The following is a 42,146-nucleotide window of genomic DNA, read 5'->3' on the forward strand; positions in this document are numbered from 1 at the left end:
GTAATGCTTCATAGCCATAGTCTTCCAGGACTCCCATCCACCCGAACCACTCAAGATCCAGGTTCCAGGTGTCCAAGATCAGGGGTCAACTCCCGTCAACTTGCCGAGGGCGCCGCCGCGTACGATGCCGGCGTTGTTGACCAGCACGTCCAATCTGCCGTATGTCTCCGACGCCGATTGGATGATCTGCTGCGGCCCGTCCTCGGCGGTGATGTCGACGGGCAGCGGCGTGATCCGGGAATGCCCGGCCGCAGTCTCCCTGAGCGGTTCGCTTCGCCGTCCGATCGCGACTACGTGGGCGCCCTCATCGGCGAAGGCGCGGGCGGTGGCCCGGCCGATGCCGGTGCCGGCTCCGGTGACAGCGACGATCCTGACGCTCTGCGGTGCGGTGCTGTTCATGCCGGTCATCGTGCAACCCTGCCGCCTGCGGCAAGGTCAACGTTCGCAAACTGCGCGAGCGAGCTGTTCGGACGAGGCAGGCCACCTGGAGCATCGCTCCCCGATCACGTATCCGCGCATGCCGCTGACATCGCGCGTTGACCGCGTTGGACAACGGCGTGTTGAGGCAGGCCGAATCCGCGGTTCGCGCCAATGCGCGGGAGGCTCGGATTTCGTGTGGACGTTTCTGGCTGCCAGTGGATACCGTCGCCCGGTGAGGCATGCCAGGCGGTACAGCTATGTTGGGCCGCCTGAGCTGCGCGACTCGGTGGCGAGGATGGACACCGTCGCTGTCGATACGGCTACCGCCATCGCGCGCTGGCTCGCTGGGCGCGACCGCGGTGAACTCGTCGAGCCCTTCACCTTCGTCGTGGCACCCAACGGCGAACTCAGGTTGGCACCCCGACGCTCCGAACACGTCGCGCTGGCGAATGGACACGACGTCCTCGCGGCCGGCGAAATCGCCTTCGCGCCCGCCGACTCCGGCTGGCACGCGGTCGAGGTGACCAACCAGTCGACCGGGTACTGCCCCGACCCGGACTCCTGGCAGGCCGTCGGCGAAGCGCTCGACCGAATCGGCGTACGGCATCCGGACGACTTCACCGACAAGGTCATATTCCGGCGCTGCCCCGCCTGCGGCGAGCGCAACGTCGTGCGGGACAACGACTTTATCTGCGCCCAGTGCGACAGCGCCCTGCCCGCGCAGTGGAACTTCGCGTCGAACTGATCAACGGCGATAAAGCCACTCGGCGCGCGCGCCGGTGCGCGCATCTGCCGAATTGAGTACGTCGTACATCCATCCCAAGCATGATCCCTTGTCTTCGATGGAATACGGTCGGGGCGTGACGATGCCGAGTGAGACGGAACTGTCCGGAGAGCTGCTCTTGGTCGCCATCGTCGAGATGTCGCCAGGGCGATGCCGTGCCCACCACGCGGGTAATCGAGGTACGTGACCTGTAGGCACACAGGTCCTCCGAGCCGGGCCCGATAGTCCTATGACGTCGGCGCGGCCCCGCCAACCCCGGAGACTCTGATGTCCTATCCGGCGGGGAGGATGGGCGCGGGAGGTACAGATGAGCGACATCGCGGACGTTCCACCCGCCGTTGTGGGCCGGCTCCGGGTGATCTGCGGGGAACTGCCAGAGGCGTACGAGGAGCCGGCGTGGATCGGCCTGCGGTGGCGGATTCGCCGGCGGACGTTCCTGCACGTCTACACCACCGACGAGAGGGGGTCGGCGTACATCGATCTGGACGGTCCGGCCATCCTGATGACCTTCCGGGTGCCGCCCGGGGAGTTGGCCGCACTGGCGCATGCCGGCCCTCCGTTCTTCCGGGCCGACTGGGCAGCGAACGTCGTGGGAATGGTGCTGGACGACGAGACGGACTGGGTCGAGGTTGCCGAGCTGGTGACGGACAGCTACCGCGTGCAGGCGCCCCGCCGCCTCGCGTTCCGGCTGAAGGCAGGTGGATGAACCGCCGGCAACCTCCCCACGTTGCCGCTTATCCAGGTTCGGTGCTGAGAAGCATTCCTATTCATGGTGGGATAGGTCGGGTTGCCGCACTGGCCAGAGATACTTCAGGAGACGATTCCGATGACGACATCACCCAGTGCCGCATGCTCCCGGCCGTCTGGCCGGATTTGCGGATGCAGTCCATTCCGGGCGTGATCTGCTTCACGAACTGGTAGATGCCTTCGCAGGTCCACCGCGGCGTGACATCGAGGAAGACCTCGCGTCGTTTTCACTCGGTTCGGGTATCGGCCTCGAGCACGGTGAGGTCGCGCACCGCGTACCGGTGATGCTCGGCCTCTTCCTTGAGCACGACGCTGAGGCAGCGGCGTACGACGTAGTCCTTGTCCGGGTAGGGGTCGGCCGGCTTGCGACCACATACCCGGTCGAGCTCGGCCTCGGTGAGCTCGTCGACGACCCGGCGTATCGTGGCCATGCGGGCGAGCCGCGGCGCGAGCACCTCGTCGAGCGTCGGGATGGCATCGAGGGTGAGCCCGAGTTTCGCCGATACTTCGGCCGGCATCCAGCCGCCAGGAAGGCCCAACGAGTGGTACGGCGCATCCTCCTCGAGCACGGCGTTACCGATCCAGGCATCGCTGGCCATCAGCAGATGCCGCTGCGTATCGACGAACGACCACTCGCCGTCGACCTGCTCATGCAGCTTCGCCTCCGGTAGGCGCCTGGCACGGTCAAGCGTCTCCTCCCACTGCTTCTCGATGGCATCCCAAGTGGCCCGGTATTCGGCGACGGACGTGGCCTCACGGGCCAGCACCCGGTTGGGATGCAGCCGATCGAGCTCGGCCTCGACGTAGGCGGTCACGTCGACGTCATTGACAACGACACGCTCGAAGCCGCCACCAAGGGAGACGTTGCCCCCATAGCAGTCCACAATCTTCAGACCGGTGACGTCGCAATCGCGAATCTCGAGACCAGAGAGGTCGCACAGATGGATGCGGGCACCACGGAACTGGTCACCTTGGGTGTACTCAGCAGGCATCGGGACAGCTTCCCGTATCCGTCCCGCCCCAGCAAGTGAATGGCACAACGTGAGGGTTGCGTATTGCGTCCGGGTGGGAGAGTGCGGAATCCAGCATCTTGGCGAGCGCTCGACGATCGATCTTGCCCGCGCGGTTGAGAGGCATCTCGTCCAGCCAGACGGCCACCGAGGTCCTCGACATAGCCCCACACTCATCTGCCGCCGAGCGACCGCGGCCGTCGCCGCGGAGATCGTAACGCTTCGTGACGGCAGCTCTATGCGCCGAACGGCGGTCGCGGTGCTCGATCGTGCCGATGAGCGGGCATCCGGTCTGTGCACTCGTGCGTTGTTGCTGGCCGCGGAGCGATCGCACGGCATGCTGGTGGCGATCGTTGCTTGGATTCCGTGCCGCCTATGGAGCAGCAGGAGTCAGCACCGCTCTGATCGCGGGCAGCTCGTCGGGTGCCAGCAGGTCGGTCGCGTCGAACGTCACGATCCACTCTTGGAGCGCGGGCGTCCTGTTCGCCAACTGGCGTTCCGCGTCCTCCGCGGTTGTCGGCTCCTGCTGGTGCTGGCGCCAGTTGCCCTGGTCGGGGTCATAGACCCAGGCGTGCCCGGCATGCGCTGCTGCGCCACGCCACCCTGCAGCGTAGTCATCGATGATGGCCTGGTCCGTCGCGCCGGCGATGTGCAACAGCATCGCGGAGATCATGCCGGTGCGGTCCCGGCCTCCCGCGCAGTGCACGAGCACCGCCCCGTCTGCCCGGGCGACCGCGCGCAGCGCGGCGGAGACCCGGTCGGGGGCAAGCCGGGCATTGTCGGCCCAGCAGCTCGGATGATCCAGGAAAGGCCCGCAGACCCGGAGGAACTCGGTGTCGTCAGGGTCTTCGGTCGGCACCGGCACGAAGACCAGGCCCTGCAGCGACTCGGCGCTGATGACCGGATGTTCCGCTCGACGCTGTGTCTCAGCCGGTGCATTCCGCAGGTCGACCACCGTGCGCACGCCCGCCGCCTTCGCCGCGGCCCACCCTTCATCAGTCAGGTGCTCTGGCGCCGCCGAACGGAACACCTTCCCGAACGGCGTGCAGCCGCCGGCGTGCAGCGCTCGACCGCCCAGGTCGCGTACGTTCCGGCCACCCGGCCAGTGCAACACGTCCATCATCGCCTCCGCTCAAACGACTTCCATGCCGGTCCTATGGTGCCTGGCCACAACGGGGACCAACCGAGTACGGCGCACGCTCACGCCGTCGAGTGCGAGTGCGAGTCCGACGGCGTCCGACACGTCGCGTAATGAGGTCCCGCGGCGACCGGCGCGCTGAACTGCCGAAATGAGCGCGGTTCGGAGGCCGATCAGCCATGCGGCGGACCCGTCACTGCATAGCGGTAGCCGGCGGGTGGTTGAAGGACTCGGGGCAGTGGAAGGCGTACAGCGAGTAGCCGCGGCCGATCTGCACGCCGACGGTGTCCGGGGAGGCGTCCGGGTCCTCTTCCATCGGGCGCCAGCTGCAGTCCATGCCGTTCCAGTCGGCGGAGGCCGCGGTGAACGTCAACGTCATGGCGGTGCCGCAGGCTGAACAATTCATCGGGTACGGGTCGGTCAGCGACCAGTTCGCGTACCCGCCGACCTTCCATCCGGGTGCCAGCGACAGGTCGCTCTGGTAAGAGGCACCCCGTTCCTCGTCCTTGTCGTCGTCCCACTCGTTGAGCCGTTCGCGTAGGTCGTCGGGGAGCAGGTCGGCGTACTGATATTCGCGGACCTGCTCGGGGCGCACCACGCACGGGACCGGCAGGTACATGTCACTGATCACCGGCGGCTCGGGCGGCGCTTCGAGCAGCGGGCCGATGGCGGAGCTGTCACGCCAGTGGAAGAAGACGCGAGGGCTGTAGTGCCGGTCCGAATGGTCCACCGGGCACCACAGCACCTGGAGCAGGTCGGTGCCGGCGGGACCGACATAGTCCGGGATGTCACGGCAGTACAGCTGCGCGATCGGGACCAGCGGGATGGGATCCTGGATCAGGTCGTCCAGGTCCGGGGCGTCGGCCGCGTCGAGTTCGGCCCGTTCCTCGGCGGTCAGGAACTCCCCGTCCGGCAGCGGCGCCCTGGCGTTCGCGGTCGCGAGGATCTCCCGCCGGCGGCGCTCGGCGGCCGGGGTGGTCAAGTTGTACGGCTCGTGTGCCCCGGCGTCGTCGCAGACCGGCCACACCTCGTCGGCCGGCCACAGCAGCGGTCCGCCGACCGAGCTGTCCGTGACGGTCGGCGCGCCGGGCCGGGGGTGCAGGCGGGTGGCGGTGGTCGAGTGTTCCCTCAGTTCGGGGAAAAGCTTGGTGACGTCCAGGGGGCGCGGGGGTGTCGTGCGGACCATAGGAGCGGATCTTAAAGCCCCGGCTTCAGCGCAAAGATCGGTCGAACTACTGCGCCGCCACGACCCGCGGCCGTTTCACGCACTGATCTGCCGCAGGTCCCGCGCGGCGCCGGCACCGTGGTCGTCACGGCGTGCGACGCGCCCGGGTGACCCCGACGCTTCCTGTCTTGCCGAGATGAGTGCACTGGTCGTCAGGCGGGCGGGTCCACAGCAACTCGTCACAACCAAAACGGGTTCCAGGCCGCTCAATGTGTTGTGGGAGGCACGGTTGCGGAATGAACGAGAATACGTTGAGTACGTGCAGGCACGCTTACCGTGGCTGCGTCGGCTGGCGTACCGGCTGTGCGGGCAGTGGTCGGCCGCCGATGATCTGGTGCAGGACTGCCTTGTCGCGCTGTACCGGCATTGGCGGAAGGCGTCGGCGGCGGACTCCATCGACGGTTACGTCCGGGTGATGCTGGTCCATGCCTACCTGGCCGAACGGGAGCGGGCCTGGACTCGCCGGGTCCAGCCCGTGGCTGATGTGGTCGGACCCGCGACAGCGCCGCTGGCCGGCGCCGACCATCGCATCGATCTGCTGGCCGCGCTGGCGAAACTGTCCCGCGGGCAGCGTGCGGTACTGGTCCTGCGGTACTGGGAGGACCTCGACGTCGCGCAGACCGCGGCGGCGCTGGGTTGCTCGACCGGAACCGTGAAGAGTCAGACCTCGTACGCCATCGCGGCGTTGCGCCGTCTTCTGCCGAACTACGAGCCGGAGGGTTCGGACACACCGTGAGAGAAATGTTCGCCACGCTGCCGGACGATCCACCGCCATCGCCGCCCGGCTACCTGGACACCGTGCTCGTCCGGGCCCGCCGCTCGGTTCGGCGCCGACGGCTCGGCACCGCCTCGGTGTGGGCGGTCGTCCTGCTGATCCTGGCCGTCCTGGTCGTGCCCGGGGTCAAATTTCCCGCCCAGCCGACGGCCCCATCGACGCAGCCGAGCCTGCCGGACCGTCTCGCTGGTTACTCGCTGCTGACCAGCACCGTCGCGAAGGCTCCACCCGGCCGCGCGATCGCCCTGTACGGCTACGGCAACGGCGAGACGTTCAACATGTTCCAGACCCTGGTCGTCGGGGCCGACGCAGACACGTACCGGCGGGTCGATGCCATCGAGCAGCGGGACGGCGCGTCGGCGTTGCTCGCCCCGGACGGCACCCAGGTGCTGCTCGGCGACGACCGCGGCGCGACCGGCGACCTGATCCTGCAAGACCTGACCACCGGCAGGCGCAGATCCATCCCGATCGGCGAACCGGTGGGCGTGCGGCTGCTGGCCTGGTCCCCCGACGGCCGTCACGTCGCGTACAGCGCGGCGCCGCTCACCGGCTCCGGCGAGTTCGGCAGTATCAATGTCGTCGAAGCCGAAGTGGCCCGCACCGGCACGCTGAGGCTGCTCGACCTGTCAACCGGGCGCAGCACCGAGGTACCGACGATCAAGCCGGCGTGGACGGCGGCGTTCGCACCGGACAACCGCCGTCTGGCCGTGCAGGTCGGCCAGACGGCCCACCTCATCGACCTGGACGGCCGCGAGCACGGCAACGTCCCGATCACGGTCGGCCGTGAACTGGCAGCCGACGTCGGCTGGTCCCTGGACGGCCGATTCCTTGCCACCGTGCCATGGATCTCGGACGGTCCGTTCAACGGCACCACCGGCGGCGACACCGGCCACCATGGCACCTTTCTGTACAAGGTCGGCGACGTCGACTTCCTGCCGGTCACGGACGGCCCCTCACCACCGGCGGCGGTCCAGGACGTCGTGCAACTGCTCGGCTGGCGCTCGGCGGACACCGTGGTCGTCGCGACCATCGACCCGGCGGGGCACGTGCTGCTGATGGAGGTGCAGCTCGGAACCGGCACCCGCCGGATCCTGTCCCGCTTCGACACCGGCCGTACCTGCGAGCTGGGCGACCAGACCTGCCAGGTCCTCGACCTGCACCTCGCTACCGGCCTGTTGCCCGAGTTGACCGTCCGCAGCGCCGGCCGGCCGCAGCGCGGTCCTTGGCCGACGCTGGCGTACGCCGCGGTCAGCGTCGCCGTCCTGGGCGCCGGATACCTGCTGTGGCGCCGGATACGGCGATCGAGGTACCGCCGAAGCAGCGTCTGAGGATCGCCTCGGCGGCAGCCAGGCATTGTCAGTAGACCACGTCGACGAATCGAACGCTGTCTCCACCCTGCGGCCCATCAACGGGTCCAAGGTCATGTAAGCAGACTGCGCGACCCCGGGCGCCGAGCCTGCTCGATCACGCTTACTCATGGCCGCGAGGTGCGCATTCGGCCATTCGTCGATATTCACTGATCCCCGAAGTTGAACGCGAAGGTGCCCGCCTCGATGCGGTCGACGAGCTTGCCGACATCATCGGCTTGCCGTATGGCGTCGTCCCATCCACTGCTGGTGATGTCGACCAGCAGCACCGGTGCGGGATCGCTGCGCAGGTCGAGCACGAGCTGTTCGCGGGATCCGTCACCGCCGATGATCGCGATGCCGGGGTGGGCATCGATGCTCTCGTCCCATGCGTGGTGCAGCTCCAGCATCTCGCGTGGCGTGTTGAGCCACACATAGGTCCCGCTTGTCATCCATCCTCGTCGGAACCAGGACGCGCCTTGCAGGTAGGCCCGCCATCTGGCTGGTAGCGGTGTGCCGAGCGCGGTGTGTGCGTCAGTGAACTCCTGGTCGCTCACGGGACCGCGATAGTCGGCTTCTTCGGTGATCGCGCCGACAATGTGGGCGTTGAGGTCGGCAAGCTCCTCTGCGGGGATCCGGTACTCCGCCATGTCGCGGCCACCGACCTGATGAACCTCGTAACGGTCCAGGTGCGCACGCTGGACCTCGAAGCGAGTTACGTAGCCGACGCCGCCGGCCGGGACGTTCCGCTCGCGGGCGATCTTTGTGGCGTACCAGCGGTTCAATACTGAATAGAAGATCGGCTGGTCCGGCAGGCGTGGTGGCCAAGCCTGCCATTCGGACGCAGCGACCAGATCGAGTTCTGCCTGCCTGCTGGGTCGCCACAGGGTGATCGTGTCGGAGGCTTCGATGAGTCTGCTCCCTGCAACCATGGTAAGCGCCCGGTCATGGCGAACCACGCCTGCAACTTTTCTGATGCTGTCGGCCTCGGACGTTACCGCGACCGTCAGGTGGATTCACCTGGAACCCAGGCGCACGGATCTGCCGCTGTCCGCTTGTCGGCCAGGTCACTCGTTGTCAGGCTTGCCAGCCTCTTCCGGCTCGTCGAACGTGAGAATCAAGTGGCTGTCGTAGGCGCATCCGGACGAGCGGTTCGACCTCGGCGAAGCAGTCGGCTCGACGCCCTCCGTCCACACCTTCACCGCGCGGAAGCTGAACCCGTCCTGCTCGGCCGCTTCGGCCTGGAACCGTACGTGCTGGTCCGTAGCCAATTGCCGATAACCGTCCATCACGATCGCCGAGAAATGCACCCAGCAACCGCCCGGGACGGCCGGTCCGTCGATGACTCCCCAGCCCTCGTCCACATGGAACTCACGCACAACCCCGTTGTCTGGCACGTCGCCCAGTCTGCACGACTATGTATTCTCACCGTTGCAAGACCAAGTGCGCTCTCATGCCGCAGGTCGAGCGCGTTGGCTTACTGTGTCGGTCACGCGTTGGAGGTGGCTCAGTGGTTCGCTCGCTGCCGCCCGGTCGCGCGCATCGACGTCATCGCGTTGCCGGTGCCTTACGTGCTACATCGCGTCTGCCAAAAGGATAGGCTCATGTCGTGCCCGAAGCGTTGGCGTTGTCTTTCCAGCACCTTGTGGGAGACGACCGAACGTGGCTGACGAGCCTTGCGTATTGGATCGGGCCCTGCACCGTCACCGAGCTGGCTGGTGCCGCCGCCGGCGCGATCTCATCCTCGATGTCCTACCAGTACGACATCGAGGAGCAGGCCGAGTGGACCGGGCGGGTGTTGCCGCTGGACGCCGATTGGACAACATTCTTCACCCCCGTCGCGCCGGTGCAGCTAACTCGGGCCTGGTCGCCGTTACCGGCCGCCGTCGACTTGCTCGGGACACCCGACTGGAGCTCCGTCGAGATCGACGCACCGAGCGCGCGGGCAGCGGCTTGTGCATGGACAACCGCCGGCCGTCAGCCACAGTTCACGACCGCCGTTGTCGACAGCGATCACGAGCGGTTCCGGCAGTTGCTCGCCACGACGATGATCCGCGCCGATAGCCCAGGACGGGGCATCTTGATCGCGGCCAAGCCCGGCTGGTCCTACGATCACACCCACGCGATGAGCCCTATAACCCAAAAGCTCATGGAAGACTCCGGCTTCGTCGTAACTGACCGCCACGCCTGACCCCCCGCCGGAATCTTCCGCAGACACTGCTGCCTCGCGATCTGAGCGCTACTAATGCCACCGATCGCGTTGATCACGTGTCCGGATCTGCCGCCGACCGTGTAGTGCGGCCTGCCGCGTCGTCACGCTCCGTATGCCGCCTCCGCGGCTACCTCCGCGGTCGGTGCGCTCTCGTGCCGAATTGCGTGCAGGTGATCATCTGGACGACGACCCCTACAACGGCGCCTGTGCTCCGGCCCCGGGCGCTGCACGCCGGTCGGCTGGTCAGACGGCGCCCAGGTGACCGGGGCCGTGACCCTGGGTCCCAGCAGATCCCCTGGTGGTTCGCAGCCGGGCTCAAGGTTGCCGGTTGCACCATGTTGGATGCGTTTGGTATCGCAGGCAAGGCCCGGGATCGGCCAGCGGGTCGCGCCGTGGCCGGACATGGCCGACGTGCTCGGCCGGACGCCGCTGAGCGTCAAGCTCGTCGTGGCGGTGCTCGGGCTGGTTACCAGCGCGGTGACGGTCGTGGGCGCGGCCACCGTCACCGCGTTACGCGAGGAGCTCACCGGCCGCATCGACCGCCAGCTCGCCGACCTCGGCGACCAGGCCCGCAAGCAGATCGCCGCCGGGCACAACGAGCTGCAACTTCCGGTACCGGAGGATCAAGAAGAGAGCCTGAAGTTCCCCGACCTGTTCCTCATCGAGTCGCTGGACACCGACCGCCGGCTGGTCAGCTCGTTGCCGCGCCGGCTACCCGCGGACCCGCCCGATTTCAAGCACGCCGACCTGTCCAGGACCGGGCCGTTCACGGTACGCGGCCTGCACGGCACGATGCGGTGGCGGGTCCTCTCCGTCAGCGCGCCGGGCGACCAGCACATCGTCATCGGCGCTCGGTTGTCCGATGTGGACGGTACCGTCGGCCGGCTGGTCTGGTTCGTGCTGCTGGTTGGGCTGAGCATCGTCGCGACGGTGGCCGTCCTGGCCGTCTGGCTAATCCAGGCCAGCCTGCGGCCGCTCGCCCAGATCGAGCAGACCACGGCAGTGATCGCGGCTGGCGACCTGTCCCAGCGTGCGCCCGAACTCGACCCGCGCACCGAGGTCGGCCGGCTGGGCCGGGCATTCAACCTGATGATCGAGCAGATCGAGGACGCCTTCGCGGCCCGATCGGCGTCCGAGGCGACCGCCCGCTCGTCGGAGGAGAAGATGCGCCGGTTCGTCGCCGATGCCTCGCACGAGCTGCGCACGCCGCTCACCATCATTCGTGGGTTCGCCGAGCTGTACCGCCACGGCGCCGTCCAGGACCCGCAGGAGGCCGCCGGGCTGGTGGGGCGCATCGAGGACCAGGCCCGGCGGATGGCCGTGCTCGTCGAGGATCTGCTGCTGTTGGCCCGCCTCGACCGGCAGCGCCCGGTGGCCGTGGAGCCGGTCGACCTGGTGGGGCTGGCCTCCGACGTCCTCGAGGGCTTCCACGCTGTGGCGCGCGACCGATCGCTCGCGCTGGACGTCGCTACGCCGGCGCCGCTGGTCGTCACCGGCGACGAGCAGCGGCTGCGCCAGGTCATCGCCAACCTCGTCGCCAACGCCCTCACGCACACAGGCGTCGACGCCGACGTGACGGTGCGGTTGTCGCGCCGCCCCGGGCAGGCCGTGGTCGAAGTGACCGATACCGGGCCCGGGCTCGGCCCCAACGAGGCGCAGCACGTCTTCGAGCGGTTCTACCGCGCGGACCCGGCCCGCACCCGGACCAGCGAGAAGACCGGCACCGGACTGGGCTTGGCGATCGTCGCGGCGATCGTCACCGCGCACGCGGGAACCGCCGAGGTCGACAGCGACCCGGGCCGGGCCACCACGTTCCGCGTGCTGCTCCCGACCTCCGAGCAGCAATCAGGCCAGTAGGGCCAGGAGGCGCGCAGCATCTACGCGATGCACCGGCGGCCGCGGTCGGCGTCAGCGCAGACGCGGCCTGATCGATCATGTCTGACGTCGATCGGGCATGCTGGGTGCCGTGAGCGATGGGTACATCCGGTTGATCCCGACCGATCGGGAGTGGCAGCCGACGCAGGAGAACGCCGCTGCGGCAACGGCCTACGTGGCGCGGCTGTTCTCCGGCCCCGAGGACGACGTCGAGGAGGTCGAGCATGAGTTCTACGACCGGATCACGGTGATCGACGCCGGCGAGAACACCACCCGGATCTCCTGCCCGAACTGTGCCGGGGACATCGACGTGTACTGGTTTTTCGACCTGCTTGAGGAGAACGGCGAGAGCTTCGACAGCTTGAACGTCTCGGTGCCCTGCTGCGCCGCGGTCGTTGCCCTGGACTCGCTGCGGTACGACTGGCCGGTCGGGTTCGCCCGGTTCGAGGTATGCGCCATGAACCCGAGCCGCGCAAGGCACGAACTCGACGCAGAGGAACTCGACGAGCTGGCTGCGCTGCTCGGCCATCCGATCGCCCAGATACTCGCTCATTACTGACGAACCGGGCGCGCGGTCGGCACCTGCCACTCGAAGGCATGGACCAACCCCAACGCACCCAAGATCAGCCGCGCTGTCGTGTCGCAGAGTGGGCAGCCGTGTGGCCCGTGTATGGCTCTGGTCCGCCAGGGTTCTCCGAACCCGAGCCAGGTGATCTTGGGTCCGGTCGCGTCGTGGACGACTTCGAGCCGTAGGCGGGAGGGTCCGTAGACGGTGTCCCACAGCGACATGCGGTTGACCCGGTGCGCTTCGTTGACCGTGCTGGTCAGATCTGGCGGGATGCGCTGCGGTGGGATGGCGAGCGGGATCGGGTATGCGGTGACGGTGGCGCGTAGGTGCTCGACCGGCACGCCCCGGCCGCCGGTGCGGTTTTCGATGGACTGGTACCAGTCGAGGGCCAGATCGTGCACGATCGCGGCGAGGTCGTAGCGCACGGATTGCGGGAGATCTACGGCCGCGGGTGGACCCCATGGGATCGGCTCCAGCGCCCCGGTCGTGACAGCAGCTCTATGCGCCGAACGGCGGTCGCGGTGCTCGATCGTGCCGATGGGCGGTAACCGCCGAACGTCGGTGGAAGTTTCGTCGGACCGGATCCTGGTCGCGGGCGTGCACGGTCCGCGGCGTTCGACCGCGACCAACGGGGGCCGTACTGTCCGCGCATGACTCGGACCGGACCGGCGCGACTGATGGCCCGTGGGTTGTGCGCGGCGCTGCTGGCGGCCATGGGCCTGCTCGCCGTCCCGGCGGGACCTGCCAGTGCCGCGCTCGGCTGGGTGACCAGGGACGACTTGGACGACGATCCCGAGAACCGGTGGATCGAGGACGGTGTGGGCAGCGGCGGCGCGTTGTTCGTTGACGGTGACGGCCGGCTCGGCACCGTCGGCGGCCTGCTCTACTCCAACGTCGTCGGCGGTTGGTCGTCACTGGGCCGGACGGTGAACATCCTCGCCGCGACACCACACTGCACGGCCAGCGTCTACCTTGCGCCGTTGCTGCAGCGCGGTGACGGCAACCTGTATGTCTGGGTCGAGGTGATCGACCCGGCGACGTGGACGTACCTGGCGGTGAAGCAGACCAATTTGCGCTGGACCGACGGCAGCTACAGCAAGTTCACCACCCCTCGGTTCACTGCCTCGCAGGTGTTCTTCCGGGTCGCGGTGTACGGCCCGGACCGGTACGGCTTGCAGACGTCCGCGTTCATGGACGACATGCGCTTCGACTGCAGCAGCGTCTGACGACCGGTCCGAAGCCCAGTGCCTCAGTTGCAGCAAAGCGGACGTAACCGAGTGCCGGGTAGCCGGCGAACGGACACGGCGAGGTCGAGCGCGAACGCTTGATCACGTACGCGCTTATGCCGCCCGGAGTGTGGCCGCGCGCTCGGCACGGATGGGTGGCTGATGACTGGAGATGACGTTCTTCGTCGTCCCGCTCAACCCGTCCGGCGGCCGCCCAGCGATCGAGGTCCGGGAAGCTGACTTCCTGCCGTTGCCGGACGAGTTGGCCGTGCACGAGTTCAAACCCGACTGCAGCGGCGCGCATACCCCGTGCACACGCTTCTACGAAGTGTGGAGCCGGCACGGCGCGCCGGCCCCGCAGGTCATGGCCCGCGCCGCTGCCGCCTTCCGCGATAGGGGCTGGCCGATGACCGCCGGCAGCGACAGGTACGACGGTTGCCGTCAGGTCCGCGGAGTGTTCACCTGGGACCAGCAATGCCTGTCGCTGCACCCAACCGACCGGTTCATCGAGCCGCGCCACACCAGCCACCCCGGCGCCATCGTTCTGTGGGCCTATACCGGTTGATCAAACGCTGTTCGGGAGTGACGGCCGCGTCAAAACCAGGTGCTCACCTGCCGCGTTTCCGGACATGCCGCCGACCGCGCAGCGGTGCACAGTAATCGTCGCGCCGCTCCGACCGCACCGAATGGTCGTCCGGCCAACCAGGAGAGACGACGGCCCAATTGTCGCGCCACTCATGAACGTGTCCCGCAGCGGACCGCCGGCCGCTACCGGGACGCCCGGCCCGTCAGTACCTCGGGCGGCTCGACGCCGATCAGCCTGAGCAGGGCGGCCACCTTGCGGTCGAGACCGACGCCGACCTCGGTGACCTCCGGGATGCCGAGCCCGCCGAACACCACACTCGGCTGATCGAGCGTGAACACGGCACGGCCGTCCTCGTCGCTGTGCACCAGGACCCGCAGCGGCGCATACAGCAACGCCGCCGGGTGATACCGCAGCATGCGCTCGGCGATCACCGGATTGCCCAGCAGGTACTCCGTGTACCTGGCCCGGTGCCCGGCGACGGCCATCAGCTGCGTCGCGTCGATCTTTCCGAAGATCATCAACTCGTTCGGGGCGTTGGCGGCGACCACCGCCCGGAACGCGTCCCACCCGCCGGGGGACCGCCCGGCCCGTAGCGCGGCGTCCGCGTCGAACGCGGGCGCCGCCTGCTCGAACGCGGCCGTGAACGCGTCGAAGTCCATCCCGGTGGGGATGTCCAGCCGCACCATCGTGTGCTCCGCCAACGCCCCTCGCGCACCCGGCATGCCCCGATCCCTCCCCACTGTCGAACCCCACGGCGACGCGGTCTTCCCGAGCGGCCGGGTCGCAAACGCACCTACGACGGGTGAACGGCCCGCTGCCCGCCACGAGTTTCCCGGCCGGGGGACAGGGCAGTTCCTCGTGCCGGCGTACCGGCGCGGACCGGACCGAGAGGGGACTGCGGCATGACCACTGACCTCAACCGCTGCGACGCCACCGAACTCGCCCATCTGATCCGCACCAGGAGAGCCTCCGCCGTCGAGGTGATGCAGGCGCACCTCGATCGCGTCGAGCGCATCAACCCGAAGCTCAACGCCGTCGTCACGCTCGCCGACGGCGCGCTGGAGGCCGCGAGCGCCGCGGATCAGCAACTCGCGGCCGGCGCGGAGGTGGGACCGCTGCACGGCGTTCCCTTCACGGTCAAGGACTCGTTCGACACCGCAGGAGTGCTGACCCAACGCGGTTCGCCGATCTTCGCGGGGCGCGTCCCGGCCACGGACGCCACCAGCGTGGCACGCATGAAGCGCGCCGGCGCGATCCTCTTGGCGAAAACCAATCTCCCGGAGTTCGCGTACTGGATCGAGTCCGACAACCTCCTGACGGGCAGGACCAACAACCCGTGGAACCTCGACCGCAGCGCCGGCGGTTCGAGCGGCGGGGAGTCCGCGGCGATCGCGGCCGGGATGTCGCCGCTCGGTCTCGCGAGCGACCTGTCCATCTCGGTGCGTGGCCCGGCGGCCGACACCGGTATCGCGGCCCTCAAGCCGACGCACGGGCGCATCCCCATGACCGGGGTCTGGCCACGGGAACCGCGCCGTGACTGGCACGCCGGTCCCATGGCCCGCACGGTCCGCGACCTCGCACTGGCGTACACGCTGCTGGCCGGTCCTGACGGCGCCGACGGCTTCGCCACCGTCCCGCCCGGGTTCGACGCCGGCCTCGGCGCCGCACCGGACCGGCCCGTCCGTGTCGGCTGGCTGGTCGACTCCGGGCTCGGCCCGGTCGACGCGGAGGTCGCGGCAACCGTACAGGCGGCCGCCGAAGCCTTGCAGACCGTGGGTATCCGGGTCGAGGCCGTGAGCATCCCGGCCCTGGAACGGGACAACCCGCTGGAACTGTTCGCCCGGCGGCACGTCATGGAGATGAAGCCGGTGATGCGGGAGGCCACCGCCGGTCACGAGGAGCAGATGTTCGACTACTCGAGGACCATGCTCGCCACACCCGACACGTCCGTGCAGGACTACGTCCTGGCCGAGCAGGGCATCGAACGGCTCCGGGACGGTTTCGCGGAGTACTTCCAGCGGTACGACGCGCTGCTGCTCCCGGTGACGACGATCCCCGCGCACGCGCACCACCTCGGACAGTTCACCCTGGACGGCAAGACGGTGGAGGCGTTCCACGTGTCGTCGACGACTGTCCCGTTCAACCTGACGGGACTGCCGGCCCTGTCCATGCGGTTCGGCACCAGCAGCGACGGCATGCCGATCGGTGTGCAACTGGCCGCCGGCTGGCTCTCGGAGTCGACGATCCTGCACCTCGCGTCGCTGCTGGAGACGCTGAGCCCGGTCCGCGATCAGCACCCCGCACTCTGACGGCCGTGACGCCCGCTGTTGTCTTCGCTGGGTCAGCTGTCGCGACCTGCCATGCCAAGGAGGCGGCCGTCGCGGACCTCGGTGATCTGATCGGCGGCGGTGAGGTGGGTGCGGTCGTGCGTGACGAGGATCGTGGCGGTGCTTCGCTGGTGGGTGAGTCGGGTGATCAGGTCGATGATGGTGGTGCCGCGTTCGTGGTCGAGGGCGCTGGTGGGTTCGTCGACGAGGAGGACGGTGGGGTCGTTCATGAGCGCGCGGGCGATGTTGACGCGTTGGCGTTGACCGCCGGAGAGCTGGTGGGGCCGGCGGTCGGCGTGGGCGGCCATGCCGACGGCGTCGAGCAGGTCGACGGCGCGGCGGCGGGCAGAAGCGGGCCGGCGTCCGTCGATGACGGCCATGACCTGGAGTTGTTCGGCGGCGGTGAGCGAGGGCAGCAGGTTCGGTTGCTGGAAGACGATGCCGATGCCGCGGCGGCGTATGGCGGCCTGGTCGTTGCGGTTGAGGTCGGTGACGGTGGTGCCGTCGACGGTGACGGTGCCGCTGTCGGGGGTGATGAGGGTGGCGGCGACGGCGAGCAGGCTGGACTTGCCGGATCCGGAGGGGCCGACGACAGCGGCGATGGTGCCGCGGGGCACCTCGAGGCTGATGTGGTCGAGGGCGGTCAGGCGGGTGTCGCCGTCGGGGTAGGTGAGGGTGACGTCGGTCAGGGTCAGGCTCATCGGACGCTCCCGAGGGCGGTCAGCGGGTCGACGGAGGTGATCCGGCGGATGGACAGGGCCGCGCCGAGCCCGCCGAGCCCGATCATGACGGCGGTGGGGACGAGCATGGTGGCCGGGGTGAGCAGGAACGGCACGGAGGTGCCGGCGACGAACACGCCGGCCGCGGCGGCGAGGGCGGTGCCGGTGAGCGTGCCGATGGTGAGGAGGACGACGGCTTGGCCGAGGGCGTCGTGCAGCAGAGCGGCGGTGGAGGCGCCGAGGGCTTTGAGGACGGCGACGTCGCCGCTGCGCTGGATCGTCCAGACGGTGAAGAAGGCGCCGATGACCAGGGCGGAGATGGCGAACAGGAAGCCGCGCATCAGCTGCAGGGAGCCGTTCTCGGAGGTGTAGGAACCGATCGCGGACAGTGAGTCGCCGCGGGTGACGGTGCGGGTGCCGGCGGTCTGGTCGCCGGCGGCGATATCGGCTCCGTTCGTGGTGGTCAGGGCGATCACGGTCGCGGTCGCCCTGCCCGGCTCGCTGGTTGGCGGGATGGTGAGGCGCCAGGTGTCCAGGCTCGTCCAGACGACCGGGGTATGGCTGAAGGAGGCGTCGCCACGCACAGCGCCGACGGTCAGGCTCCGGCCGGCCAGGGTCAGCGTGCCGCCCGCGCGGAGTCCGAGGTCGTCAGCGGCGGCGGTGGACAGCACCACGGACCGGTCATCGATGCGGTCGGTGGCCGGGGCGAGCGGGGAGCCGTGCTGGACGCCGAACACGGACACGGCGGCGGTCGTGGTGCCGGCGGTGGCGCGGGTGGTGCTGATGCCGAGCGGTTCGGCGCTGGTGACGCCGCGGGTGCGGGCCCAGCGCTGCCATTGCTCGCCGGTGACGGTGGAATTGGCATACGACAGGTCCTGACCCCGCCCAGGCGCGTCGAACGCGATGCGATCGGCGGGCAGGCCGGTGATCGCGGAGACGTTCTGCTGGCCGAGGCCGGCGGTCAGGCCGGACAACAGCCCGACGAGCAGGGTGATCAGCACGATGACGGCGCCCATGAGAGCGAACCGGCCTCTGGCGAACCTCAGATCGCGCCATGCGACGAACACGGTGTTCCGCCCCTTCTCCGTTGACGTGATACGGCTGTGTCCACGGTCGCCGCCGGACCCGGGTGCGGGCATCTGCCGCAAGACCGGATGCGGCTTGCAACTTTTGACAGAGGCCGCCCGGGGGTGACCGTCCGTACGCTGAACAGATCATGTCTTCGACCGAGTCCCACCTGCCCCGCACAGCCCGTGGCCTGCAGTGGTGCCTGCATCTGCTCCTCGCCGGGCTGCTGGCGCTGACCGCCGCCCGGGCGGTCGCCGGCGGCGGCGCGCACACGTTGCTCGTGGTCGCGGCGGCAGGCGTGCTCGCGTTGACCTACGGCGCCGGGGTCGGGCTCGCACGCGTCCGCACGTCGCGCCGGGCGGCCAGGGTGTGGCTGGCCGTGCTCGTCGCGGGGTGGCTGGTCCTGCTCGCCGTGTCCGCCGACGGTGTGTGGGTGGCGTTCCCGCTGTACTTCCTGCAGCTGCACCTGCTACCGCGCCGAGCCGGTGTCGTCGCGGTCCTGGCCACCGCGCTCGTGGCGGTCACCGGCTTCGCGGCTCACGCCGGGGCGCTCACGCTGGCCATCACGGTGGGGCCGCTGCTCGGCGCGGCCGTCGCGATCGCCGTGGTGCGGGGCTACCAGGCCCTGTACCGGGAGAGCGAGCGGCGCCGGCAGCTGATCGAGGAGCTGACCGCCACCCGCGCGGAACTGGCCACGGCCCAGCACTCCGCCGGGGTGCTCGCCGAGCGGGAACGGCTGGCCCGCGAGATCCACGACACGCTGGCCCAAGGACTGTCCAGCATCCAGTTGCTGCTGCGCGCCGCTGAACGCGCGCTGCCCGACACCGCGCAGACGGCCGCCCGGCACGTCGCGCAGGCCCGGCAGACAGCGGTGGACAACCTCGCCGAGGCCCGCCGCTTCGTCGCCGCGCTCACCCCACCCGCGCTGCAGGACGCCGGCCTGGTCGAAGCCCTCGAGCAGCTGTGCGCCACGACGACCGCACGGCACCGGATCACCGCCCGCCTGCACCGCACCGGCGACCCGGTCCCGCTGTCCGCAGCGACCGAGGTCGCGCTGCTGCGCATCGCCCAGTCCGCCCTGTCCAACGTCGTCCGGCACGCCGACGCCGGCACCGTGGACGTCACCCTCAGCTACCTCGGCGACCAGGTAGCTCTCGACATCGTCGACGACGGCACCGGCTTCGACCCCGCCACACTCGCCGCCACGCAGCAGAGCGGCGGCGGATTCGGGCTCGCGGCGATGCGCGCCCGCGCCGACGCGCTCGGCGGCACCCTCACCGTCGAGGCCACCACCGGAGCCGGCACCGCGCTGGCCGTCCAGGTCCCCACAGGCACCGCGACCGACGCATGACCGGATCGACGATCCGCCTGCTGATCGCCGACGATCACCCCGTCGTGCGAGCCGGGCTGCGCGCTGTCCTGGAAACCGAACCCGATCTGGTCGTGGTGGCCGAAGCCGCCACCGCCGAGCAGGCCGTCACCCGGGCTGCCGACGGCGACATCGACGTCGTCCTGATGGACCTGCAGTTCAAGGGCGGCATGACCGGCGCCGAAGCCACCGCCGCCATCACGGCACGCCCGGACGCACCCCGCGTGGTGGTCGTGACGACCTACGACACCGACGCCGACACCCTGCCTGCCATCGCCGCCGGCGCCACCGCCTACCTGCTCAAGGACGCCCCACCGGAAGAACTGGCCGCCGCCGTGCGCACCGCCGCGGCCGGCCGGACCACCCTCGCCCCCGCCGTCGCCGACCGGCTGATGCACCGCCTACGCCAACCGGACACCGCACTGACCCGCCGCGAAACCGAAGTCCTCACCCTGGTCGCCGAAGGACTGTCCAACCAGGCGATCGGCGCCCGCCTGCACCTGACCGAAGGCACCGTCAAATCGCACCTGGCTCGCATCTATCTCAAACTCGGCGTCGACTCCCGCACCTCCGCGGTCGCCACAGCCACCAACCTCGGTCTCATCCGCCGCTGACCAGCGCGATCCCGCCTGCCCGCCCGACGGCCGGTGCGGCGGTCGGTCCGGGGCCGGGCCGCAGGTTCACCCGGCCGGCCACCGGCGCCCCATCGCATGCGGCGGGCCGCCGGTGGGCAGTGTCCGGCGCGTGTCGTTGCGCCACCTGCCGCCGCTGGACGGGCTGCGAGCCGTCGCGCTGGGCGCGGTGCTGGTCGTGCACGGCATGCCGGCCTGGCTGCCCGGTGGGGTCCTGGGCGTCGACGTGTTCTTCGTGCTGTCCGGGTTCCTGATCACGACGTTGCTGCTGCGTGAGGCCGAGCTGACCGGCCGGGTGTCCCTCGCAGGGTTCTGGACGCGCCGGGTCCGCCGGCTGCTGCCCGCCCTCACGGTGCTGGTCCTCGCCGTCGTCCTCGCCGCCCCGTACCTGCTGCCGGGCCAGGACCCGGGAGCGTTGCGCACCGACGCGGTCGCCGCGCTCACCTACTGGGCGAACTGGCGGATGATCCTGCGCGGCGGCGATTATTTCACCGAGACCGCGGCCGCATCGCCGCTGCAGCACACCTGGTCGCTCGCCATCGAGGAACAGTTCTACCTGCTGTGGCCGGTGCTGATCCTCCTCGCGCTGCGGGCGCGGCGGCCCCGGGCGTTGATCGGCGCGCTGTGCGCCGCCGGGTTCGCCGCATCGACGGTCGCCGCCGCCGTGCTCTACGACCCGCTGCACCCGGGCCGGGCGTATTTCGGCAGCGACACCCGAGCCGCGGCACTGCTCGCCGGCTGCGCGCTCGCCGCCGCGTCGCCCGTCGTGGCGCGGCATCCCACGGTACGGCGGGCAGCGGCCGTCGCCGGAGTGGTGCTGCTCGCCGCGTTCGCGGTCCTCGCCGGCGGCGCCGGGGCATGGCTGTACCGGGGCGGCTTCGCGCTCACCGCGATCGCCGCCGCCGCGGTCCTCGCCGAACTCGCCGCGGCGCCCGGCACACCCGCGGCACGGCTGCTCGGCGCGGCACCACTGGCGTGGATCGGGCGGATCTCCTACGGCGGGTACCTCTGGCACTGGCCGCTGTTCGCGGTCCTCGACGCCGGCCGGACCAGCCTGCATGGGCCACGGCTGCTCGCCCTGCGGGTCGCCGCGACCCTCGCCGTCGCCGCCGCCAGCTTCTACCTCGTCGAACAACCTCTGCGACGACCGCGGACCGGCCGGCTGCGCTGGGCGGCCGCCTTGACCGCCGGTCTCACCGCCGCGACGGCCGCCGCGTTCGCCGCCGTCGCGCCGCCGCCCCCGCCCGTCGCGCCGCCCGTGCTGACGGCCGCGCCCGCCGCGCAACCCTCGGGGCCGGCACCGTCCGCGGCGCCCACGACGCCGCCGGTGGGCCGCGCCGGCCGGCGGCCCGGACCGCCCAGGGTCATGGTCATCGGCGACTCCGTGTCGTGGACCCTCGGCGCGTACTGGCCCACCGACCCGACCGGCTTCGCCCTCGCCAACGAGGGCGTGCAGGGCTGCGGCATCGCCGTGCTGCCCGAGCTGCGGTACGGCGGCGACCCGCACACCAACCTTCCCTACTGCGGCACCTGGGAGTCGCGGTGGGGGAGCTCCACCACGAAACAGGACCCGGACGTCGTGGTCGTCCTGCTGGACCGCTGGGAACTCATGGACCGCAAACTCGACGGCCGGTGGACGCACGTCGGCGAACCGGACTACGACGCCTACCTCACCACGCAACTGCGCCGGGCGGTCGAGCTGACCGCCGCCAGGGGCGCCCGCGTCGCGCTGCTGACAGCGCCGTACACCCGCCGCCAGGAGCGACCGGACGGCGGCCTGTGGCCGGAGGACACCCCGGCCCGCGCCGACGCGTGGAACCGGCTGCTGACCGAGGTCGCCGGCAGCCACCCGGCCCGGCAGGTGGTCCTGGACCTCAACCGCGTGCTGTGCCCCGACGGCGCCTTCACCTGGCGGGTCGGCGGCGTCCAGGTCCGCAGCGACGGCCTGCACCTCACCCCCGACGGGGTACGCCGCGTCGTCGCGCCCTGGCTGGCACCGCAACTGCTGCGCCTCGCCACCACCTGAACCCTCGCCGGGCCGCTACCCGACGTGCACGTGCGGCCGGAGGTCACGGTCCGGCTGCTGCCGGCGCAGCACCTCACGGGTCACCGTCGCGATCTCACCCTGCCCGAAGATCAGGAACCGGAGGAAGTTCGCGGCCGGGTTGCCCTCGGTCCACTCGAAGTAGATGTGCGGCCGCCGCCCCGTGCGCTCCTGGATCCCGATCAGCACCGCGGCGATGGCGCTCGCGACCGCCGGGTTCTCCAGGATCAGCACCCGGTAACGCCCGTGCATGACCTCACCACGGACCACGACCGCGGACGCGAAATCGGACGCGTCGGTGATGGCCACCTCGACGAAGATCACGTCGGCGTCGTCGGGGAGGTTGTTGTCCGCCCGTACCTGCCGCGTCTTGCGCTGATAGTCGGTGACCGACCGGTGCACGGGCTCCTTCGCGACCAGCCGGATCGTCCGCCGCGCACAGTCATGGATGAACGTGTGCGCGATGGCGTCGAACCGCAGATCGGTCACCCGCAGCTCGAACGACCGGCCGATCCGCGACAGCACCGACACCAGCACGATCCCCGCGATGAAACACCCGGCGATCTTCACACCGTCAGGCCGTTCGGCGATGTTGGCGATGGTGGTGTACGTGAGGACGGCCGCGATGCACGCGAACACCGCGAACTGGCGCCGCTCATGATGCCGCCGCGCGGATAGCGTTGCGGCGACGGCGGCGGAGGTCATGAGGACGAGGACACCGGTCGCGTAGGCACCGCCCTGAGCGTTGACGTCGGCGTCGAACGCGACGGTGATCAGCACCGCGACGACGAAGAACACCAGCACCAGCGGCCGGACCGCACCCGCCCACTGCGGCGCCATCCCGTACCGGGGCAGGTACCGGGGGACCAGGTTCAGCAGACCGGCCATCGCGGACGCCCCGGCGAACCACAGGATCGCGATGGTCGACAGGTCGTACGCGGTGCCGAAGACCGGCCCGAGATGCTCGTGCGCCAGGTACGCCAACGCCCTTCCGTTCGCCTTCCCACCCGACTTGAACTCGTCCGGCGGGATCAGCACCGTGGTGATGACGCTGCTGGTGAGCAGGAAACCGCTCATGATCAGCGCCGCGGCGGTGAGCAGCTTCCGGGTGTCACGGATCCGGCCGGTCGGCCGTTCCTCGCTGTCGTCCGGGTCGCCGCGCAGGTGCGGCATCACCGCCACCCCGGTCTCGAACCCGGACAGGCCAAGCGCCAGCTTCGGGAACACCAGGAACGCGATCGCCACCACCAGCAGCGGATTGCCGTGCTGCGTCGTCAACGCCGCCGACCAGTCGGTGACCGCCGAAGGGTGGGTCGCGATGCGCCACAACCCGTCGGCGACGACGATCACGTTCAACGTCAGATACACCCCGACGATCCCGACCGCGATGCCGATCGCTTCGGTGAACCCGACGAGGAACACGGCCCCGAGCAGCCCGAGCAGGAAGAGGGTGACGAGGACCTCGTGGTCGTGCAGCGCCGCGGGCCAGTACGGGTTCTCGTCCAGGTGCGCGGTCGCGTCCGCCGCGGACAGGGTCATGGTGATGATGAAGTCGGTGGCGGCGAACCCGAGCAGGACCAGCACGAACAGCTTGCCCTGCCAGAACGGCAGCAGCCGCACCAGCATCGCGATCGAGCCTTCACCGTGCGGGCTTTCCGCGGCGACCCGCCGGTAGACGGGCAGCGCGCCGAGGAGGGTGACGAGGACCAGTACCACCGTCGCGACGGGAGACAGGAGGCCGGCGGCGAGGGCGGCGATCCCCGGCTGGTAGCCCAGGCTGGAGAAGTAGTCCACACCGGTCAGACACATCACCTTCCACCACGGGTGACGGCGGTCCGCGGCCGGCTTCGCGCCGGGGCCGGCGTGCTGCAGCGAACGGTCGTTGATGCCGGACAGGAGCCAGGCACGGAACCTGGTCACCACGGGCCGCCCCCGCCTGCGGAGACGTCGCCGTGACGACCTTGTGAACCCTCGGACACGGTCTGCACGGCTGGCCACTACCCGCCGGCCCTGGATGTACCTGCCGGTGCCGGATGACCACTCGCGCCTGCCTTCCACCACTGGCATCACCCTTTTCGTTGGAGGCGGGCCGGCCAATCAAGAGGTGAGTCGGAGGTTGGTGCCGCGTCCAGGCAGAGGCACACTTCTCACGATGTGGCAGTGATGCGGCCGTGGCGAGGCCGGCTTCAGCGACACTGTCGAGCAGCCAGTGCGGGTCGTCGGGTCCGTCCCCGCAGGCGCGGGGAGCAGATGATCGCGCCCTGTTCGCGGTACACGGAACCGGGACCATTCCCGCGTGCGCGGGGAGCAGGGTCCGTCCCCCAGCACCGCGCACCCGTGCGGCCGGACCATTCCCCGCGGACGCGGGGATGGTCCAGGTCGCCCTGCGTGCCGAGGGCGGCGGGGGCCGTGCTCCCCGCGGACGCGGGGATGGTCCCCAGATTGAGGTCGTGCCAGGCAGCGGAAAGTGAGTGCTCCCCGCGGACGCGGGGATGGTCCGAAGAGACATCAGAAGTACTCCACGACCGGATCGTGCTCCCCGCGGACGCGGGGATGGTCCGGACGCCACGTTCCAGAGCGGCGAGCCGAACCCGTGCTCCCGGCGGACGCGGGGATGGTCCGCATCGCGTGCCGCTCGAGCGGGAGCCGTTCTAGTGCTCCCCGCGGACGCGGGGATGGTCCGAACGCAAGGGACAGGGATGGCTGTGCAGTACTGTGCTCCCCGCGGACGCGGGGATGGTCCGAAGACGCCCTTGTCCGGCACCGACAGGAGGACGTGCTCCCCGCGGACGCGGGGATGGTCCGAACGCAAGGGACAGGGATGGCAGTGCAGTACTGTGCTCCCCGCGGACGCGGGGATGGTCCCTCGACATGCCGCACGAGATCTGGGCGCCCACCGTGCTCCCCGCGGACGCGGGGATGGTCCCTGCTCGCGCTCAACCCGCTGAAGGTCCAGCTGGTGCTCCCCGCGGACGCGGGGATGGTCCGCACGCGCACCTCCAGGTCACCGGCGCCGGTGCGTGCTCCCCGCGGACGCGGGGATGGTCCGCAGCGCTACGACCAGTTGCACCGCGGCGACGGGTGCTCCCCGCGGACGCGGGGATGGTCCGTGCCCGGTCGACGGCTGCAGCGGGAAGATCCTGTGCTCCCCGCGGACGCGGGGATGGTCCGGTCATCGAGCGCAACACCTGGCCGCAGTGGCCGTGCTCCCCGCGGACGCGGGGATGGCCCCGACGTGACCAACCTGCAGTTCGCGATGCCCCGGTGCTCCCCGCAGACGAGGGGATGGTCCCCGCACCATGGTGCGACACCTCAAACACCGGGTGCCCCGAGGACGCGGGGATGGTCCGATCCGCGACACCATCGGGTTCACCGCCGAACACCTGCTCCCCGCGGATCCGGGGACGGTCCGTTCCCGGCGACGTCGAGTTCGGCGACGTACACCACGTGTTTACCGCTGTGCCTCAGCCCAGATAAGGGGACGGCCCTCCGTCGACGAAGTGATGCAGGCGCAGGCGCGCAGTTTCGTGCATGGGCAGGTCGCGTGCGTCAGCCAGGTCGATCCACCGTAGCTCCGTCGACTCCTCGGAAATCTCTAGGCTGCCGCCCATTACCCGACCGGTGAAGGCGACGACGAACTCCTGTCGCACCTCGCCGTCGGCGTAAGCGATGACGTGCTGCGGGTCGGTATACAGCCCGAGTAGGCCGGTGATTTCGACCTCGAGCCCCGTCTCTTCCTTAACTTCACGGACGGCGGCCTGTGAAAGGGTCTCGCCGATGTCCATGGTGCCGCCGGGCGCGGACCAATTTCCAGAGTCGGCGCGTCGCTGCAGCAGGACCCGGCCCTGCTCGTCGGTGACGAAGACCTGGGCGCCGGGCACGATCCGGGTTGCGCGTGGTGCGGTGGGGTCGCGGTAGTAATCGGTTCTGCGGCTACTCATGCGTATTCGCCTCCAGAGGACGGACGGTTGCCCAGATTTCGGTGAACTGCTCGGCGAACGACTCGAAGATGCCGTGCTGAGTCAGTTTTCGCAGGTGCAGTGCTGGATGCTGATAGCCGCGGGCTCGGTAGAGGTACGGCGTGACGATCATCTGGTCGTCGAAACGAAACAAGGCGTTGTACAGGTGGACCTGGTGCAGGCCGATGGTCACGGTGTCCACATCGGTCAGGTCGCCGAGGGAGCTCAGGGCATTGCGGATCCTGCCGGCGAGTGACCCGTTGAGCTGTTCCAGTGCGTCGCGCTCCTCGACGTGTGCACAGTCGGGGTCGGCGAACGCCATGCGCACGGAGACGCCGGCGGAGGCCTTCGCGGCGATGCGGCGAGCCGCGTCCGGCATCAGCTCCAGGACGAACGGATAGGCGTACCCGAGCAGGTCGATACGTGTCCGTGCGCCGGTCAGCAGGGACACCCACAGGTCTTGTGGGATGTCTGCACGGTGAGCGTAGGCGCCGACCACCTCCGAGATTGCGGGCGCGCCAACGACTCGATCAGGTCGGGCAGACGGCCACAGTGTCGCCTCGTCCTCGCCCAGCGCCTCTGCTACGGCGAGCCGGCTGCGTCGGTGGGGCATCCGACCACCGATCCAGCGATCGACCGTTTTCGTATCGACGCCAACGGCGGCGGCCAGTTCGCGGGATCCGATACCGGTACGCAGCATTGCCGTGTGCAGGCGCGTGTTGGCCATATCTGGAGGTTACCGGACGCCTTGGGACGTTCCAGGGACGTAGAGACGTCCCACAATACGTCCTGAGGGACGTTTCACCGTCCCGCATCGACTGGCAACGTGTTGTTCGGAGCTGCCGACGAAAATGCTCCCGGGTTGGGCAGAGCGCTCCATTCCGCAACCCTTCGGCGGTAGGAGTACGAGTTGGATGAGCAGGAGCACCCGGACTGGTGCACGCGTTCGGCGTGCACCGCCTACGGCGTCGACGGGGACAGCGGCGACCAGTACGAGCGGTGGCATCGCTCGGAACCGCTGGTGGTCCAGACCAGGGAGCCGACGATCGGCCTCCTGATTCACCGGTTCGCCGAAGCGGACGGCACAGACGAGAGCATCGAGCTGACGGCGGTGGAGTTGCCCGTCGTGGTGCCGTGGTTTCTTGCAGAGCCGGTGGACGATCGGACGTTCCTCCTGCAGGAGAAATCGGCGTCGGCCTTGATCCAGGCCATGACCAACCTGCTGTAGCACCTTGAGCCGCTGCACGGCGACCCGCGAGGGCGGGTTCGGCGGCGAAAGTGCGGACGAGTTCGATCGGCGCCGTGGGCGCCGAAACGAAGATGGTCGGCCTCGTCGCGGGCAGGTTGCCCGCCGGGAAACACTTACTCGTCCGCACATAGGCGCCGGCGCCGGTTTGTCCGCCGTGGAAGGGCCACCTGATCCGAGCATCCTGCAGCGTCGCTGGTCTCAGAAGTAGTAGCCAATCAGCCGGATGAGCGCTTTGTGTGAACCGTCTCGTAATCCTCGGGTTTAGTCGTAAGTGTGTCTGGCACCGTGTTGGTGCTGCTTCGGCAGCGGAGATGACCGGCCGGGCACTGCCGGCTAGAATTCGGAGCGGATTCCGTTGGCCGATCAGTCGATGTATCTGTCTCTTTGGTTGTGTCGCGCGCTGCTACGCTTCCGCTGCACCGGTGTCGCACTCCTGCTCTCCCTTGGCCTACAAGGAGTCGCATGTTTGACGCAATTCGTGCGGTGGCACCTTATCTGGCAAAGTTCATCTGGCCGCTGCTGCCGTTCGTCCTCGTTGTGGTGTACCGGAAAGTCCCCGGCTTGATCGCTGAATCGGTGCTGTACGCGGTATTGACGACCGCGGGCATCGTCCTACTCGTGTACGGCGCGCCGTTCGATCTGTACCGATTCCATGAGTACCGGTGGTGGAATGCGGAACTGTCGCCGTTCAGGGTCACCAACAGCGCGTCCGTGAGCGATCCGATCGTGAAGAACAGTGCCGACTTCTGGACGATTCTGGTGCCGTTGACGCTGTTCTACCTGGCGATTCCGACCGCCGTCTACCGGGCGACGGTCTTGTACGCCGAACGCGGCAAGGTCCTGCTGTGGGTGGTGCGCATCGTGCGCTGGCAGCTGGGGTTCGCGATGTGGGCCCTGGCCGCGTTGACGGCGGCGTCATCGCTGATGGGCGCGTTCGTGCCGGACTCGAAGGGCGGCGTCAGCGTGGAGCTCGGGACGGAGCACGCCACCACCGCCCGCGTCGTCGCGTTCATCGTCGGGTTCGTCCTGCTCGTCGGCACGGACCTCGTCGCCAGACGGCTCAAGCAGCGGGACCGCGGCCTGATCCGGCGCCTGCCGACGCGCGAGCCCACGCTGGTGGACCGGGCGAAGGACCGGCTCCTCGGCATCTGAGCACCACTACGGGAGCAGCGCTTCGAAGTCTTTGAGCCGGCCGTACATGTCGGGGAGGCCGTGCACGCCGTCGCGCACGACCTCCTGCGACAGCGCGAGTTCAGGGCCGGTGCTCGCCTCGGTACCGGCGAGGCAGCGAACGATGTTCCACCTGATGTGCCCGAGCCAGCCGCCGATCATGAAGACGAACCAGCTCGGACCCGACGGCGGCAGCGTTCCGCCGGCCGCGACATACCCGTCGAGGACCGCGCGGAAGACGGCGGGCTCGATGTCGTCGAAGCCGGGCCCCTTCGCGAGGCTCAGCGCCGTCGAGCCGAGCTCGCCGGACAGGTCGAGCATCCCGGAGAGTTCCCAGTCGAGCACCACGGGCCGGCCGCCGCTGTTGAGCAGGTTCCACGGCTGGATGTCCCGGTGGGTCAGCACGGTGGGGCCCGGCCGTTCGCAGGTGTCGACGAGGTGCGCGATCGCGAGGAACGTCTCGACGTTCGCGGCGAGGTCGCCGGCCCACGGCTGCCCGGTCGCCGCCGCCCGCTCGGCGAGCTCGGGCCAGTCCCGCGGCGTCGGTTCCTCGATCGACGGCTGGGTCCAGTCGACGTCGAGCGCGTGGATGCGGGCGAGGATCTCACCGATCTCGGCCGCGTACTCCGGCGACACCGGTGCTTCGGGCACCTTCTCGCCCTCGACCCACCGGTGCACGAGCGCCTCCTGGCCGGCCGAGATCGGCTCCGGCATCGGGACGCCGGCGGCGAAGGCCGCCCGCTCGAACCGGAAGACGTCCTCGACGTGATAGGTCGCGCGGCGGTCGGCGAGGTTCAACTCCTTCACCGCGAACGACCCCTGATCGGTGTCGAGCCGGTAGGTCCGGTTGGCGTACCCGCCGTGGACCCGGATCATCGGCCCGGTCGGCGTACCGAGATGGGAAAGCTCCACGCTGTGCAACTCTAGGGTTCGCAGTTCACCGATGCATCGCGATTGTCCTGGGATGCGGTGTTCAACGACTGCGCCGACCGGGTGCGTCACGGTGGCGTTATCGGCGTAGCGGGGTGTGACCTCGACGGCTGCGGGTGGTTCGAGCAGTGGCCGTTATCCGCGGCGCACCAGGACAATCCTCCGTGTCGTCAGAAACCACCGAGAGTGTCGACGCGTCTGCCGCCGCAGGCACTGGCGGCGCCCGGCCCGCTCAGTCGTCCCAGCCGAGTTCGCCGTCGTGGGCGACGACCGGGCGCAGACCGGGATGGGCGGCACTGCCGGACATCCGACCACCGGTGAGCAGGGCGGTGGCCAGGTCGGTGACCTCGCTTGCCAGGTTCGGCCACGGCGGGACCTGCTGGTTTCGCGTGTCCACGTGGTCCCAGTAGAAGACCTCGCCGGTGGCGCCGGGGCTGTGGTCGACCATGATGCTGGCAAGTCCTTCATCGGTGGTCAGCGGCAGCCAGGTCGGCCGCCAGAGGTCGGGCCACTCGACGCGAGAGTCCCGCGTGACGTCGTTGATGGTGCGCCACCGCTCGGCGATCTGCCTCGTGTCGAGCATGCGGTGCACCGGGGCGAGCGGAAACGCGCCGTCGAATCCGGTCGAGCCGTTGTGCCAGCGCAGCAGAGCCTCGACCTCGGGCCGCAGCCGGAACCCCAGGACCTCTTCCAGCGTGGCGATCTCGGCGGCGGTCGCCGGCGGTGCGAGCAGCGCGGCGGTCGTAGGTGCGTGTTGCTGCAACCATTGTTCGATCTGCTCCAGCGAGGTTGCGAGGCTCATGCCGACCATCATGATCGGCCGGGCCGACATTCGGGCCAGAGACGGGCGGACCCGCCCTCGGGGTTCGGACGGTTCAGTTGCCGCCAGCCTGTGGCACCGTCCGCGGCACCGCAACGGGCGTAGTTGCCGGTCGAAGAACGACGCGATGTTCCCGATGATGTCGGCAACGAGTTCGTCGTCGCGGTAGACGCGGCAGCCGGCGACGCCGGCGCACGCCGATGTCGACCTGCTCCAGGATGCGCTGCCAGATGGCGCTGTAGGTGTTCGCGCCGACCCAGCCGGGCAGTGTCGGCAAAGGACAACCGTCGTGGCGAACGCCGCCGAAGATGGGGTGGTGTTGGAGGTGCGCCGCCTGCCGCACGCCGCCTGAAGGTTCGGCGCGCCGGCGGTGGAGGTCAGCGGATCTTCGGGCAGTACTTCTGCGCGGCCTCGACGGCCTTCTCCAGGCGCGTGACGGCGTCCCCGGCGGAAGGCTCGGTGTACCACGCGTCGACCGCGTCCAGGTACTGCTCCAGCGCCGCCCGCTGCCCGGCGTCCGGCGACTTCGCGACCTCGGCACGCGCCGCCTTGCTCAGCCGCGGGACCATTTCCTCGAGCTTCGCCTTCAACTCGGCGGCTTTGGCCGTGTCGCCCTGGTTCGTGGCAGTGACGTACTGGCCCCACGTGCTCGTCAGGATCACCCGCTCAGGCGCGTAGACGTCGTCGATCGCCTGGCACACCGACGCGACGGTGACGCCGGGCGCGGTGCTTGCCGCGGGTGCGCTGCTCGCGGCGGACGCCGCGCTCGCGGAGCCGGCCGTGCTCGCGGCGGGCGAGGTTGTGCTGGGGGTGCCCGAGCAGCCGCCGGCGAGCGTCGCGGCGGCGGCCAGGGCGAGGGTCAGGGCGGTCAGTCTTCGGCGCGTGCGCAAGGCGGGCTCCCCGTGGCGTGGATCTCGACAGGAGGAGGATGGCACACCCGCCTCGATCGCGGGGGCCTCAAAGCCCCTGCAGGACACGACCCAGTGCCGACCGGCCGGCGGGCCCCCAGTGCGGTTTGCCGCCGGGCAGGCCGCGGTCCCCGTTCTGGCCCATCAGCATCAGGAACAGGCTCTTCATGACGGCCAGCCCGCGCGCCCGCCGGACCGTCGCCTCGTCCGCCCGGGCGTAGCTGTCGAAGAACCGCGCGGCGTCTCCCTCGGGCAGCAGCAGCCAGGCGGCCCCGAGGTCCCACGCCGGATCACCGGCGAAGAGCGCCCCGAAATCGACGACGCCCGCCAAGGTACCGCCGGCGACGACGACGTTCGCGGGATGCAGGTCACCGTGCACCCAAACCCGTGGCCCCGGCCATTCGGGGGTCGCCACCGCGTCGTCCCACACGGCCCGGACGTCGCCCTCGGCGAAGCCGAACGCGCCGAGGTCCACCGCGTCCAGGAAGCCCTCGAACCCGGCCGTGCACTCCTTGGGGTGAGCGCCGAAGCCCGAGGCGTCCGGCGCGTCAGCGGGCGCCTCCACATGCAGCGCCGTGAGGAAGTCCGCCAGTGTGCCGGCCGCGTGGTCGCCGCGGACGATCGAACCGTGGTCCAGGGGAGTGCCGTGAACCCATGTCATGACCGTCCAGATCTTGGGGAAGCGTTCGGACGGCGTACCGCTGCGCACCGGGGTCGGGATCGGCAGTGGGAGGCGTGCGGCCAGCAGCGGCAGCCAGCGCCGCTCCTTGAGCTGCAGGTCGAAGCTCGTGTCCATCCGCTGCATCCGGACGGCCAGGTCGTCGCCGAGACGCCACATCTGGTTGCCCCAGCCGCCCGCGACCTCGCGGATGGGCAGGTCGGCCAGGTCCGGATGCTGCTCCCGCAGCAGGTCGCGGACCAGGCCTTCGCTGACCTCGATCTCGGATTCAGTCACGGGCAGCCACGGTACTCGAGCGTCGTGACGGCTACCGCCGGTACTTCTCCCACCAGGTGAACGCCACCCGGTAGGCCGACGGCGTGTCGTCGGCGGCGTGGTTGGCCAGCCCGTTCTTGCCGAAGTAGTAGTCGTGCACCTGGTTCGCCGCGCCCGTGGCCAGGTCGGTGTCGGAGATCGCGACGGCGTGGATGTGGTACGGCCAATCTCCCTGCGACGGGTTGCGCAGCCAGGCGGCGAACCCGACGGTCCGCAGCGCCTGGACGGTCTGCCACCGTTGCGTGGTGCTCAGGCTCGCGACCGAGATGTCCACCGCTCCGCCCGCGTCATGTGTACCGGCCGAGCTCGGGTTCGACGACGTGTAGGACCCCTGGCTGAGTGTGATGCTCCAGGACACCTTGGCATCGGCGGCGGCGAGCATGTCGCGGGTCCTGGCGTTGACCCGTTCGCCGCCGTACGAGCTGGTCCGCGACCCGGTGCTGATCGGCCTGGTGACCGTGTACCGGCCGCTGCCGAGCGTGGTCAGCGAGGACGGCCCCGGGTACCCGTTGGCGTCCAGCCCCGAGTATCCGAGGGAGCGCTGCCAGGCCGCGTACGCCGCGACGGTCGACGTGCCGTAGTGCCCGTCGACCGAACCGGAGGCCAGGAAACCCTTCGCCGACAACGCCCGCTCGACCTCCAGCACGCTCGCCGCCGCGCCGGGAGTCTGCCCGGTGCCGCTCTTCGGCGGGTCGACCTGCGCGGCGAGCATGACCTGCTCCATGTCGACGACCGGCAGCGCGGCGGCGGCCGGGCCACCGAACGGCACGACGACCCCGAGCAGCGCGAACACCACCGCCCCACGGGACAGCACGGCGGAAAGCTTCATGGCGAGCTCCGATCCAGACATCGACATGCAATGATGGCAAGAAAGCTACAGGATCATCGATGCGGATGGAAGAAACCTGCGAACCGCCGTCCACTGTCGATACTGTGTGCGACGTGGCAACCGACACGTTCTCGACCGCGACCGAGCGCGACGCGCTGTCCGGCTTCCTCGACCAGGCACGGGACGCGTTGATCCGCAAGGTCGACGGCCTGTCCGACCAGGACGCGCGCACGACTTCGACCGTGAGCTCACTGTCGTTGCTGAGCCTGCTGAAGCACTCCGCCGTCTGGGAGCGGAGATGGTTTCAGATCATCTTCGCGGGGCGGGACTTCCCGCACGAGTGGCCGGCGGTGGCGGACGAAGACCGGGACGCCACCTTCGCGCTCAGCGACGACGACACGGTGCAGAGCGTCGTGGCGTACTACCTGGAGCAGATCGCGGCGTCCCGGGAGATCTTCGCCGGCGCCGACCTCGACACGCGATGCGCACGGTCGGACCTGGTCGACGAGAACCTGCGCTGGCTGGCGATGCACCTGATCCAGGAGACAGCGCGCCACGCCGGCCATGCCGACATCATCCGCGAGGCCATCGACGGCAGCCGCGGACTCTGAGCAGTGCCGCTGAACCTTCGTGCCTCCGCCCGCGCGATCATCCTCGACGAGGACGACCGCGTCCTGCTCTGTCGATTCGTCTTCCCCCACCCGGCGGTCCCGCACGGAGCACAGGCCGTGTGGGCCGCCCCAGGCGGCGGCATAGAACCAGGTGAGGACGGGCTGTCCGCGCTTCGCCGCGAGCTGCGGGAGGAAACCGGCCTGGTCACCGCCGCCGATCCGCCGCACGTCTGGCATCAGGTGATCGTCAGCGCGGATCACGCGCCGGGCTTCTACGGCGTCGTCAACGACTACTTCCTCGTCCGCACCGACCACTTCGAACCGCAAGGCCAGCTCACCGACGAGCAGCTCGCCGCTGATGAGCACCTCGCCGGCTTTCGATGGTGGCGGCTCGCCGAGATCGCCGGCTACACCGGACCTGACCTGTTCTCGCCCCGTGACCTCGCCACACCGCTGACCGACCTGCTCACCTTCGGGACACCCTCCGCCCCGATCGCCCTCGGCTTATGAAGACCACCGGTCGCTGAAATCCGCGCTGCACCCAGGTCAGCGAACCCTTGCCGGGCAGAGCCAACCGACCCCAGAGCTGCCGATCTCATTGTCTGCCGGCTCGGCCTGCTACCACTAGCGGCTCCTGTTGCGTTTAGGGGTCGTCACGGGAACAGCCCCTGGGTCGGCTGGGGGACTGGATTCACTGCAAGAGGCATTGCGGCAATTGCCCTCGCGCTCGTGGCTGCTGCAACTACGATCGCCCCGATGGACTCCGACCGTGCCGACCGCACGCAAGCCAACTCGGTTGCGCAGGCCGAGTCAGTGCCGCCGTGGCTGCTCAGGGGCGCGCGCCCCGAGGTCGACGCCGCAGTCACGGCACCGATGGCCGTACCCTCGCTGCGCAGCGAGGCGGGCGGTCGTCTCGTCGATCGGGTGACGGCGTTCGCGCAGCGCATCGCGCCGACCGGCAGCAAGCGTCTCTCGGCAGAGCAGTACCCGGACCTCCAGGCCGCAACGGCGAAGTTCGGCACCGGGGCTGTGCAGCTCACCGTCACCGTGCAGCAACTCCAGACGCCGATCTACCTCACGGACCTCACGCTGGGATTCCCGGAGGATGTCTACCAGGAGTGGCCGAACGGCGTGCAGGTCGTGACGGTGCGCCACGCAATGCCGGACACGTTCCAACTCATCGCGGTACGAGGCAAGGGCGTGCAGCTCACGGTGTCCGTCACCGCAAGGACGCCGAGCGAGCAGAAGCCTGACCTGCTGGCCCCGTGGGCCGGCGCAGAGCAGTTCGTCCAGCGCTTCAGGGACGTCGCGAGCGACACGGCCATCGACGCCTTCGCCGCGGCGTAGTGGTGCAGGCGACACGCCGCTACACCATCTGGTGTTGCGCATTCAGCACCGCACCCATATATGGTGTTCCCTGCAGCTGGTTCGGCCGCTCTTCGGGGCGGTCGTGGCAACAGGGAACCCGGTGTGAATCCGGGACTGCCCCGCAGCGGTAAGTGGGAACGACCGCCGTCAACGAAGCACTGGACCGCGAGGTCTGGGAAGCGACGGCCAGTAGGTGGCGCCGGAAGGCGTCGCGCCCGCGAGTCCGAAGACCTGCCAGCGCACCGCACGCCGTCCGGTGTGCGGTGGTCGGATGCCGCGCGGGACGGCTGACGCCATCGCCGGGTGCGCCTCGCGTGCGCCTTTCTGTGGCGGCTTTCCCCTGCGCTCGTCCGACGTCGTCGGAGTTCGTGACGAGGGGGACACATGACGGTGACGCAGGACCAGGCCGGTCAGCGGGCGCCTGAGCAGCGGCGGCACGCGATGCAGGTGCGCAAACGCAACGGCGACCTGGAGCCGGTCGACGTCAACAAGATCGTGAAGGCGGTCGAGCGGTGGGTCGCCGACCTCGACGAGGTCGACCCGCTGCGCGTGGCGACGAAGACGATCAGCGGCCTGTACGACGGTGCGACGACGGCCGAGCTGGACAAGCTGTCGATCCAGACCGCGGCCGAGCTGATCGGTGAGGAGCCGCAGTACTCGCGGCTCGCCGCCCGGCTCCTGGCCGCGTACGTCGACAAGGAGGTCCGCGGCCAGGGCGTCGCCAGCTTCAGCCAAGCGGTCCGGTACGCGCACCAGCAGGGCCTGATCAGCGACGCCACCGCGGCGTTCGTGGCCCGTAACGCCCGTAAGCTCGACGACGCCGTCGACCTGGACGGGGACCTGCGGTTCGAGTACTTCGGGCTGCGGACGGTCGCCGACCGGTACCTGCTGCGCCATCCGCAGACGCGGCTGGTGGTGGAGACGCCGCAGTACTGGCTGCTGCGCGTCGCCTGCGGGCTGTCCACGACGCCGGCCGAGGCGATCGGCTTCTACCGGCTCATGTCGTCCCTCGCGTACCTGCCGAGCTCGCCGACGCTGTTCAACTCCGGCACCGCGCACACCCAGATGTCGTCCTGCTTCCTGGTCGACTCGCCCCGCGACGAGCTGGACTCGATCTACGAGCGGTACCACCAGGTCGCGAAGCTGTCGAAGTTCTCCGGCGGGATCGGCATCTCCTGGACGCGGGTCCGCGGCCGGGGCGCGCTCATCCGCGGCACCAACGGCAGGTCCAACGGGATCGTGCCGTTCCTGAAGACGCTCGACGCCGGGGTCGCCGCCGTGAACCAGGGCGGCCGGCGCAAGGGCGCCGCGTGCGTGTACCTGGAGCCGTGGCATCCGGACATCGAGGAGTTCCTGGAGCTGCGGGACAACACCGGCGAGGAGTCCCGGCGCACCCACAACCTCAACCTGGCCAACTGGATTCCGGACGAGTTCATGCGCCGGGTCGAGGCCGACGCCGACTGGTCGCTCATCGACCCGTCCGACGCGCCCGAGCTGCCGGACCTGTTCGGTGCGGAGTTCGACGAGGCGTACCGGGCGGCGGAGAAGCACGCCGTGAAGACCGTCAAGGCCCGTGACCTGTACGGCCGGATGATGCGCACCCTCGCGCAGACCGGCAACGGGTGGATGACGTTCAAGGACCGCTCCAACGCGCTGTCCAACCAGACCGGGACGCCCGGCAACACCATCCACCTGTCGAACCTGTGCACGGAGATCCTCGAGGTCAACAGCGACGACGAGACCGCCGTGTGCAACCTCGGCTCGATCAACCTCGGCGCGCACCTCACCACCGACAGCGCCGACGGCGTGGACTGGGACAAGCTGCGCGCCACCGTCCGCACCGCCGTGGTGTTCCTCGACCGGGTCATCGACATCAACTACTACCCGTCGGCGCAGGCCGCCGCGTCGAACCCGCGCTGGCGACCCGTCGGGCTCGGGCTGATGGGCCTGCAGGACGCGTTCTTCACGCTGCGGTTGCCGTTCGACTCACCCGCCGCCCGCGAGCTGTCCACCCGCGTGCAGGAGGAGATCTACCTCACCGCCCTCGAAGCATCGGCGGACCTGGCGGAGCGGTTCGGGCCGCACCCCGCGTACGCCGAGACCCGCGCCGCCGGCGGCGAACTGCATCCCGACCTGTGGGGCGCACCCACCAGCGGTGCGCGCTGGGCCGCGCTCCGCACGAAGGTCGCGGCCACCGGGCTGCGCAACTCGCTGCTCGTCGCGATCGCGCCGACGGCGACGATCGCGTCGATCGCCGGCTGCTACGAGTGCATCGAGCCGCAGGTGTCCAACCTGTTCAAACGCGAAACCATGTCCGGGGAGTTCCTGCAGATCAACACGTACCTGGTCCGCGAGCTGAAGGCGCGCGGGCTGTGGACGACCGAGATCCGGGAGCAGATCAAGCGGGCCGAAGGCTCGGTGCAGGACGTCGCCGCGCTGCCGGCCGAGGTCCGCGAGCTGTACCGCACCGCGTGGGAGCTGCCGCAGCGGGCGCTGATCGACCTCGCCGCGGCCCGCGCCGCCTACATCGACCAGTCGCAGTCGCTGAACCTGTTCATGAGCGCGCCGACGATCGGCAAGGTCTCCTCGATGTACCTGTACGCGTGGAAGGCCGGCCTGAAGACCACGTACTACCTGCGGTCCCGCCCTGCTACCCGCATCCAGCAGGCCACCGTGGCCGTCAAACCCGTCGCGTCCGTCCTTCCCGCCGTCCTGCCCGCTGTCGCGGTGCCCGACGCCGACGCCCTGGCGTGCTCCCTGGAAAACCCCGAAAGCTGCGAGGCATGCCAGTGACGACCATTCCCGCCCCACGCATCGGGACCCGGCACATGCTGCTGGACCCCGGCATGGACCTGACCCTGCGGCCGATGCGGTACCCGCAGTTCTTCGACCGGTTCAAAGACGCGATCAAGAACACGTGGACGGTCGAGGAGGTCGACCTGCACAGCGACCTCGCCGACCTGTCCAAGCTGTCGGCGGCAGAGCGGCACCTCGTGTCGCGGCTGGTCGCGTTCTTCGCCACCGGCGACACCATCGTCGCGAACAACCTCGTGCTCAACCTGTACCAGCACATCAACAGCCCCGAAGGACGGCTCTACCTCTCCCGGCAGCTGTTCGAGGAGGCCGTGCACGTCCAGTTCTACCTGAACCTGCTCGACACGTACGTCTCCGACGAGACCGAGCGGTTCGAGGCGTTCGCCGCGGTGGAGAACATCCCGTCGATCGCGCGCAAGGCGGAGTTCTGTTTCCGCTGGATCGACTCACTCGGCGAGCTGAAGGAGCTTCGCAGCAAGGACGACCGGCGGGCGTTCCTGCTCAACCTGATCTGCTTCGCCGCCTGCATCGAGGGCCTGTTCTTCTACGGCGCCTTCGCCTACGTCTACTACCTGCGTTCCCGCGGGCTGCTGCACGGCCTCGCCTCGGGCACCAACTGGGTGTTCCGCGACGAGTCGATGCACATGGCATTCGCGTTCGACGTCGTGGACACCGTACGGGCGGAAGAACCGGACCTGTTCGACCCGCAGCTGGAAGCTCAGGTACGGCAGATGCTGTCCGAGGCGGTCGAGTGCGAGGTGCAGTTCGCCGCGGACCTCCTGGAGCAGGGCGTGTCCGGCATGTCCCTCGCCGACATGCGCGAATACCTGCAGCACGTCGCCGACCGGCGGCTCGCCACGCTCGGCATCGCGCCGCTGTACGGCAGCCGCAACCCGTTCGCGTTCATGGAACTGCAGGACGTCCAGGAACTGTCGAACTTCTTCGAACGCCGGGTGTCGGCGTACCAGGTGGGCGTGACGGGCACGGTCACCTTCGACGACGACTTCTGAGCCGCGGGTGCGCTGCTGTCCTGTCCGGCACCACCGTGCAGGACAGCAGCGACCATGTCGCGGCCGGACGATCTTGGATGCCCCGGTCCCGCACGCCGCCGGGCACCCGTACGATGGCCGGCAGTGCTGGTTCGCCTCGTTCGCAAGGACGGGGCGTCGTAAGAGGGAACCCGGTGCAAGACCGGGACTGCCCCGCAGCGGTGAGTGGGAACGACCGCCGTCAACAAAGCACTGGACCGCGAGGTCTGGGAAGCGACGGCCAGTAGGAGGCACCTGTCGGTGCCGCGCCCGCGAGTCCGAAGACCTGCCCGCACTGCGTACACCGCCGGTGTGCGCCGCCGGCGACCCCTCGGGAGGGTCAGGGCGGAAGCCGGGTGTGCCCTGTCTTCCCCTTCCCGAACGTCGCCGCGACTTCGAGGGAAGGAATCCCTGTGGTGAGCACCGCATTCGGGCAGAGCACCGTCCTGGGCTATCCGCGCATCGGCGGGAACCGGGAACTGAAGAAGGCCGTCGAGGCATATTGGGCGGGTCGCATCGACGCGGCGACCCTGGACGAGACCGCGGCAGGGCTGCGCGCGGAGGTGTGGCAGACCCTGCGCAACGCCCGGCTGGACGCGATCCCGTCCAACACGTTCTCCTACTACGACCACGTCCTGGACACCGCCGTCGCCGTCGGCGCGATCCCGGCCCGGTTCACCCGGCTCGGCCTGTCCGACCTGGACACGTACTTCGCGATGGCCAGGGGTGTCGACGCCGAACCGGCGCTGGAACTGACCAAGTGGTTCGACACCAACTACCACTACCTGGTGCCGGAGATCGACGCGGACACCGTGTTCGAGGCCAACCCGGTCAAGGCCCTCGGCGAGGTCGCGGAGGCCGGCGCCCTCGGCATCGCCACCCGCCCGGTCTTCGTCGGCCCGGCCACGTTCCTGCTTCTGGCGAAGGGTGCCGACCCGTTCGCCCGCCTCGACGACCTCGTCGAGGTGTACGCACAGATCCTCGCCGTCCTGGCCTCGACCGGCGTGCGATGGGTGCAGCTGGACGAGCCTGCGTATGTGGCGGACCGTACCCCGGCGGAGATCGACGGGCTGCGCCGCGCCTACGCCCGCCTCGGTTCGTTGACCGATCGGCCGCAGCTCTTCGTGGCCACCTACTTCGGCGAACTCGGCGACGCCCTTCCGGCGCTGCTGAGCACCCCTGTCGAGGCGATCGGTCTGGACCTTGTCGCCGGCCCCGGTGACCTTCAACGCCTCGCCGCGTCAGGGCCTCTGGTCGGCAAGACGATCGTCGCCGGACTGGTCGACGGTCACAACATCTGGCGCACCGACCTCCGTACCGCCGCAGTCCGAGGCGCTATCGTCTCCGCCCTGGCCGACCACGTCGCCGTGTCCACGTCGTGCTCGCTGCTGCACGTGCCGGTCGACCTGTCCGTCGAGACCCGGCTCGACCCTTCGCTGCACGAACGGCTCGCGTTCGCCCGGCAGAAGGTCGACGAGGTCGTCCTGCTCGGCAGGGCGGTCCGCGACGGCACCGCCCACCTGCCGGCACCGCTACCGCCGATCCCGGCCGACTGGCACAACGCATCCGTCCGCGACCGCCTCGCTGCCCTCACCCCGGCGGACCGGCGCCGCGGCCCGTACGCCGTCCGGGCCCGGGTCCAGCAGGAACGGCTGCGGCTGCCGGACCTGCCGACCACCACGATCGGGTCGTTCCCGCAGACCGCCGACCTGCGCAAAGCCCGCGCCGAACTGCGCGCCGGCACCCTGGATGCCGCCGGCTACGCCGACCGGATGCGCGACGAGGTCCAGCACGTCATCCGCCTGCAGGAAAACCTCGGCCTCGACGTCCTCGTGCACGGCGAACCAGAACGCAACGACATGGTCCAGTACTTCGGCGAGCAACTGTCCGGGTTCGCCGCCACCGACCACGGCTGGGTCCAGTCGTACGGGTCCCGCTGCGTCCGCCCACCGATCATCCACGGCGACGTGGCCCGCAAGGCACCGATGACCGTCGAGTGGTCCACCTACGCGCAGTCACTCACGCCGAAACCGGTCAAGGGCATGCTCACCGGCCCGGTCACGATCCTCGCCTGGTCGTTCGTGCGCACCGACCAGCCCCTCGCCGACACCGCCGACCAGGTCGCCCTCGCCCTGCGCGACGAATGCCTCGACCTCGAAGCCGCCGGGATCACCGTCATCCAGGTCGACGAGCCCGCTCTGCGGGAGACGCTGCCGCTGCGCAAGGCGGACCAGAAGGCGTACCTCGACTGGGCCGTCGGCTCGTTCCGTCTCGCGACCAGCGGCGTCGACGACGGCACGCAGATCCACACGCACCTGTGCTACTCCGAGTTCGGTGAGGTCATCACCGCCATCGACGCGCTGGACGCCGACGTCACCAGCATCGAGGCGTCCCGCTCCAAGATGGAGGTCCTCGACGACCTCGCCGCCATCGGTTACAGCCGCGGCGTCGGCCCCGGCGTCTGGGACATCCACTCTCCACGCGTCCCGTCCCACGACGAGGTCACCTCCTCGGTGCGCCTCGCCGCCGCCGGGGTCCCGGCCCACCGCCTGTGGGTCAATCCCGACTGCGGGCTGAAGACCCGCGACTACCCCGAGGTCGAGGCATCACTGCGGCACCTCGTCGCAGCCGCCGCCGAAGTACGCGGCAACTAACGACCCGCATTCAGGGCGGGCGCCCCACGTCGCGGCGCCCGCCCGCACCGTCCACGCACGAGATCACACGTCGGACCGGCTGCGGTCCTTGAGACGGTCGCGTTCTACGAGCAGTGCGGGTGGCAGCAGCTGAGTACGGCTGCCGGTAGCGTCATCTACGCGTCCACGCTGTGTCCACCGACGACCAGCTCGCCGCTGATGAGCACTTCGCCGGCGTTCGATGGTGGCGGCTCTCCGGTCGCTCAGGCGATGCGGCTGCTCGCCACCATTCTGGGTCAGGACCTGGAGACCGGACCGGACGGCACGCTGCGGATCGCCCAGCGGGTGGCCACGGACCGGGTCATCTCCACCGTCGACCCCGAGGCCCGGCACGGACACAAGACCAACCACCGCGGTTTCGACGGCTACAAAGGCCATATCGCCGTCGACCCCGACAGCGAAATCGTCACCGCGACCGCGGTCACCGCCGGCAACACCGGCGACGTCGAACCCGTCGCCGACCTCATCACCGACCTCACCAACACCGGCCCCCCAGAAGGTGCCGCAGAAGGTGTTGCAGTGCTCTACGGCGACTCCGCCTACGGCGCCGGCGAGGTCCTGCAACTGCTCGACACCGCCGGGATCACGGGCAGGACCAAGGTACAGGCGCCCGTCGCACCAACCGGGAAGTTCGCCAAGGACCGCTTCGACATCAACCTCGATCAGCAGCACGTCACCTGCCCCAACGGGACTGTCGCGCCC

37 protein-coding genes, 3 pseudogenes and 2 riboswitches are annotated in these 42,146 nt (G+C 69.5%); of the genes and pseudogenes, 22 read left to right on the forward strand and 18 right to left on the reverse strand.

All coding sequences use genetic code 11. From position 1 onward, the window contains the following. Window positions 1-96: 96 nt before the first annotated feature. Window positions 97-399 (reverse strand): annotated as a pseudogene (locus ACZ6TV_RS52695) (SDR family oxidoreductase); the annotation flags it as partial. A gap of 316 nt (window positions 400-715) precedes the next feature. Here ACZ6TV_RS52695 and ACZ6TV_RS52700 point away from each other — a divergent pair. Both ACZ6TV_RS52700 and ACZ6TV_RS52705 read left to right on the forward strand, forming a co-directional pair. Next, complete coding sequence (locus ACZ6TV_RS52700) at window positions 716-1,165, forward strand: hypothetical protein (RefSeq protein WP_465308867.1); 450 nt, start codon at window positions 716-718, stop codon at window positions 1,163-1,165. Between the two features lie 346 nt (window positions 1,166-1,511). After that, entirely contained in the window at window positions 1,512-1,910 is a 399-nt protein-coding gene (locus ACZ6TV_RS52705) for an MmcQ/YjbR family DNA-binding protein (RefSeq protein WP_465308869.1), read from the forward strand. A gap of 268 nt (window positions 1,911-2,178) precedes the next feature. On the opposite strand, the gene ACZ6TV_RS52710 is transcribed toward ACZ6TV_RS52705, so the two are convergent. From ACZ6TV_RS52710 to ACZ6TV_RS52720, 3 genes are all read right to left on the reverse strand, one after another. Next, window positions 2,179-2,943: a DinB family protein gene (locus ACZ6TV_RS52710; RefSeq protein ID WP_465308871.1), complete on the reverse strand. Its 765-nt coding sequence runs from the start codon at window positions 2,941-2,943 to the stop codon at window positions 2,179-2,181. Between the two features lie 391 nt (window positions 2,944-3,334). Further along, window positions 3,335-4,081: a tyrosine-protein phosphatase gene (locus tag ACZ6TV_RS52715; RefSeq protein WP_465308873.1), complete on the reverse strand. Its 747-nt coding sequence runs from the start codon at window positions 4,079-4,081 to the stop codon at window positions 3,335-3,337. A gap of 211 nt (window positions 4,082-4,292) precedes the next feature. Continuing rightward, on the reverse strand, window positions 4,293-5,285 hold the full coding sequence (locus tag ACZ6TV_RS52720; RefSeq protein WP_465308875.1) for a hypothetical protein: 993 nt from the start codon (window positions 5,283-5,285) through the stop codon (window positions 4,293-4,295). Between the two features lie 175 nt (window positions 5,286-5,460). Between ACZ6TV_RS52720 and ACZ6TV_RS52725 the strand changes: the two genes are divergently transcribed. Beyond that, window positions 5,461-6,060, forward strand: a complete 600-nt coding sequence (locus ACZ6TV_RS52725) for a SigE family RNA polymerase sigma factor (protein WP_465308877.1) — start codon at window positions 5,461-5,463, stop codon at window positions 6,058-6,060. A 5-nt stretch (window positions 6,061-6,065) separates the two neighbouring features. Beyond that, complete coding sequence (locus tag ACZ6TV_RS52730) at window positions 6,066-7,427, forward strand: WD40 repeat domain-containing protein (RefSeq protein WP_465308879.1); 1,362 nt, start codon at window positions 6,066-6,068, stop codon at window positions 7,425-7,427. A 581-nt stretch (window positions 7,428-8,008) separates the two neighbouring features. On the opposite strand, the pseudogene ACZ6TV_RS52735 reads toward ACZ6TV_RS52730, so the two are convergent. Both ACZ6TV_RS52735 and ACZ6TV_RS52740 read right to left on the reverse strand, forming a co-directional pair. Next, window positions 8,009-8,377, reverse strand: a pseudogene (locus tag ACZ6TV_RS52735) (ADP-ribosylation/crystallin J1); the annotation flags it as partial. A 135-nt stretch (window positions 8,378-8,512) separates the two neighbouring features. After that, window positions 8,513-8,842: a cold-shock protein gene (locus tag ACZ6TV_RS52740; protein WP_465308881.1), complete on the reverse strand. Its 330-nt coding sequence runs from the start codon at window positions 8,840-8,842 to the stop codon at window positions 8,513-8,515. Between the two features lie 212 nt (window positions 8,843-9,054). Between ACZ6TV_RS52740 and ACZ6TV_RS52745 the strand changes: the two genes are divergently transcribed. The 3 genes from ACZ6TV_RS52745 to ACZ6TV_RS52755 all read left to right on the forward strand — a co-directional run bounded on the left by ACZ6TV_RS52745 (window position 9,055) and on the right by ACZ6TV_RS52755 (window position 12,091). After that, window positions 9,055-9,636, forward strand: a complete 582-nt coding sequence (locus tag ACZ6TV_RS52745) for a hypothetical protein (RefSeq protein ID WP_465308883.1) — start codon at window positions 9,055-9,057, stop codon at window positions 9,634-9,636. Between the two features lie 363 nt (window positions 9,637-9,999). Then, entirely contained in the window at window positions 10,000-11,514 is a 1,515-nt protein-coding gene (locus tag ACZ6TV_RS52750) for a sensor histidine kinase (RefSeq protein ID WP_465308885.1), read from the forward strand. Between the two features lie 109 nt (window positions 11,515-11,623). Continuing rightward, on the forward strand, window positions 11,624-12,091 hold the full coding sequence (locus tag ACZ6TV_RS52755; RefSeq protein ID WP_465308887.1) for a hypothetical protein: 468 nt from the start codon (window positions 11,624-11,626) through the stop codon (window positions 12,089-12,091). Here ACZ6TV_RS52755 and ACZ6TV_RS52760 read toward each other — a convergent pair. Beyond that, window positions 12,085-12,525: a hypothetical protein gene (locus tag ACZ6TV_RS52760; protein WP_465308889.1), complete on the reverse strand. Its 441-nt coding sequence runs from the start codon at window positions 12,523-12,525 to the stop codon at window positions 12,085-12,087. The two genes, ACZ6TV_RS52755 and ACZ6TV_RS52760, sit on opposite strands and share 7 nt — an antisense overlap. 225 nt (window positions 12,526-12,750) lie before the next feature. Between ACZ6TV_RS52760 and ACZ6TV_RS52765 the strand changes: the two genes are divergently transcribed. Both ACZ6TV_RS52765 and ACZ6TV_RS52770 read left to right on the forward strand, forming a co-directional pair. Then, the gene (locus tag ACZ6TV_RS52765; RefSeq protein WP_465308891.1) at window positions 12,751-13,326 is read left to right on the forward strand and encodes a hypothetical protein; all 576 of its coding nucleotides are present in this window, start codon (window positions 12,751-12,753) and stop codon (window positions 13,324-13,326) included. A 172-nt stretch (window positions 13,327-13,498) separates the two neighbouring features. Next, window positions 13,499-13,891 (forward strand): hypothetical protein, encoded by a 393-nt coding sequence (locus ACZ6TV_RS52770; RefSeq protein ID WP_465308893.1) that lies wholly within the window; start codon window positions 13,499-13,501, stop codon window positions 13,889-13,891. A 203-nt stretch (window positions 13,892-14,094) separates the two neighbouring features. On the opposite strand, the gene ACZ6TV_RS52775 is transcribed toward ACZ6TV_RS52770, so the two are convergent. Further along, the gene (locus ACZ6TV_RS52775) at window positions 14,095-14,634 is read right to left on the reverse strand and encodes a DUF302 domain-containing protein (RefSeq protein WP_465308895.1); all 540 of its coding nucleotides are present in this window, start codon (window positions 14,632-14,634) and stop codon (window positions 14,095-14,097) included. Window positions 14,635-14,814: 180 nt separating this feature from the next. Between ACZ6TV_RS52775 and ACZ6TV_RS52780 the strand changes: the two genes are divergently transcribed. Then, entirely contained in the window at window positions 14,815-16,221 is a 1,407-nt protein-coding gene (locus ACZ6TV_RS52780; protein WP_465308897.1) for an amidase, read from the forward strand. Between the two features lie 32 nt (window positions 16,222-16,253). Here ACZ6TV_RS52780 and ACZ6TV_RS52785 read toward each other — a convergent pair whose 3' ends face one another. Continuing rightward, window positions 16,254-16,940 (reverse strand): ABC transporter ATP-binding protein, encoded by a 687-nt coding sequence (locus ACZ6TV_RS52785; RefSeq protein WP_465308899.1) that lies wholly within the window; start codon window positions 16,938-16,940, stop codon window positions 16,254-16,256. After that, on the reverse strand, window positions 16,937-17,974 hold the full coding sequence (locus tag ACZ6TV_RS52790) for an ABC transporter permease (RefSeq protein WP_465308901.1): 1,038 nt from the start codon (window positions 17,972-17,974) through the stop codon (window positions 16,937-16,939). The genes ACZ6TV_RS52785 and ACZ6TV_RS52790 overlap by 4 nt, the downstream gene beginning before the upstream one ends. 200 nt (window positions 17,975-18,174) lie before the next feature. Between ACZ6TV_RS52790 and ACZ6TV_RS52795 the strand changes: the two genes are divergently transcribed. From ACZ6TV_RS52795 to ACZ6TV_RS52805, 3 genes are all read left to right on the forward strand, one after another. Further along, entirely contained in the window at window positions 18,175-19,377 is a 1,203-nt protein-coding gene (locus tag ACZ6TV_RS52795) for a sensor histidine kinase (RefSeq protein WP_465308903.1), read from the forward strand. After that, entirely contained in the window at window positions 19,374-20,009 is a 636-nt protein-coding gene (locus ACZ6TV_RS52800) for a response regulator (RefSeq protein WP_465308905.1), read from the forward strand. The genes ACZ6TV_RS52795 and ACZ6TV_RS52800 overlap by 4 nt, the downstream gene beginning before the upstream one ends. 130 nt (window positions 20,010-20,139) lie before the next feature. Then, on the forward strand, window positions 20,140-22,053 hold the full coding sequence (locus ACZ6TV_RS52805; RefSeq protein WP_465308907.1) for an acyltransferase family protein: 1,914 nt from the start codon (window positions 20,140-20,142) through the stop codon (window positions 22,051-22,053). A 15-nt stretch (window positions 22,054-22,068) separates the two neighbouring features. Here ACZ6TV_RS52805 and ACZ6TV_RS52810 read toward each other — a convergent pair whose 3' ends face one another. The 3 genes from ACZ6TV_RS52810 to ACZ6TV_RS52820 all read right to left on the reverse strand — a co-directional run bounded on the left by ACZ6TV_RS52810 (window position 22,069) and on the right by ACZ6TV_RS52820 (window position 26,730). Next, window positions 22,069-23,991: an amino acid transporter gene (locus tag ACZ6TV_RS52810; RefSeq protein ID WP_465308909.1), complete on the reverse strand. Its 1,923-nt coding sequence runs from the start codon at window positions 23,989-23,991 to the stop codon at window positions 22,069-22,071. Window positions 23,992-25,535: 1,544 nt separating this feature from the next. Then, on the reverse strand, window positions 25,536-26,012 hold the full coding sequence (locus ACZ6TV_RS52815; protein ID WP_465308911.1) for an NUDIX domain-containing protein: 477 nt from the start codon (window positions 26,010-26,012) through the stop codon (window positions 25,536-25,538). Beyond that, window positions 26,005-26,730 (reverse strand): XRE family transcriptional regulator, encoded by a 726-nt coding sequence (locus ACZ6TV_RS52820; RefSeq protein WP_465308939.1) that lies wholly within the window; start codon window positions 26,728-26,730, stop codon window positions 26,005-26,007. The genes ACZ6TV_RS52815 and ACZ6TV_RS52820 overlap by 8 nt, the downstream gene beginning before the upstream one ends. Before the next feature lie 210 nt (window positions 26,731-26,940). On the opposite strand from ACZ6TV_RS52820, the gene ACZ6TV_RS52825 reads away from it, so the two are divergent. Then, the gene (locus ACZ6TV_RS52825) at window positions 26,941-27,258 is read left to right on the forward strand and encodes a hypothetical protein (protein WP_465308913.1); all 318 of its coding nucleotides are present in this window, start codon (window positions 26,941-26,943) and stop codon (window positions 27,256-27,258) included. 582 nt (window positions 27,259-27,840) lie between these two features. Further along, entirely contained in the window at window positions 27,841-28,431 is a 591-nt protein-coding gene (locus ACZ6TV_RS52830) for a hypothetical protein (protein ID WP_465308915.1), read from the forward strand. Between the two features lie 6 nt (window positions 28,432-28,437). Here the strand turns inward: ACZ6TV_RS52830 and ACZ6TV_RS52835 are convergent, their stop codons facing one another. The 5 genes from ACZ6TV_RS52835 to ACZ6TV_RS52855 all read right to left on the reverse strand — a co-directional run bounded on the left by ACZ6TV_RS52835 (window position 28,438) and on the right by ACZ6TV_RS52855 (window position 32,951). Continuing rightward, window positions 28,438-29,361, reverse strand: a complete 924-nt coding sequence (locus tag ACZ6TV_RS52835) for a phosphotransferase (RefSeq protein ID WP_465308917.1) — start codon at window positions 29,359-29,361, stop codon at window positions 28,438-28,440. Between the two features lie 250 nt (window positions 29,362-29,611). Then, window positions 29,612-30,181 carry an SMI1/KNR4 family protein gene (locus tag ACZ6TV_RS52840; RefSeq protein ID WP_465308919.1) on the reverse strand — a complete coding sequence of 190 codons (570 nt, stop codon included), beginning with the start codon at window positions 30,179-30,181 and terminating at the stop codon, window positions 29,612-29,614. A gap of 395 nt (window positions 30,182-30,576) precedes the next feature. Beyond that, the gene (locus ACZ6TV_RS52845) at window positions 30,577-31,089 is read right to left on the reverse strand and encodes a hypothetical protein (RefSeq protein ID WP_465308921.1); all 513 of its coding nucleotides are present in this window, start codon (window positions 31,087-31,089) and stop codon (window positions 30,577-30,579) included. Between the two features lie 67 nt (window positions 31,090-31,156). Then, on the reverse strand, window positions 31,157-32,062 hold the full coding sequence (locus tag ACZ6TV_RS52850; RefSeq protein ID WP_465308923.1) for an aminoglycoside phosphotransferase family protein: 906 nt from the start codon (window positions 32,060-32,062) through the stop codon (window positions 31,157-31,159). A gap of 31 nt (window positions 32,063-32,093) precedes the next feature. Then, window positions 32,094-32,951, reverse strand: coding sequence for a peptidoglycan-binding protein (locus ACZ6TV_RS52855; protein ID WP_465308925.1), 858 nt, complete (start codon window positions 32,949-32,951; stop codon window positions 32,094-32,096). Window positions 32,952-33,043: 92 nt separating this feature from the next. Between ACZ6TV_RS52855 and ACZ6TV_RS52860 the strand changes: the two genes are divergently transcribed. The 7 genes and pseudogenes from ACZ6TV_RS52860 to ACZ6TV_RS52890 all read left to right on the forward strand — a co-directional run. Beyond that, a complete protein-coding gene (locus tag ACZ6TV_RS52860; RefSeq protein WP_465308927.1) occupies window positions 33,044-33,541 on the forward strand; it encodes a DinB family protein in 498 nt (165 codons plus the stop codon). A gap of 3 nt (window positions 33,542-33,544) precedes the next feature. Further along, window positions 33,545-34,051, forward strand: coding sequence for an NUDIX hydrolase (locus ACZ6TV_RS52865; protein WP_465308929.1), 507 nt, complete (start codon window positions 33,545-33,547; stop codon window positions 34,049-34,051). A gap of 246 nt (window positions 34,052-34,297) precedes the next feature. Further along, window positions 34,298-34,888 (forward strand): hypothetical protein, encoded by a 591-nt coding sequence (locus ACZ6TV_RS52870; protein WP_465308931.1) that lies wholly within the window; start codon window positions 34,298-34,300, stop codon window positions 34,886-34,888. 60 nt (window positions 34,889-34,948) lie between these two features. Further along, window positions 34,949-35,162: riboswitch (cobalamin riboswitch) on the forward strand. 131 nt (window positions 35,163-35,293) lie between these two features. After that, window positions 35,294-37,702, forward strand: coding sequence for a ribonucleoside-diphosphate reductase subunit alpha (locus ACZ6TV_RS52875; RefSeq protein ID WP_465308933.1), 2,409 nt, complete (start codon window positions 35,294-35,296; stop codon window positions 37,700-37,702). Continuing rightward, a complete protein-coding gene (locus ACZ6TV_RS52880) occupies window positions 37,693-38,733 on the forward strand; it encodes a ribonucleotide-diphosphate reductase subunit beta (RefSeq protein WP_465308935.1) in 1,041 nt (346 codons plus the stop codon). The genes ACZ6TV_RS52875 and ACZ6TV_RS52880 overlap by 10 nt, the downstream gene beginning before the upstream one ends. A gap of 110 nt (window positions 38,734-38,843) precedes the next feature. Beyond that, a riboswitch (cobalamin riboswitch) is annotated at window positions 38,844-39,059 on the forward strand. Between the two features lie 108 nt (window positions 39,060-39,167). Beyond that, entirely contained in the window at window positions 39,168-41,405 is a 2,238-nt protein-coding gene (gene metE, locus ACZ6TV_RS52885; RefSeq protein ID WP_465308937.1) for a 5-methyltetrahydropteroyltriglutamate--homocysteine S-methyltransferase, read from the forward strand. Between the two features lie 246 nt (window positions 41,406-41,651). Next, window positions 41,652-42,146: pseudogene (locus ACZ6TV_RS52890) on the forward strand (transposase); the annotation flags it as partial.

Source organism: Dactylosporangium sp. NPDC051087, from assembly GCF_055586325.1.

Bases quoted from the DNA above. Each gene is read 5' to 3' on its own strand.
- ACZ6TV_RS52795 (WP_465308903.1), top strand. From the start codon at position 18,175: ATGTCTTCGACCGAGTCCCACCTGCCCCGCACAGCCCGTGGCCTGCAG.
- ACZ6TV_RS52710 (WP_465308871.1), bottom strand. From the start codon at position 2,943: ATGCCTGCTGAGTACACCCAAGGTGACCAGTTCCGTGGTGCCCGCATC.
- ACZ6TV_RS52730 (WP_465308879.1), top strand. From the start codon at position 6,066: ATGTTCGCCACGCTGCCGGACGATCCACCGCCATCGCCGCCCGGCTAC.
- ACZ6TV_RS52785 (WP_465308899.1), bottom strand. From the start codon at position 16,940: ATGAGCCTGACCCTGACCGACGTCACCCTCACCTACCCCGACGGCGAC.
- ACZ6TV_RS52720 (WP_465308875.1), bottom strand. From the start codon at position 5,285: ATGGTCCGCACGACACCCCCGCGCCCCCTGGACGTCACCAAGCTTTTC.
- ACZ6TV_RS52725 (WP_465308877.1), top strand. From the start codon at position 5,461: ATGAGTGCACTGGTCGTCAGGCGGGCGGGTCCACAGCAACTCGTCACA.
- ACZ6TV_RS52875 (WP_465308933.1), top strand. From the start codon at position 35,294: ATGACGGTGACGCAGGACCAGGCCGGTCAGCGGGCGCCTGAGCAGCGG.
- ACZ6TV_RS52715 (WP_465308873.1), bottom strand. From the start codon at position 4,081: ATGGACGTGTTGCACTGGCCGGGTGGCCGGAACGTACGCGACCTGGGC.
- ACZ6TV_RS52820 (WP_465308939.1), bottom strand. From the start codon at position 26,730: ATGCTGCGTACCGGTATCGGATCCCGCGAACTGGCCGCCGCCGTTGGC.
- ACZ6TV_RS52705 (WP_465308869.1), top strand. From the start codon at position 1,512: ATGAGCGACATCGCGGACGTTCCACCCGCCGTTGTGGGCCGGCTCCGG.
- ACZ6TV_RS52700 (WP_465308867.1), top strand. From the start codon at position 716: ATGGACACCGTCGCTGTCGATACGGCTACCGCCATCGCGCGCTGGCTC.
- ACZ6TV_RS52790 (WP_465308901.1), bottom strand. From the start codon at position 17,974: ATGGGCGCCGTCATCGTGCTGATCACCCTGCTCGTCGGGCTGTTGTCC.
- ACZ6TV_RS52800 (WP_465308905.1), top strand. From the start codon at position 19,374: ATGACCGGATCGACGATCCGCCTGCTGATCGCCGACGATCACCCCGTC.
- ACZ6TV_RS52750 (WP_465308885.1), top strand. From the start codon at position 10,000: ATGCGTTTGGTATCGCAGGCAAGGCCCGGGATCGGCCAGCGGGTCGCG.
- ACZ6TV_RS52815 (WP_465308911.1), bottom strand. From the start codon at position 26,012: ATGAGTAGCCGCAGAACCGATTACTACCGCGACCCCACCGCACCACGC.
- ACZ6TV_RS52770 (WP_465308893.1), top strand. From the start codon at position 13,499: ATGACGTTCTTCGTCGTCCCGCTCAACCCGTCCGGCGGCCGCCCAGCG.
- ACZ6TV_RS52775 (WP_465308895.1), bottom strand. From the start codon at position 14,634: ATGCCGGGTGCGCGAGGGGCGTTGGCGGAGCACACGATGGTGCGGCTG.
- ACZ6TV_RS52780 (WP_465308897.1), top strand. From the start codon at position 14,815: ATGACCACTGACCTCAACCGCTGCGACGCCACCGAACTCGCCCATCTG.
- ACZ6TV_RS52870 (WP_465308931.1), top strand. From the start codon at position 34,298: ATGGACTCCGACCGTGCCGACCGCACGCAAGCCAACTCGGTTGCGCAG.
- ACZ6TV_RS52855 (WP_465308925.1), bottom strand. From the start codon at position 32,951: ATGTCTGGATCGGAGCTCGCCATGAAGCTTTCCGCCGTGCTGTCCCGT.
- ACZ6TV_RS52765 (WP_465308891.1), top strand. From the start codon at position 12,751: ATGACTCGGACCGGACCGGCGCGACTGATGGCCCGTGGGTTGTGCGCG.
- ACZ6TV_RS52880 (WP_465308935.1), top strand. From the start codon at position 37,693: ATGCCAGTGACGACCATTCCCGCCCCACGCATCGGGACCCGGCACATG.
- ACZ6TV_RS52840 (WP_465308919.1), bottom strand. From the start codon at position 30,181: ATGAGCCTCGCAACCTCGCTGGAGCAGATCGAACAATGGTTGCAGCAA.